This is a genomic window from Varibaculum cambriense, from assembly GCF_032557235.1.
GTDB lineage: Bacteria > Actinomycetota > Actinomycetes > Actinomycetales > Actinomycetaceae > Varibaculum > Varibaculum cambriense_C.
Genome location: NZ_JAWGMB010000007.1, coordinates 1 through 57,671 on the forward strand (window position 1 = coordinate 1; position 57,671 = coordinate 57,671).

General features: G+C 54.0%; 39 protein-coding genes and 4 tRNA genes (1 of these 43 running past the window's edge). 25 read left to right on the forward strand and 18 right to left on the reverse strand.

The window, feature by feature from the left end:
* Nucleotides 1–359: 359 nt before the first annotated feature.
* Nucleotides 360–3,908, reverse strand: coding sequence for a DNA polymerase III subunit alpha (dnaE, locus tag E6072_RS06370; RefSeq protein ID WP_316694536.1), 3,549 nt, complete (start codon nucleotides 3,906–3,908; stop codon nucleotides 360–362).
* A gap of 125 nt (nucleotides 3,909–4,033) precedes the next feature.
* Here dnaE and E6072_RS06375 point away from each other — a divergent pair.
* Both E6072_RS06375 and E6072_RS06380 read left to right on the forward strand, forming a co-directional pair.
* A tRNA-Lys gene (locus tag E6072_RS06375) sits at nucleotides 4,034–4,107 on the forward strand.
* A gap of 24 nt (nucleotides 4,108–4,131) precedes the next feature.
* Nucleotides 4,132–4,208, forward strand: a tRNA-Lys gene (locus tag E6072_RS06380).
* Here E6072_RS06380 and E6072_RS06385 read toward each other — a convergent pair.
* The 6 genes from E6072_RS06385 to E6072_RS06410 form a co-directional block, all read right to left on the reverse strand.
* Entirely contained in the window at nucleotides 4,209–4,685 is a 477-nt protein-coding gene (locus tag E6072_RS06385; protein WP_316694537.1) for a peroxiredoxin, read from the reverse strand.
* Between the two features lie 103 nt (nucleotides 4,686–4,788).
* Nucleotides 4,789–4,873: transfer RNA gene (locus E6072_RS06390), tRNA-Leu, on the reverse strand.
* 53 nt (nucleotides 4,874–4,926) lie between these two features.
* Complete coding sequence (gene mnmA, locus E6072_RS06395; RefSeq protein ID WP_316694539.1) at nucleotides 4,927–6,033, reverse strand: tRNA 2-thiouridine(34) synthase MnmA; 1,107 nt, start codon at nucleotides 6,031–6,033, stop codon at nucleotides 4,927–4,929.
* Nucleotides 6,034–7,281, reverse strand: a complete 1,248-nt coding sequence (locus E6072_RS06400; RefSeq protein ID WP_316694540.1) for an aminotransferase class V-fold PLP-dependent enzyme — start codon at nucleotides 7,279–7,281, stop codon at nucleotides 6,034–6,036.
* A complete protein-coding gene (locus E6072_RS06405; RefSeq protein ID WP_316694541.1) occupies nucleotides 7,281–8,264 on the reverse strand; it encodes an electron transfer flavoprotein subunit alpha/FixB family protein in 984 nt (327 codons plus the stop codon). Before E6072_RS06405 ends, E6072_RS06400 begins: the two co-directional genes overlap by 1 nt.
* Nucleotides 8,265–8,273: 9 nt before the next feature.
* Nucleotides 8,274–9,062 carry an electron transfer flavoprotein subunit beta/FixA family protein gene (locus E6072_RS06410; protein ID WP_316694542.1) on the reverse strand — a complete coding sequence of 263 codons (789 nt, stop codon included), beginning with the start codon at nucleotides 9,060–9,062 and terminating at the stop codon, nucleotides 8,274–8,276.
* Between the two features lie 141 nt (nucleotides 9,063–9,203).
* On the opposite strand from E6072_RS06410, the gene glgX reads away from it, so the two are divergent.
* The 10 genes from glgX (at nucleotide 9,204) to E6072_RS06460 (ending at nucleotide 26,509) form a co-directional block, all read left to right on the forward strand.
* Nucleotides 9,204–11,453, forward strand: coding sequence for a glycogen debranching protein GlgX (gene glgX / locus E6072_RS06415; protein ID WP_316694543.1), 2,250 nt, complete (start codon nucleotides 9,204–9,206; stop codon nucleotides 11,451–11,453).
* A 233-nt stretch (nucleotides 11,454–11,686) separates the two neighbouring features.
* Complete coding sequence (locus tag E6072_RS06420; protein ID WP_122820204.1) at nucleotides 11,687–11,935, forward strand: ribbon-helix-helix protein, CopG family; 249 nt, start codon at nucleotides 11,687–11,689, stop codon at nucleotides 11,933–11,935.
* The gene (locus E6072_RS06425) at nucleotides 11,919–12,182 is read left to right on the forward strand and encodes a type II toxin-antitoxin system RelE/ParE family toxin (protein ID WP_316694545.1); all 264 of its coding nucleotides are present in this window, start codon (nucleotides 11,919–11,921) and stop codon (nucleotides 12,180–12,182) included. The genes E6072_RS06420 and E6072_RS06425 overlap by 17 nt, the downstream gene beginning before the upstream one ends.
* A 127-nt stretch (nucleotides 12,183–12,309) precedes the next feature.
* Nucleotides 12,310–13,473, forward strand: coding sequence for a restriction endonuclease subunit S (locus tag E6072_RS06430; RefSeq protein WP_316694547.1), 1,164 nt, complete (start codon nucleotides 12,310–12,312; stop codon nucleotides 13,471–13,473).
* A gap of 310 nt (nucleotides 13,474–13,783) precedes the next feature.
* Nucleotides 13,784–14,887, forward strand: a complete 1,104-nt coding sequence (gene trpS / locus E6072_RS06435) for a tryptophan--tRNA ligase (protein WP_316694549.1) — start codon at nucleotides 13,784–13,786, stop codon at nucleotides 14,885–14,887.
* Between the two features lie 4 nt (nucleotides 14,888–14,891).
* The gene (locus tag E6072_RS06440; RefSeq protein ID WP_316694551.1) at nucleotides 14,892–15,557 is read left to right on the forward strand and encodes an ElyC/SanA/YdcF family protein; all 666 of its coding nucleotides are present in this window, start codon (nucleotides 14,892–14,894) and stop codon (nucleotides 15,555–15,557) included.
* A gap of 128 nt (nucleotides 15,558–15,685) precedes the next feature.
* Nucleotides 15,686–17,983: an alpha-1,4-glucan--maltose-1-phosphate maltosyltransferase gene (locus E6072_RS06445; RefSeq protein ID WP_316694552.1), complete on the forward strand. Its 2,298-nt coding sequence runs from the start codon at nucleotides 15,686–15,688 to the stop codon at nucleotides 17,981–17,983.
* Between the two features lie 26 nt (nucleotides 17,984–18,009).
* On the forward strand, nucleotides 18,010–19,917 hold the full coding sequence (treS, locus tag E6072_RS06450; RefSeq protein ID WP_316694554.1) for a maltose alpha-D-glucosyltransferase: 1,908 nt from the start codon (nucleotides 18,010–18,012) through the stop codon (nucleotides 19,915–19,917).
* Nucleotides 19,907–21,241: a phosphotransferase gene (locus tag E6072_RS06455; RefSeq protein WP_316694556.1), complete on the forward strand. Its 1,335-nt coding sequence runs from the start codon at nucleotides 19,907–19,909 to the stop codon at nucleotides 21,239–21,241. The genes treS and E6072_RS06455 overlap by 11 nt, the downstream gene beginning before the upstream one ends.
* Before the next feature lie 117 nt (nucleotides 21,242–21,358).
* Nucleotides 21,359–26,509 (forward strand): SpaA isopeptide-forming pilin-related protein, encoded by a 5,151-nt coding sequence (locus tag E6072_RS06460; RefSeq protein WP_316694558.1) that lies wholly within the window; start codon nucleotides 21,359–21,361, stop codon nucleotides 26,507–26,509.
* Here the strand turns inward: E6072_RS06460 and E6072_RS06465 are convergent.
* Nucleotides 26,506–28,002, reverse strand: coding sequence for a PucR family transcriptional regulator (locus tag E6072_RS06465; RefSeq protein WP_316694559.1), 1,497 nt, complete (start codon nucleotides 28,000–28,002; stop codon nucleotides 26,506–26,508). The two genes, E6072_RS06460 and E6072_RS06465, sit on opposite strands and share 4 nt — an antisense overlap.
* A gap of 216 nt (nucleotides 28,003–28,218) precedes the next feature.
* Here E6072_RS06465 and E6072_RS06470 point away from each other — a divergent pair, with 216 nt between their 5' ends.
* From E6072_RS06470 to glgB, 3 genes are all read left to right on the forward strand, one after another.
* Nucleotides 28,219–29,475 carry a Glu/Leu/Phe/Val dehydrogenase gene (locus E6072_RS06470; protein WP_316694560.1) on the forward strand — a complete coding sequence of 419 codons (1,257 nt, stop codon included), beginning with the start codon at nucleotides 28,219–28,221 and terminating at the stop codon, nucleotides 29,473–29,475.
* Between the two features lie 167 nt (nucleotides 29,476–29,642).
* A complete protein-coding gene (locus E6072_RS06475) occupies nucleotides 29,643–31,112 on the forward strand; it encodes an NAD-dependent succinate-semialdehyde dehydrogenase (protein WP_316694562.1) in 1,470 nt (489 codons plus the stop codon).
* Nucleotides 31,113–31,623: 511 nt separating this feature from the next.
* Nucleotides 31,624–33,807 carry a 1,4-alpha-glucan branching protein GlgB gene (gene glgB, locus E6072_RS06480; RefSeq protein WP_316694564.1) on the forward strand — a complete coding sequence of 728 codons (2,184 nt, stop codon included), beginning with the start codon at nucleotides 31,624–31,626 and terminating at the stop codon, nucleotides 33,805–33,807.
* Nucleotides 33,808–33,973: 166 nt separating this feature from the next.
* Here the strand turns inward: glgB and E6072_RS06485 are convergent, their stop codons facing one another.
* Nucleotides 33,974–35,239: an Nramp family divalent metal transporter gene (locus E6072_RS06485; protein ID WP_316694565.1), complete on the reverse strand. Its 1,266-nt coding sequence runs from the start codon at nucleotides 35,237–35,239 to the stop codon at nucleotides 33,974–33,976.
* Between the two features lie 178 nt (nucleotides 35,240–35,417).
* Nucleotides 35,418–35,903: a Cys-tRNA(Pro) deacylase gene (gene ybaK / locus E6072_RS06490; protein ID WP_316694567.1), complete on the reverse strand. Its 486-nt coding sequence runs from the start codon at nucleotides 35,901–35,903 to the stop codon at nucleotides 35,418–35,420.
* A gap of 219 nt (nucleotides 35,904–36,122) precedes the next feature.
* Here ybaK and E6072_RS06495 point away from each other — a divergent pair, with 219 nt between their 5' ends.
* From E6072_RS06495 to E6072_RS06505, 3 genes are read left to right on the forward strand one after another with little or no spacing between them, the layout of a single operon-like run.
* Entirely contained in the window at nucleotides 36,123–37,061 is a 939-nt protein-coding gene (locus E6072_RS06495; protein WP_316694568.1) for an ABC transporter ATP-binding protein, read from the forward strand.
* Between the two features lie 2 nt (nucleotides 37,062–37,063).
* Complete coding sequence (locus E6072_RS06500; RefSeq protein ID WP_316694569.1) at nucleotides 37,064–38,323, forward strand: ABC transporter permease; 1,260 nt, start codon at nucleotides 37,064–37,066, stop codon at nucleotides 38,321–38,323.
* Nucleotides 38,310–39,458, forward strand: a complete 1,149-nt coding sequence (locus tag E6072_RS06505; protein WP_316694570.1) for an ABC transporter permease — start codon at nucleotides 38,310–38,312, stop codon at nucleotides 39,456–39,458. The genes E6072_RS06500 and E6072_RS06505 overlap by 14 nt, the downstream gene beginning before the upstream one ends.
* 229 nt (nucleotides 39,459–39,687) lie before the next feature.
* On the opposite strand, the gene E6072_RS06510 is transcribed toward E6072_RS06505, so the two are convergent.
* Nucleotides 39,688–40,302 (reverse strand): cadmium resistance transporter, encoded by a 615-nt coding sequence (locus E6072_RS06510; RefSeq protein ID WP_316694572.1) that lies wholly within the window; start codon nucleotides 40,300–40,302, stop codon nucleotides 39,688–39,690.
* A gap of 87 nt (nucleotides 40,303–40,389) precedes the next feature.
* Here E6072_RS06510 and E6072_RS06515 point away from each other — a divergent pair, with 87 nt between their 5' ends.
* Together E6072_RS06515 and E6072_RS06520 are read left to right on the forward strand one after the other, a co-directional pair.
* Nucleotides 40,390–40,659 carry an ACT domain-containing protein gene (locus E6072_RS06515; protein ID WP_316087548.1) on the forward strand — a complete coding sequence of 90 codons (270 nt, stop codon included), beginning with the start codon at nucleotides 40,390–40,392 and terminating at the stop codon, nucleotides 40,657–40,659.
* A gap of 49 nt (nucleotides 40,660–40,708) precedes the next feature.
* Entirely contained in the window at nucleotides 40,709–42,073 is a 1,365-nt protein-coding gene (locus E6072_RS06520) for a PFL family protein (RefSeq protein WP_316694575.1), read from the forward strand.
* Between the two features lie 157 nt (nucleotides 42,074–42,230).
* Here E6072_RS06520 and E6072_RS06525 read toward each other — a convergent pair whose 3' ends face one another.
* A complete protein-coding gene (locus E6072_RS06525) occupies nucleotides 42,231–43,586 on the reverse strand; it encodes a cellulose-binding protein (protein WP_316694681.1) in 1,356 nt (451 codons plus the stop codon).
* A gap of 266 nt (nucleotides 43,587–43,852) precedes the next feature.
* Between E6072_RS06525 and E6072_RS06530 the strand changes: the two genes are divergently transcribed.
* The 4 genes from E6072_RS06530 (at nucleotide 43,853) to galK (ending at nucleotide 48,825) form a co-directional block, all read left to right on the forward strand.
* Entirely contained in the window at nucleotides 43,853–45,502 is a 1,650-nt protein-coding gene (locus E6072_RS06530; protein WP_316694577.1) for a hypothetical protein, read from the forward strand.
* Complete coding sequence (locus tag E6072_RS06535; protein ID WP_316694578.1) at nucleotides 45,502–46,509, forward strand: hypothetical protein; 1,008 nt, start codon at nucleotides 45,502–45,504, stop codon at nucleotides 46,507–46,509. Before E6072_RS06530 ends, E6072_RS06535 begins: the two co-directional genes overlap by 1 nt.
* Nucleotides 46,510–46,521: 12 nt before the next feature.
* Nucleotides 46,522–47,448 (forward strand): tetratricopeptide repeat protein, encoded by a 927-nt coding sequence (locus E6072_RS06540; protein WP_316694580.1) that lies wholly within the window; start codon nucleotides 46,522–46,524, stop codon nucleotides 47,446–47,448.
* A gap of 75 nt (nucleotides 47,449–47,523) precedes the next feature.
* Nucleotides 47,524–48,825, forward strand: coding sequence for a galactokinase (gene galK, locus E6072_RS06545; RefSeq protein WP_316694581.1), 1,302 nt, complete (start codon nucleotides 47,524–47,526; stop codon nucleotides 48,823–48,825).
* 60 nt (nucleotides 48,826–48,885) lie between these two features.
* Here the strand turns inward: galK and E6072_RS06550 are convergent, their stop codons facing one another.
* From E6072_RS06550 to serS, 5 genes are all read right to left on the reverse strand, one after another.
* A complete protein-coding gene (locus E6072_RS06550) occupies nucleotides 48,886–51,945 on the reverse strand; it encodes a glycoside hydrolase family 2 TIM barrel-domain containing protein (protein ID WP_316694583.1) in 3,060 nt (1,019 codons plus the stop codon).
* A 205-nt stretch (nucleotides 51,946–52,150) separates the two neighbouring features.
* A tRNA-Ser gene (locus tag E6072_RS06555) sits at nucleotides 52,151–52,237 on the reverse strand.
* Between the two features lie 56 nt (nucleotides 52,238–52,293).
* Nucleotides 52,294–53,619: an AGE family epimerase/isomerase gene (locus tag E6072_RS06560; RefSeq protein ID WP_316694585.1), complete on the reverse strand. Its 1,326-nt coding sequence runs from the start codon at nucleotides 53,617–53,619 to the stop codon at nucleotides 52,294–52,296.
* Nucleotides 53,620–53,665: 46 nt separating this feature from the next.
* Complete coding sequence (locus tag E6072_RS06565; protein ID WP_316694587.1) at nucleotides 53,666–54,526, reverse strand: hypothetical protein; 861 nt, start codon at nucleotides 54,524–54,526, stop codon at nucleotides 53,666–53,668.
* Between the two features lie 82 nt (nucleotides 54,527–54,608).
* Nucleotides 54,609–55,892, reverse strand: coding sequence for a serine--tRNA ligase (gene serS / locus E6072_RS06570; RefSeq protein ID WP_316694589.1), 1,284 nt, complete (start codon nucleotides 55,890–55,892; stop codon nucleotides 54,609–54,611).
* A gap of 160 nt (nucleotides 55,893–56,052) precedes the next feature.
* Between serS and E6072_RS06575 the strand changes: the two genes are divergently transcribed.
* Entirely contained in the window at nucleotides 56,053–57,138 is a 1,086-nt protein-coding gene (locus E6072_RS06575) for a diacylglycerol kinase family protein (protein ID WP_316694590.1), read from the forward strand.
* Nucleotides 57,139–57,183: 45 nt separating this feature from the next.
* Here E6072_RS06575 and pheA read toward each other — a convergent pair whose 3' ends face one another.
* On the reverse strand, nucleotides 57,184–57,671 hold the 3' portion of the coding sequence (gene pheA / locus E6072_RS06580) for a prephenate dehydratase (RefSeq protein ID WP_316694591.1). It continues 445 nt past the right edge of the window; only the last 488 of its 933 coding nucleotides appear in the window; its start codon lies beyond the right edge, outside the window — the gene reads right to left on this strand; its stop codon occupies nucleotides 57,184–57,186.

The following is a 57,671-nucleotide window of genomic DNA, read 5'->3' on the forward strand; positions in this document are numbered from 1 at the left end:
AGTTTTTCCTCCTGCCCAAAAATTTGGAAAACGTGGCGGCGTTTTCCAAATTTTGCGCCCACCTAGCCTGCTCGGATAAAACTTCTCCCCCACGCAAGGAGTACAGCTGGTGCGGGATTCCCGCAAGGCACGTACTGAGCGTGCAGGGGCGGAAGCGAGGAAAACCCAGGCTCCGCGCGGGAACCGTAGGAAAAACTTCTCCCCCGCACACAAGGGTCGAGCCGTAAAAGATGCGAGAGGGGGCTTGAGTCGAGCGAAGCGAGAATCACCGGGGTCCCCCGAGCGCTTTTACGGCCCGACCCGTACGGTGGGATAGCGCTGGCGTCACACGGAACGGCTTGCCCGGTGGTGTAAGGAAGTTATTTGCGCTTTTCTAGGCAGTGCAGGCCGAGTAGGGTTTTTAGCTGCCCTGCCAAACCGGATCCGCGATTCACCCGCAAATCATCACCCAGCTGCACGATGGTTATACCCTTGGGACCCCGCAGATGCATCCGAACTTCACTTTGTCCCGGACTAGAACCCAGGATGTCTCGCAATTGCTCCGCTACCTCCTCGGTAAGGCGATTGGCGGCGATATAGATATTTAATGGACCGTTGGAGACTTGGCTAATATCGGGCAGCGTCATTTCTTGCGCATAGAGGGAAGCTTCTTCGTCACGAATCCGCACCCGCCCGCGTACACTCACGATTTCATCCGTCACCAAATCTTGAGAGTACTTCTGGTAGGTTTGCGGGAAAAAGAGCACATCGGTGGAACCAGAAATATCTTCGATAGTGGCGATCGCCCACAGGTTCCCGTCTCGCTTAGTGGTTTTACTTTGCACCGCAGTGATCAGGCCACATATTTGAATCTGTTGGCCATCCCGTACCCCATCTTCGGTAGAAAGATCTACGATTTCAGTGTCGCTATTGTGGGCAAGGATGGTCTCCATCCCCTGTAGGGGATGGTCAGAAACATAAAGCCCCAACATGTCGCGTTCAAATTTTAGTTTTTGTTGTTTATCCCATTCGGGAAGATCGGGGATTTGCACGGTGAAAGTTACTCCTTCATCGGCATCCATCATCCCGAAGAGGTCTTCTTGCCCCATAGCGGCGTTTCGTTTCACGTCGATTACGGAGTCTACGGCCTCGATATGGATGGCTTCGAGGGGGCGGCGAGCGTGCCCTAAGGAATCGAAAGCTCCGGCTTTAATCAAGGATTCGACTACCCGCTTGTTGCATACCTCGATGGGTACTTTGTCCAGGAAGTCATGGAAGGAAGTGTAGTCGCCTTTTTCTTTACGGGTTTTGACGATTTCAGCTACCACGTTTATTCCGACGTTGCGCACCGCCGATAGGCCGAAACGGATAGACTCGCCAACCGCAGTGAAATCTGAGGCGGAGGCATTCACGTCCGGCGGAAGTACCGCAATATTCATGCGGCGACATTCCCGCAGGTACAGGGCTAGTTTATCTTTATTATCTTTGGTGGAGGTCAGCAGTGCCGCCATATATTCGGTGGGATAGTTGGCTTTTAGATACGCCGTCCAATAGGAAACTAACCCGTAGGCTGCAGAGTGCGATTTATTGAACGCATAGGAGGAGAATGGCACCAGGATTTCCCATAGTTTACTGACCGCGTCCTCGGGGTATCCGCGTTCGATCATTCCATCATGGAAACGCGAATACTGTTTATCCATCTCCTTTTTCTTTTTCTTACCCATGGCGCGGCGCAAAATATCTGCTTGCCCCAGGGAATAGCCGGCAACCTTTTGGGCGATTGCCATTACCTGTTCCTGGTAGACGATCAGGCCGTAGGTTTCGTCCAAAATATCGGCGAGAGCCTCGGAGAGGGCGGGATGAATAGGCTCGATTTCTTGGCGCCCATTTTTTCGCAAAGCATAGTTGGTGTGGGAGTTTGCCCCCATAGGGCCAGGCCGATAGAGGGCGCCGACCGCGGAAATATCGGAGAACTCGGTGGGTTTCATCAGCCGCATCAGCGACCGCATCCCCGCAGAATCCAGCTGGAATACCCCCAGGGTTTCTGCCCGGGAAAGCAGCTCATAAGTGGGGCGGTTATCCAGGGGTACTTGCTCTAAATCTAGAGGTTCTTTCCCGTTGGCCACGATATTGTCGAGGGCGTCCGAGATGACGGTCAGGTTACGCAGCCCCAGGAAGTCCATTTTCAACAGTCCCAGGGTTTCGCAGGTGGGATAGTCGAATTGGGTGATGATTGCCCCGTCCGCCAGGCGTTTCATCATCGGCACGATATCGGTTAAATCATGACTGGACATGATCACCGCGCAGGCATGCACTCCCCATTGGCGGGTGATGCCCTCTAGGCCTTGCGCCATTTTGATAACTGGTTTTACTTCGCCTGCGTTATCGGAAACATATTGGCGAAATTCGCTGGCTTCCCCGTAGCGGGGATGCTTTTCATCGTAGATTCCCGAGAGCGGGATATCTTTACCCATAATCGCGGGGGGCATTTTCTTGGTGAGCTGGTCACCTAGCGCATAGGGTTTATCCATGATCCGGCAGGAGTCTTTTAAGGCCTGTTTGGCTTTGATTTTGCCGTAGGTGACTACCTGTGCGACCCGGTCTTTCCCGTATTTTTCGGTCACGTAATCGATGACTTCTCCGCGCCGGCGCTCATCGAAGTCTACGTCGATATCGGGCATGGACACCCGCTCGGGGTTGAGGAAACGTTCGAACATTAACCCGTGTTCGAGGGGGTCGAGTTCGGTTATCCCCATCGCGTAGGCCACGATGGATCCGGCTCCCGATCCGCGGCCTGGCCCTACCCGGATTCCTTGCGCTTTCGCCCAGTTAATATAGTCGGCTACTACCAGGAAATATCCAGGGAATCCCATCTGGGTGATGATTCCGCATTCGTAGTCAGCTTGTTTTTGGGATTTTTCGGGTATGCCTTGCGGGTAACGTCGGTGCAGCCCGCGTTGGACTTCTTTTACGAACCAGCTGGTGGTGTCCTCTCCGGCCGGTACTTCGAACTGGGGCATATAGTCGGCGCCCTCGGCGGTGGTTTTGAAATGTACTTCGCACATTTCTGCGATTTTCAGGGTGTTATCGCAGGCTTCAGGGAATTCGGAGAAGAGCTCCCGCATTTGCTCTGCCGTTTTCAGGTAATATCCGGATCCTTCGAATCGGAAACGGTCAGCATCATTTAGACGCGAACCCGAGTTAATACACAGCAGAGCATCTTGGGTGGGTTGGTCGCTTTCGAGGACGTAGTGGGAGTCGTTGGTTGCTACCAGGGGGGCATCGATAACTTTTGCCAGTTTAAGTAGCTCGCTGCGCACCCGCCGTTCGATTCGCAGTCCATGATCCATCAGTTCGATAAAGAAGTTTCCTTTACCGAAAATGTCTTGTAGTTCCCCAGCGGCTTTTTTGGCTTCTTCCCATTGCCCTAGGCGCAGCCGGGTTTGGATTTCTCCCGAGGGGCATCCGCTAGTGCCAATCAGTCCGGTGGAATACCGTTCCAGCAGGTCTCGGTCGGCACGCGGCCATTTTTGCATCTGTCCATCGATGGAGGCGAGCGAGCCTAGACGAAACAGGTTGTGCATCCCCTCGGTAGTGCGCGAAAGTAGCGTCATATGGGTGTAGGCGCCGCGTGCCGATACGTCATCTGCCCGCTGGCTTTCTTCTCCCCAACGCTGCCGGGTCTGATCAAAGCGGGAGGTACCGGGGGTTATATAGGCTTCGAGGCCAACTATAGGTTTAATGCCAGCGTCGGTGGCGGCTTTATAAAACTCGTATGCACCGAACAGGTATCCGTGATCGGTAATAGCTACGGCTGGTTGGCCGATTTCTACCGCCCGCTCCACTAGTTTTCCGATCCGGGCGGCACCATCCAACATGGAATAGTCAGTGTGAACATGAAGATGAACAAAATCATTCGCTGGCGCCATGTCCCCCAGTTTAGCTTGGCACCAACTTTGTTTCTTCCACGTGTGAAACTGCTCCCAATGCCGGTATTGGTTTCGCGAGGACGCACCTGGCGGGTTAGAGTTTATTCGTTGCGTTTAGCAGCGATGCGCCACTAGCTCAACTGGCTAGAGCATCTGACTCTTAATCAGAGGGTTCGGGGTTCGAGTCCCCGGTGGCGTACGAAAGTCGTTTTGACTTTTACCTGCGCCACTAGCTCAACTGGCTAGAGCATCTGACTCTTAATCAGAGGGTTCGGGGTTCGAGTCCCCGGTGGCGTACCACTAATCGATTCCCAGTTCTTTGCGCAATCGCGCCACATGCCCTTTGGCGCGTACCCGATATTTCGCTAACACCACTTTTCCGTCTTTGCCTACTACTACGGTGGTGCGGATTACTCCTTTTACCAGGCGACCGTAGGAGTTCTTTTCCCCGTAGGCACCCCAGGCGCTCATTACTTCCCGTTCTGGATCAGAGGCTAAGGGAAAGTTTAGTTCTTGCTTGTCGCGAAACTTTTCTAGGGCCGGCATTTTATCGGGGCTGATTCCTACCACTGCGTATCCAGCTGACTTTAGCGAGTTCAAAGAGTCGCGGAAATCGCAGGCTTCAGTGGTGCATCCCGGGGTGGAAGCCTTGGGATAGAAATAAATAACTGCCCCTTTTTCGGATTCTTCCAAGAGTCCTTGCAAACTGACTTCCGAGCCTTGATCAGTGGGCAAGGTGAAATCTGGAGCCTTTTGACCTGCGGTTAACTCTGACATGGACACTCCCTCTTAAATAGTTAAACGTAGAGATACTAACGCCGAAGCGCAGTATTATTTTTAACTCTACCATTTTATTTAAGCTGGTCAGAGCTGCTATAGCTGGTACGCGAGGCGGGACTTGAACCCGCACGTCGTAAGACACTAGAACCTAAATCTAGCGCGTCTACCAATTCCGCCACTCGCGCTGGCTTGAATATATTAACCTAAGGAGCACCGCGCTTTCCAGTCCCAGAATTGGCTACTGCCCGTTTTCCTGCCGAAACGCCTCTTCGATAGTTGCCTCACAGATTACGCGATCCCCGGCATAGACCACTAGGGATTGCCCGGAGGCGACCGCGCGGGTGGGGTTTAGCAGCTGTGCCCGCAAGGTGCCGTCTGCCTCTAGGTACACTTTCGCCGCTACTTCGCTACCGTGGGCGCGATACTGCAAAGTTACTTCTGCCTGCCCGGATAGTGCCGGATCATCTGGCTCGGTCAGTAACACCGCATCGGTGGCGGTGATTGCATCTACGCTCAGTAGTTCACTGGCGCCAACTACTACCGTATTGGTTTTCATATCGGTACCGAGGACGTAGCGGGGACGACCGTCGGCAGCCGGCCGACCTAGGTTTAGTCCTTTGCGTTGCCCGATAGTGTATTGATAGGCGCCCGAGTGGGTTCCCACCTCCTTACCCTCTGTGTCCACGATTTTTCCGGCTTTACTGCCCAGGTGGGAACGTAAAAATCCGCGAGTGTCCCCATCAGCGATAAAACAAATATCGTAGGAATCTGGTTTGGCCGACATAGGCAGGCCGCGCTGCTCGGCTTCTGCGCGCACCTGGCTTTTCGATTCATACTCCCCTAGCGGGAATATCACTTTCTCGAGAGCTTCCCGCCCCATTACCGCTAATACGTAGGATTGGTCTTTTTCGAAACATTTGGCGCGGTGTAGTTCTACTCCAGTGGGTTCGTTCAACACGCGCGCGTAATGCCCGGTACAGACGGCATCGAATCCCAGGGCATCGGCGCGGGTAGCGAGTTCCCTAAATTTTACGAATTCATTGCAGCGTACACAGGGGTTGGGGGTGCGTCCTCGGCGGTATTCATTTAGGAAATCTTCTACTACGGTTTCCTCAAAGGTTTCCGCCATATCCCACACGTAAAACGGTATCCCCAGCATAGAGGCAGCCAGGCGGGCATCGGAGGCGTCTTCTACCGTGCAGCATCCGCGCGAGCCGCAACGGTTTTGGGTTTGGTTAGCGCTTAGCGCCATATGTACGGCGGTAACGTCGTGTCCGGCCTCGACTGCAAGGGCGGCGGCGACCGCGGAATCTACTCCACCAGAAAGCGCTGCTAATACTTTCATTTATTTCCTCTCCCGCTCTGCTAGTTTCCGGGAGGCACTTAAGGCTTGCGGTAGTGCCTGCAATAACCGATCTACGTCATGTTCCCGGGTGGACCAGCCGAAGGATATCCGTAAAGATCCGAGGGCGTCCTTTTCGCTGTAGCCTTGCGCTAATAGCACCGGGGAGGGGCGGGCTACCCCGGTGTGGCAAGCTGACCCGGCAGAAGCACAGATTCCCGCCTGATCCAGGGCAAATAGCAGCCCTTCTGCCTCCGCACCTTGCAGCATAAACTGGACAATGCCGGGTACTGCCGGGGCGTCGCTAGCTAGTTTTACTCCCGGTATTGCTAGCGCTCCTTGCAGTAGTTTTTCTCGTAACTGCTGGTGGCGCCGGGTAGTTTCTGCTAGTTCTTGCTGGGCAGCTTCGATAGCGACCGCTGCCCCTGCAGCGGCGATCACATCTTGAGTACCAGCTCTGAGCGCCCGCTCTTGGCCACCTCCCAGCCGGTCACTAGCAATGTTTACTTCCCGGCGCGCCAACAATACCCCCAGTGCTGCCGGGCCGCCCACTTTGTGACAGGCGAGAGAAAGGGCATCTACGGGCGATTTAGCAAAGTTTATTTCTTGGCGCCCGGCGGCGGCTATCGCGTCAGTGTGGATAGCAAACCGGCTAGCCTGTCCGCTCCCGGCATTTTTCTTAGACGCCGAACTATCTCCTTGCTGCGCCCGCGTATCTGCTGCTGCTTTTTCGCGCAGCAAGTGGCACAGCTGGGAAACTGGCTGCACCACCCCGTTCTCGTTGCACACGCTCATCACAGACACCGCTGCTATTTGAGTGGTATCCAGGGCGGATACGGCTTCTAGATCGACTACCCCGCCGCCATCTACCGGCAGCACTTGCACCTGGAAGCCGGCGCCTTGTAAGTCGCGAGCATTAAGCCCAACCGCATCATGCTCTACCTGGCTGATTACCACTTGGCTGCGGCGGGGATCTTGGCGGCACGCTGACCTAGCCAGGCCGCGCAAGGCAAGAGCACAAGAATCTGTGCCACCCCCGGTGAAAATAACTTCTGCCGGTTCGGCTCCCAACGCCCTCGCTACCTGGGCACGCGCAGTTTCTAATAGCGCGGCCGCTTTACGTCCAGCCGCATGTGCAGAAGACGGGTTAGCGCCGATCCCGGAAAGCGTCGCCGCTGCCTCATTCATAGCCGCTAACGCTTCGGGGTGCAGCGGCTCGGAGGCCGCGTTATCGAGGTAGGTTAGCTGCACTATGCGTCCAGCGGTTTGATTCTAGAGAGGGCATCCGGGACTACGGTGAATAGGTCTCCAACTACCCCAAAGTCTGCCATTTCAAAGATCCGCGCCTCCGGATCATCACAGATGGCCACGATTTTCTTGGCACCGCGAATCCCGCACACATGGTGGTGGTCCCCGGAAATGCCCATCCCGATATAAAGGTTGGGGGCAATGCTTATCCCGGATTGTCCGATTTGAGCGGCACGGTCAATCCAGCCTTGCTCGCAGGCCACGCGAGTGGCACCGACGGAGCCTCCGAGTACCTCGGCTAGCTGTTCGGCCGGCTCAAAATCGCCATTAACGCCGCGTCCGGCACATACCACTACTGGCGCTTCGGTCAGTCCCGCGTGTGAAGATCCGGTATCTTCCCTAGAGACTACTTGGATCCGTTTAGTGGAGTCGCGTAGCTGAACCGGCAGATTCTCGGTCTCTACTTCGCCGGCTTCGGCTGCCGGTACCGCAGAAAGGGCAGTAGTGCGCATGGCGACAATCGGGATACCCCGGCGAATGTAATAGCTGGTTTCCCAGGTGCCATCGAGTACCGATTTACCGGCAACCAATTTCCCGTCAGCCACTTTCAGACTGGTGACGTCCACGCTGGCTCCGGAACCTAAAACGATGGCGCTCTGGGCAGCTCCGTCACGCCCCCAGGAGGTGGAAGGCAGCAGCACCGCCCCAAAATCTCCGGTACGAACCGCGGAAACCACCAGGTCGGCCAGGATTGCCCCGACTTGCCAGGTTCCGGTTTCTTCCGGATCAAAATAGCGCACTGCCGCTACCCCGACCTGGGAAAAATGGTGGGGAGAAATAGAGGAGGGCGCGAGCGCGACTACCTTGCCACTGGTGATTTCGCGCGCCAAAGTAATCAGGCGCGCGGCCGCTACCGATAGATGTTGTGGCCGAGCCGCATCCGGGTGGGCAAAAACCAGGACGTCTTTTGCTATTTTTTCGCTCACGATTTCCTCCTACTTCTTCTGCGCAAATCCGGATTCGACCAGGTATTCGGCTAGTGCTTCGCCAGCGTTCGCCGAGTCGGTAACAATCGTTCCCTGGTTCTTTTCTTGGCTATAAAGCTGGGCATCCAATACTTCTGTGCCAGAATCAGCTGCCCCTACTTCTTTAGGGCTAAGCTCTAGCTGCGCCAAGTCCCATTGCTCTACCGGTTTCTTCTTCGCCGCCAACATTTCTTTAAACCCGGGATAGTGTGGCCGGTTAGCTTCGTCATTTACCGAAAGCACCAGGGGATATTCTGCCCGTAAAGTCAGAGCCGTACTTACCTGATAACTGGTGGCTTCCACGCTGTCGGCGCTGAAATCCACCTGGGAGGCATCGGTGATCACCGGTAACTGCAGGGTAGCTGCCAAAGCTCCCGGTAGCATCGAGGTCATCCCATCGAGGGAGGAGGTTCCGCAAATCACCAAATCTACGTCCTCGATTTTTTGGATTGCCCGCGCTAACACCCGGGCGGTCACGGTTACATCCGAACCCGCTAAAGCCGGATCGCACAGGTGATATGCCCGGTCTGCCCCCATTTGGAGGGCACGCAGCAGGGCTTTCTTTGCCCCTTCCGGCCCCATAGTTAGGGCAATCATTTCGGCTTCCGGTACTGCCGCTTTCGCGCTGAGCGCCGCCTCGATGGCGTTTTCGTCCAGGTCGTTCAGAGTATCTTCTTCTCCGCGCACTACGTGACCGTTTTCGATTCGCCGCTCCGATTGCGGGTTGGGTACATGTTTTACAGTTACGACAATCCTCATACTTCTACCTTGCCACAAGCTTTCCCAGTGAAAAAGTGAGAAGCCCTACCCCTTAGCTAAGGGAGGAAAATAACCATCTCCCTATAACCCAGCCAACTAGCGGAATAGCTCTATCGAACCCCAGCCGATAGGATTGGCTACGTGTCAAGACGAGTAATAGACGACTTTTTTAGGCCGTCCAGCCCCTATGTGCATGACGGTGCCGCTGATCCGACCCGCCTGGGGGTACACCTAGAAGGCAACGGGGTGGATATCGCGGTGGTAGCCCCGAATGCCTCGGCAGTGGAAATCTGTTTTTTTACTTCCGCGGAACCAACCGCTCCCGAAACTCGTTATCGCCTCTTAGGCCCGGTGGATGGTATCTGGCACGGCCATGTTTCCGGGGTATTGGCCGGCACCTACTATGGTCTACGCACCTGGGGGGCTTGGAATCCGGAACGCGGGCATGTATTTAATCCCTATAAACTCGCCCTCGACCCCTATGCTCGCGCTATCAGTGGAAACGTACAGCTTTGCAGTCAAACGTACGCCCACAAAACCGATGATCAGCTCTATCCGTTACATCCTTTCGAGCTAGACCCCACCAACTCGGCTCCCTATACCGTGCGCGGAGTGGTCACCGGTAAAGAGTTTGACGTAGCGCCCGGCCCGGCCACTCCTTGGGAGAGTACCGTTATTTACGAGGCACATGTCAAAGGGCTTACCAAGCAACTGCCCGGAGTGCCCGAAGAGCTCCGTGGAACCTATGCGGGACTGGCACACCCGGCTACTATCGCCTACTTAAAAGATTTAGGGATCACTGCAGTCGAACTATTGCCGGTACACGCGAAACTTTCGGAAGCGTTCCTAAACGAGCGAGGTTTAAGTAACTATTGGGGGTACTCTACCCTGTCCTATTTCGCTCCCGAGCCCTCCTATGCCACTAAGAATGCCCGTATGCTCGGGCCAATGGCAGTATTGGATGAGTTCCGCGGCATGGTTTCGATCCTGCACCAAAACGGCATCGAACTGCTGCTAGACGTAGTTTATAACCATACTTGCGAGGGCGGAGGCGACGGTCAGGCACTTTCTTGGCGCGCCCTCGATAACGCTATGTATTATCGTCTGGATTCCCAAGGTGGCAATATCGATTATTCCGGTTGCGGCAATACTTTAGATACTGCCCATCCGCGAGTAATCCAAATGATCATGGATTCTTTACGGTATTGGGCAGGCGATGTAGGAGTCGACGGCTTCCGTTTTGACCTCGGCGTTACCTGCGGGAGAGGCAAGGAACATTTCACTCGTTTCCATCCTTTCTTCCAGGCCTGCCTAGATGATCCGGTTTTGCGGAATAAGAAAATGATCGCCGAGCCTTGGGATGTCGGGCCTGACGGTTGGCGTACCAGTGATTTTCCGTTGCCGTTCTCTACTTGGAATGATCGCTATCGCGACACTGTCCGCGGCTTTTGGATTGCCGATGGGCGCGCCCAGTCGCGGGGAGAATCTCGAGGTGCTCCCCCCTTTGAACTGGCTTCCCGGCTTTCTGGTTCCCAAGACATGTATGGGGTTGGGGATGTCCCGGCCGTGCGCCCTCCCCGCTGTTCGATTAACTTCGTAACCGCTCACGACGGCTTCACCCTGGGGGATTTGGTTAGCTTCGACCATAAACATAACGAGGAGAACCTGGAAAATAACCGGGACGGATCCCCCAATAACCTGTCTTGGAATCACGGCAGTGAAGGGCGCGCATTCCAACTCGGTATTGAAAAGGAACTGGCTTTAGATGGCGACTCTCCACTGGCAGAACTGCTAAATGCCCGGGTGCGGTCCGCGCTTAACCTGTTTACCACCATATTTATTTCTGCGGGTAGCCCGATGATTTTGGCTGGTGACGAGTTTGCCCGTACCCAAGGCGGAAACAATAACGCCTATTGCCAAGACAATGAAACTACCTGGCTGAACTGGGAACTGGTGGATTGGCAAAAAGACTTTTATGTGGCAGTGCGAAAGCTGATTGCTTTGCGGCGCGAACACCCGGTTTTCCGGCCTAAAAACTACTTGAGCGGCCAGCGTCATCCGGGAGATAGCATCCCGGATCTTTCCTGGTATAACCAGGTGGGGCTGCTGATGGGCGATCGAGCCTGGCATGATCCGGCCAGCCGAGTCTTCCAGATGCTCCGTTCGGGACGCCCCTACGGGGATCAGGATTTGCTGGCGGTTTTCAATGGGACGCTCGATCCTAAGCATGTGCGCTTAGCTCCGGGACGAGGAACCGCCTATCAAGAAATTTGGGATTCTGCGGTTTGCGAACCAGAAGCGGAAGCTCCCCCGTTCAACCTCGCCGGTGACGATGTGTTCCTGGAGCCGCTATCAATCAAACTTTTCCTAGCCGACTCCAGCGGGGATTAGCCAATCCCGTTCCTGGTAGAAAAACCTTTATCTGGACATACAAAACGCGAGGAAATAGCGTCCGTATGCGCGGAGAAAAGTTTTTCCTCCTGCCCAAAATCTAAAAAGACTGCGTCTTTTTAGATTTACGCCCACCTAGCCTACTCGGATAAAACTTTTCCCCGCGCTACTAAATGTATATCTGTAGTACAATGTATACAAAGTTTACAAATATCTAGTCAGAAAGAGTGTCCATGGGTAAAACAGCTACTACTGCGCCGACAGCGGTCAGACTGCCGGTGGATTTAGTAGAACGTTATGACAATCTGGCTAAAGCTACCGGACGTAGCCGAACCTATTACGTCACGGAGGCACTCGAAGAATCAATCGCGCAGCTCGAATACCAGTACGGGCTCCTTAAAAAGGTTGAGGATTACCGCGCAGGCAGGTTAGAAACGGTATCGATTGACCAGTTAGAAGACCACCTTGGCTTGGGAGATTAAGTTCGATAAGGGTGTCGAACGCACCCTGGGCAAAATAGATAAACCCACCGCAAAAAGAATTGTCCGTAAACTCCGGCAAATTGCGGAGCTAGATAATCCACGACAGCTGGGAAAGCCACTAACCGGTAACTTATCTGGTCTGTGGCGATATCGTGTGGGTGACTGGCGGATTATCTGCTACTTGGAAGACGCCGAGCTAGTCGTCCTAGTAATCGGTGTAGATCACCGGCGCCAGGTCTATCGTTAGATGGTTAGTAACTTTGTACGATAGAGGGCGAGGCCGCGATTATCGGGAGGTTCATCTTGCAAGCTGCAACAGCGCAAACACTAATCCCCAAAAGCGTCAGCAGCACCCCAAACACCGAGGTACCCGCATGAGCCACATAGCAGACCTAATTTCCCACCACTGCCCCGATGGTGTTGAGTACCACGAAGTTTCAAATGTGCTCGAGAAGGTTCGTAGTAAGGGAAAGTTACCCAGGTCTAAATATGAAGAATCTGGACTAATAGAAGTTATTGATCAAGGACAAGAACTAATTGCTGCTTACAGTTCTGATTTGTCAATAGCAAATCCTCCAGCAAAGTGGATTTTATTTGGCGACCATACTAGAACCGTAAAATGGTGGGAGGGTTCATTTGTACAGGGCGCAGACGGTTTGGTTCCTCTGCAAGTAAAGATACCCGGCAATCCTAAATACTATTACTACGCCATGAAGAACCTAGATATTACAAATAGGGGCTATAACCGGCATTGGAGCGTAGTGAAAGATATGAAACTCCCAGTGCCACCGCTGGAAGTACAAGATGAAATCGTACGGATTCTAGATTCTTATACTCAGCTAGAAACAGACCTTGAATCCGAATTAGAGGCGGAGCTAGAAGCTCGTCGCAAGCAGTACGAGTACTACCGCGACTCGCTTCTCAACTTGAAGAACCTCACCAATCGTCTAGGAAGCGCAGTTCGATTTGTATCCCTGAAAGATATAGCAAGTTATTCATCGGAAAAGATTCCATCCTCTTTAACTAATAAGAGTTCGTATGTTGGTGTTGATAATTTGATAGCCAATAAACGGGGCAAAAAATTGTCAGACTACGCACCAAACACCGCAAAATTGTCTAGATTTCAACCTGGTGACGTTCTTATAGGTAATATTCGGCCGTATTTACGAAAAATTTGGCACAGCGATTTAACTGGGGGCGCCAGTGGCGATGTTTTAGTAATTACAATTAAAGGTGAAAAGCAAAAAGAGATAATTTCAAAATTTCTGTACCATGTTCTAGCTTCCGAGAATTTTTTTGAATATGACAGTCGGTTTGCCAAAGGGGCGAAAATGCCGCGTGGGAACAAGAAAGCAATCATGGATTATAAATTTCCGCTACCCCCTCTCTCAGAGCAGGAACGGATTGTTGCAGTTTTGGACAAGTTTGATGCTTTGGTAAATGATCTTTCTTCTGGTTTACCGGCAGAAATCGAAGCTCGGCGTAAACAGTACGAGTATTACCGCGACCAACTCCTAACCTTTACCCCCGCAAAGTAACTGCGCAAAAGTACAGCAGGGAACTACCACCCCGAATTCAAGGCAACAGAAAATCAACTGCACGCACAACTAACAGCCGACACACTCTGTTATTAAACTTCATTCCCGAAAACCCGGGCGCAACCAGAGCTAACAGCTTCTATGTATTGGGTAAGCGCGGGGAAAAGTTTTATCCGAGTAAACCCGGGGGAGAGATTTTATCCGAGCAGGAGGAAAAACTTTTACCCTGCGCACAACTAACAACAAGAAAGAGACTTATCAGTTGCACCCGGTTTTCCGGGAATATCCTTGGCACCGTAGACTGGGAACCATGAGCGATAGCGGCGAGAAACTAGAAAATTCCACTGATGCGGCTTCTTTGAAGCGGGCAGAGCTGAAATCTCAAGAGATTGAGGCAGCGATCGATAAGGATCCTTCCAAGTTCCGGGTACTCACTGGGGATCGCCCGACTGGCGCCCTGCATTTGGGGCATTATTTCGGGACGATTAAGAACCGGGTTACGATCCAGCGGCGCGGGGTGGAAACCTGGATTTTGATCGCTGACTATCAGGTGATTACGGATCGGGAGGGTACTGGTCCGATTCGCGAGCGCGTCCTCAATATGCTGGCTGATTATCTTGCTTGCGGACTGGATCCGGAAAAGACCACGATTTTCACCCATTCGTCGGTGCCGGCAGCTAACCAGTTAATGTTGCCTTTCCTCTCGCTAGTTACGGAGGCGGAGTTGCACCGCAACCCCACAGTGAAGGCAGAGTTGGAGGCTTCGGAGAGGCCTATGTCGGGATTGTTGCTGACTTACCCGGTGCATCAGGCGGCCGATATTTTGTTCTGTAAAGCTAACCTGGTGCCGGTGGGTAAAGATCAGCTTCCTCACTTGGAGCAGGCGCGGGTGATTTCGGATCGTTTCGAGCGGGTTTTCCGCCGTAAGTCTTCTTTGGAGCATCGGGTGTTCCCCCGTCCGGAGGGACTACTTTCTGGTGATGGCGCCCTGATTTTGGGGTTGGATGGCGAAAAAATGTCGAAGTCGCGGGGTAACACGGTCGAGCTGGGCATGACCAGTGATGAGACTGCGAAGCTGATTAAACGCGCGAAGACGGATGCGGAGCGCCAGATTACTTATGATCCGGAGAATCGCCCTGAGGTTTCTAACCTGTTACGGCTGGCCGGCCTAGCTAGCGGGCAGGATCCGCGGGCGCTGGCCGAAGAGATCGGAGATCAGGGTGCGGGCAAACTAAAACAGGTGCTCACGGAGGCTTTAGATGGCGCTCTGTCCCCGATTAGGGCGCGGCGCGCTGAACTATTGGCTGACCCTGGCTATCTGTGGCAGGTGCTAGAGCGCGGAAATCAATGCGCCAATGAGGTAGCTGACCAGACCTTGGCGGAGGTTCGCCAGGCAATGAACATGGTTTACTAGCCTTATGCGTGCTTTGCGGGGACTGATCCGGCTAGTGGTTACCCTGGTGGTGATTGCCGCTATTGTCGTGGCGGGAACTAACATTTATGTTTGGCAGAAAACCAAAGACCAGATAGTTTCGTTATCTGACGCGAAAAACCAGGACGCCCAGGTGATCCTGGTTTTGGGAGCGGGGGTAAACCCGAACGGCTCGCCCTCGCCGATGCTTACCCACCGTCTGCAAACCGCTTTGAATCTGTATCAGGCGGGAGCGGCTAAGAAGATCTTGATTAGCGGTGACCACGGGCAGGTTCACTATGACGAGATCAAGGCGATGCGGCAGTGGTTGATTAAGCATGGGGTTAGCGATCAGGTGATTTATGCTGATCATGCCGGTTTTTCTACCTATGAGTCGGCTTATCGTGCGGAAGCAATTTTTTCGGTGCAACGCGCGATCGTAGTGACCCAGCCCTACCATTTGCCCCGCGCCCTCTACGATTGTCAAAGTCGCGGTATCGAGGTTTGGGGAGTAGGTGCGGCCGGTAATGCGTATCGGGGGCAAGTAGAACGTAACCTTCGCGAATATTTGGCGCGCACCAAGGACGTTGCTTGGGTGCTTACTGGGCAAAAACCGACTTATCTCGGTCCTAAGATTTCTTTAGACGGCCCGGCCTCGGCTACCGACGGTTAAAACTGTTTTTGTCCAAAGTATCTGCACTTTACGCTCGCTTTTATTGCTTGCTGACAGCGGAAAGGACGCGAGGAGCACTGCCTCTTGTTAGGCTGGAGGGGAAGCAGTCCGTCTAATAAGGAGACACTATGGCCGGCGATACGCCTCGTTCCCGCAAAACTCGCTCAACTACTAGTTCAGCTGGTCAGAGGGCTAAATCTTCCAAGGTGAGCGCCACCAGTTCCCGTAAAACCGCGGTTCACGCCAAGGCCGCTGCCACTACTCCCCCGGCGGACGGTACCACGAAAGCCAAGACGGCCTCCGCCAGTAAAACTAAAACTGCTACCAGCATTCCTCGCCGGCGCGCCAGCCGGGCGAAAACAGCCGCCCCCAAAGCGGCTGCCGCAAAGCCTTTAAACCTTATTTCTCCCGAGGCTCGGCTGGCACGGATCCCGGTCACCGAAGTAGAACCGGTTTTCGAGGACGGCCTCTGGCCAGCCAAAGCAGTCGAGAATGAATCCTTCCCGGTGCGCGCCACCGTGTTCCGGGAAGGCCACGATGCTTTAGGGGCAGAAGTGGTATTGGTCGATCCGCAGGGCAAAGAAACCATGCGGGCGCGGATGTACGATGTCGCGCCCGGTTTGGATCGCCTGGAAGCCTGGATTAAACCCACCGGAGTCGGGGACTGGAGTTTTAGGGTCGATACTTTCTGTGACCCCTATCAGACCTGGGCAAAGGAAGCCTCCATTAAGGTGCAGGCAGATCAAGATGTAGAGATGGAGTTCGAGTTAGGCGCCCGACTTTTTGAACGTGCCGCTAACGGGGAAGCCATAAATAATCCTGCCCAGCAGGCGCCGGATGCCAAGAGCGCCACTCGCCTCTTGGATGCAGCCAAAGCTATGCGGGATCAGTCGCGTCCACCGCAAGAGCGTCTGTCGGTGGGGCTTCATTCTTCGATTCGGGGAATCTTCCGGGCTCATCCCCTCCGGGATCTGCTCGAGTCTTCCCGCACCTATCCTTTGCGGGTTGACCGCGAACGCGCCCTTTACGGTTCCTGGTACGAGATCTTCCCCCGCTCTATCGGTGCCTATAAAGATCAGGAAGGGCATTGGCATTCGGGAACCTTGCGCACTGCCGCCGCTGATTTGCCGCGCATTGCCGCTATGGGGTTCGACGTCGCCTATTTAACTCCGGTTCACCCCATCGGAACTACTTTCCGAAAAGGGCGCAATAATTCTTTGGAGGCTACCCCGGACGATCCCGGCTCGCCCTACGGCATTGGCAGCGCCCAGGGTGGCCATGACGCTATTCACCCTGATCTGGGCGATTTTGACGATTTTGATTACTTCGTTAAAAAGGCGAAGGGTCTAGGTCTCGAGGTAGCGCTGGATTTGGCGCTGCAATGCTCCCCGGATCACCCCTGGGTTAAGGATCATCCGCAGTGGTTTAAGCACCGCCCGGACGGGACGATTGCCTATGCGGAGAATCCTCCCAAGAAATATCAAGATATTTATCCCCTGGTTTTCGATAAGGACTATCGCGGCTTATATAACGCGGTACGGGACGTGATTCAAAAGTGGATTGATCATGGAGTAACGATTTTCCGGGTGGATAATCCCCACACTAAGCCGGTACAGTTCTGGCAAGAAATTTTGGCGGAGTTCCACCACAAACATCCCGACGTGTTATTCCTGGCGGAGGCGTTTACCCGCCCCGCGATGATGCGCACTTTGGCGCAGGTAGGTTTCCATCAGTCCTATACCTATTTCACTTGGCGGAACACCCGTAAAGAGATCGAAGAATACTTCGACGAGGTGGCTTGGGAATCGAGTCCCTATATGCGGCCTTCTTTCTGGCCAACCACCCACGATATTTTGACCCAGGTCATGGTTGATGGCGGGATTCAGGCCTTCAAAATGCGGGCAGTTTTGGCCGCTACTGGCTCCCCTAACTGGGGTATTTATAGCGGTTATGAACTGATTGAAAATGTGCAGCGTCCCGGCTTTGAGGAGCAAATCGATAACGAAAAATACGAGTACAGGCCGCGTGATTATTCCGGGGAAACCGCGCAAGAAATGATGGGTTTGCTCACTACTTTGAATGGGATTCGCCGCCGCCACCCGGCTTTGCAGCGCCTGCGGAATTTGAAGGTTCATGAAACTACCCATCCGGGAGTAGTCTGTTTCTCCCGGCACCTGGATGCTTGGGAATCTCCGACTGGGATGGCTGACACTGTGATTGTGGTAGTGAATCTGGATCCTCACGATACCGCGATTGGTGCTATCCACCTGGATCTGTCGGCGCTGAAGATCAGTGGCTCGTCCTCGTCCTGCTTTAAAGTACGCGACGAGCTAGATGGGAAAGTCTACGATTGGGGGTCGGCTAACTATTTCGAGCTCAACCCCTATGATCGCCCTGCCCATATCATGTCCGTGGAAGCTTCTTAAACTAGCGCATTTAAGAGGAGTATTTGTTGAGCGAAGCCATATCTGAGGAATACGACAACCTGGGCAAACTATTACTGCCGCGCCGGGATTGCCAGGCGGTTCCCTCCCCTGCGGAAACCCCGAACTGGTATCGCAGCGCCGTTTTCTACGAGGTGCTGATCCAGGCGTTTTCGGATTCAAATGGGGACGGCGTTGGAGATTTCCAGGGGCTGATTTCCCGTCTGGATTACCTGGCCTGGCTGGGAGTGGATTGCCTGTGGCTACCTCCCTTTTATCCTTCGCCGATGCACGATGGCGGCTATGATATTAGCGCTTACACCGATGTGAACCCGGCTTTTGGTTCCATGGAAGATTTCACCGCTTTAGTGGAGGCCGCTCACGAACGTGGCATCCGCATCTTGGTAGATATCGTAGTCAACCACACCTCTGACCAGCACCCTTGGTTCGAGGCTTCCCGCAAAGATCCGGAGGGCGAATACGGGGATTTTTACGTTTGGCGCGATAGCGACCAGGAATACCAGGATGCCCGGATTATTTTTATCGACACCGAAACCTCAAACTGGACCTATGACGAGGTACGCGGGCAGTACTATTGGCACCGTTTCTTTTCTCACCAACCGGATTTGAACTTTGAGAATCCGGCGGTGCAAGCGGCCGTAATGAACGTGGTGCGTTATTGGTGTCGCACCGGGGTGGACGGTTTCCGTCTAGACGCGATCCCCTACCTATTTGAAGAAAACGGAACCAACTGCGAAAACCTCCCGAAAACTCACTGGTTTGTGAGCGAACTTCGAAAAATGGTGGATGCGGAGTTCCCGGGAACTTTAATGGTGGCGGAAGCCAATCAGCCTCCCCTAGATGTGATTGACTATTTCGGCACGGAAACCGAACCTGAATGCCATATTTGTTTCCACTTCCCCTTAATGCCTCGGCTGTTTGCGGCGCTGCGCACCGGCTCTTCGAAGGGGCTGCGGCAAATCCTCGCGGAGCTACCGGAACTGCCTGCGGGTGCGCAATGGGGAACTTTCTTACGTAACCACGATGAACTCACCCTGGAAATGGTGACTGACCAGGAACGTGAAAACATGTATTCCTGGTATGCGCCAGAATCGCGGATGCGGGCAAATGTGGGGATTCGCCGCCGCCTCGCGCCACTTTTAGGGGGTTCTCGTCGCAAAGTGGAACTTGCCCACGCCCTCTTGCTTTCTATGCCTGGCTCTCCCTTCCTCTACTACGGAGACGAAATCGGCATGGGAGACAATATTTGGCTCCCTGACCGTTTCGGGGTACGCACCCCGATGCAATGGGATACTTCGGCGACCGCCGGTTTTTCTGCCGCCGACCCCGAGTCTTTCCTGGTTCCTTTGATTGACTCTCCCGGTTGGGATAACCGCACCATCAATGTGCAAGAATCTCTGGGGCGTCCCACATCTTTGCTGCACTGGTTGCGCGACGCCATCCATTTACGCCGCCGCCTGACCTGCTTCGGGCAAGGCTCATTGTCACAGGTAGGCTCGGATCAAGACTCGGTATTGGCCTTTATTCGCCGTGACCAAAACTCCACTGTGCTTTGTGTCTACAATCTGGGCGAAGGCGCGGTAGCGGCGCGACTAAGCTTACCCGGGATGGCCACTTGGTGTCTGCGGGAAGCTTTCGATGGCGGCTGGTTCCCGGCAGTGGGCGCGGATGAAACCGTCACCGTAACCATGAATCGCCACGGTTTTTATTGGCTAGAGCTTTTTGCTCCTGACCAGGCACAAGAGCTGCAAGATACAGAAAATGAGCCCCAGGCCACTACTACCTCTGTTCCGGTGATCGCCCATAGCGCCACCCCACCTGCTGCCCCCCAACCCGACACAGATGCCGAAACTACTGCCTATCCTTACCCGGCGCTAGATTTCTCGGTGTTAAAGGAGAATGAAGATGACCGCTGAGTCCCCTAATAGCCAGCTTAAATGGCCTAGCAGAGACGCTATTATCGACACTATCTGGGACTATCTGATCCAGCGGCGTTGGTTTCCCTCCCACCTGGAACGCTCCCAGGTGCGAGTTTTGGATTACCGCGAACTTGAGGATCCTGGGTTTCGACTCTTGATTTTGGAAGCGCAGGGCATCTGGTATCACCTGCCCTTGGCATTGGTGGCAGATTGGAACGGAGACGGGGTAGCGGGACGTACCCCCTGCTCGCAAAATCCCGGATACCTAGTCGACGGCCCCTACTGCCCGGCCTACGTGCAGCATTGGATCCGCTCTACCCATCAAGCTGGTACTTTACCGCTGTTACCAGAAGCGGATGATCTGCTATCTAACCTGATGGATGCCGCTTTGGAAAGCAAAGTTTTATCCGGGGAACAATCCAATACTTCGGTGCTGTTGGGCGGAAAATATCCGACGATCATTAAGTTTTTCCGGGTGCTAGTAACCGGGTCGAACCCGGAAGTGACCGTACCCTTAGAGCTGGCGCGTACCGGTTGGCAAGGGGTGCCGCAGCCCCGCGGCTACTCGCAGCTTAGTCTTTGGGATCAAGACGGTCAGCCGCAAGAGGTCACTACCGCTTGTGCGGCGATCCGCCTAGATGCAGCTCAAGATGGTTTCCGGCTGATTTGTTCCCTCGCCGCTAGCGGCGAAGACCCCACGAAGCTAGCTCGCCAGTTAGGAGCGTTTACCGCCGATATGCACCGCCACCTTTTGGAGGCTTTTGGACAGGGCGAGGATCCGGCCTCGGGAACTATGCTCGCTACCCGTTTGCGCAACCAGTATCAGCAGGCCGAGACGGCTTATCCGCAACTGCGAGACCATCCGCAAATCGGAGAGGAAGTCGCTCGCCTCGCCCAGGCACTTACTGGATTGGGGGGATTACCGCCTACGCAACGAGTCCACGGAGACTATCACTTAGGGCAGTGCCTGTATAGCTCGAAGAGTTGGTATGCTATCGATTTCGAGGGTGAGCCTTTACGCCCCTTAGAAGAACGTACCGCTCCTGACCAGGTAGAACGTGATATTGCGGGGATGCTGCGCTCATTTGACTACGCCCGCGTAGAGGGTGGTGCGGATGGAGAATGGCTTAACCGTGCCCGCCTCGCGTTCCTGGCCGGATACTTTGGAGAAGAGCAACTTCCTGGCCCCGCTCTGGTGGTTTTGAGAGCCTTTGAAGTGGAAAAAGCTCTCTATGAAGTGCGCTACGAAGCCGCGCAGCGTCCCGACTGGGTAACCATCCCCTTAGAAGCGTTAATGCTACTTTTACCACAATCGGTTTAACCAGCATAAACAACAAGTTTTTAAGGGCGAACACACTAGCGGATCAACCTCAAATTCTGGTAGACTTGTTACAGAATTGTAATCTTTGTAACTTTGAGGCAATCAGCAGGAGTCCTGATGCGCAATCCCTTAGCTAAACGCCCTACGGCGCTAGTCCTCACCCTCTCCCTAATCGGATACATGATTGCCCTGATCGGTCCGGCGTTAACGCTAGGTGTAGCTAACGCCGCCAACGGCAAGGTCATAAAGTCCTGGAATCAGTTAGGTACCGTTCTCACCGAGGACATCGACCTTAGCGATTCCACTTTGCCGGCCGACGCCCCAAAGCGCACCATCACTGTTGGTGGCAACGTGACCGTGACCGGCGCGACTAATAAGACTTTTAAGGGGCTGTCTTTCCTGGTCAACGCAGGTCATACTCTGACGCTAAACAACCTCAACATCGATAACTCCTCCCACCCAGACTTGGCGATGGTTACCGCTGGGGACAACAACGCCAATAACCGCCTGGCTTTTAGCGGGACAAACACTTTCACCCGCCAGGGCGCCTCCTCGGAAAATGCCACCAAGGAATACCCGGTTCCGCTCCCCTTGGTGCAGGTAAAAGCCGGTACTACCCTGAATGTCGGCCAGGCAGGATCTGGGGTCTTGAACCTGAACAATCCCGACTCTCCCCGGTCTCAAGCTGCCCTGATTGGCACCCAACACTTTTCAACTTTCGGCACCATTAACCTTACTGGCGGCACCTTAAACCTCAAGGGATCTTCCGAAAGTGCTGCCCTGATTGGTTCCGGTGGCGCTTATTACGAGGTAAACCCGAACACTAATCCCAGCTGGCTGAACAACTATGATCAAACTCCTTGGAGCGCTGGAGGCACTATCAATGTCAAAGGCGGGAGCGTCAACCTCGCAAAAGTAGGCAACGGCGCTTACGGTGGAGCCTTTATCGGTACTGGTCGCGGCGCAGTTCAGCTTCCGGCAGACGCAGAATCCGATTGGGCACAGAAAAACGCGACGGTAACTATCAACGTTAGCGGCGGACAGATTAACGCTACCGGGAACCACACCGCCCTGGGAGCAGGCAGTTTCACTACCCCCATGCAGGATTCTGAGGGACACGTAAAGAATGCTTTTACCCAGCCGTACCCACGGGTAAATATTTCTGGCGGCCTCGTCCAGGTCAGCCCGGCTACTGCTGACACCGGCAATAGCGCGATGAATATTGGTTGCCGGGGGGTGGGCAACTGGAACGAGAACTTCGCTAATCTCGGCTGGCCAAAGGCTCCCGGCTGTGAAGTAGCTATTAGCGGCGGCAAAGTCACCGTGGGTACCGCTGACTCCCACCTTGATCCCGCCGGGGATATCGCCGCTATCGGGTCTGGCCCTGACAGCGCCAACCTAGACGTACGTATCTCTGGTAATGCCCAGGTAACCGCTTATTCCAATGGTCGCGGCGCCGCCATCGGTGGGGGTTATGCCTCTGGAGCTTCTAAGGTCACCATTTCCGATAGTGCCCAGGTTGATGCCCTGGGGGTAGTAAGCGAATCTCCCGCTATCGGGGCGGGCGGTCTCCCCTCAGACGAGCTGTTTACCGGAAACTCCCGTTTGAACGAAGATACGATTCGCGCTGCCCAGCAAAACCAGGTGGTTATTTCGGGAAATGCGCGAATCAATGCCGAGACCGCCGGGGATTCCGCCGAAAAGTACACCGCAGTTAATGGAGCTATTGGCGCAGCAGCTAACCGTTCCGGGCGGGCAAGCCTCACTGACCAGGCGAATGTGACTGCGAAAGTCTTTGGACGCCGGGATGGGGCAGTAATCGGTAGTGCCGGGTTTATCGATACCTACGTATCCGATCCTTTCCAGGTCAGCATTTCTGGCTCTCCCACCGTGCAAGCCGCCGTGCAGCCAGTATCGCAGCAAACTCAAAAGTTAGGTTACGGCTTCGGAGCCGCAATTGGCTCCGGGTATAGGAGTAAAGTTCCCGCTAGAATCACTCTTTCGGGCAGCCCCAATCTGGATTTGATTGGTGGACAGGCCAGCTCTGGGGTGGGTCTAGGTTTCCAAAGTTCCGGTGGGGGCAGTTCGGTAACCGCAAACTTGGACGCCGGCGCTAAGCTCCAGGTCACCTCGCCAGAGGGTTCTCCCCGCACTGATGGCAGCACGCAACGTACCTACCCCCTTGCTGACAGGGAAAATATGCCGCTAGACACCAGCTCCGGCAAGGGACAGGTACTAAACTTGCGTTTTGCTGATGGCAAAGCGGACGGAGCCGGCAATCCGCAAACTTTGGGCCTGAGTACTGCGGTAGCTAAACTCACCCAGAATAAACAGTCAGTGCCTTTCTCTCTGGTTACCCCCGAGGGCGAAATCGTGCTTTCTTCTGCCCTAACCAGTACTCTTTACAACAACTTGGCACTTTCTGTTCCCCAGACCGGCAACTATTACCTGCAATCGCGGGTGACCCCCAGCCTGTTCGCCTATCACGGCGATAAGAACGCGACAGATGCTTTTGTCTTCGCGGTTAACGGACAGATTTACACCCAAGACGGATTGCTTTGGGCGCAGGGGTACTCGTTGGAGTACCAGGTAGCTGGCGAGGGCGGAAGCCTTCCGCCGGCCTACACCACTGCGCGCTACCTGCCGCCGAATACTGTTATCGGATCGCTACCTGCAGTAACTTTACCCTCAGTTTCGGGTAAGACCTGCGCGCTGGATCATTGGGAACTCAACGGCACCGCGACCGGTGAGGTCGAGATCGCTCAGACGAAGCTGAGCGCCGATACCGTGGTGAAAGCGGTAACTAAGTGTGAGGATCAGGTTACTCCCCCGGATCCGCAGCCCGAAAAAGCGGCTTTCTCCTGGCAGCTGCAAGATGCTAAAGGCCAAGCGTTAAGTGGCGGACAGTTTACTTTGACTGAAAAAGACGGCGCGGCAGTTAACGTCCCGGATTCTGCTTCGGGTACTTTCACCGCCAGTGACTTGGATCCGGCCAAGAGCTATGTGCTCACCCAAACCGCTGCTCCTAAAGGCTACGAATTGCCGCAGCAAACCAGCCATACCGTTACTTTTGAAAAGACCTCCCAGGGCTACCAGGCAAAGGTCGACGGTAAGGCAGTAAGTGGTGAAGCGTTTGTGATTACTAACGCCAAGACTCCGCTGCCTCCTCAGCCAGTTGCTTTCAACTGGAAACTACAAGATACCGACCATAACCTGCTACCCGGCGGCAGCTTCAAACTGGTTTGTGGCTCCCAAGAAGTGCAGATTCCGACTTCCGGTACCGCCTCGGGCAGTTACAGCGTTAACTTAGATCCCACTAAGAAATCATGCACCCTCACCCAGTCCGCAGCCCCCGAAGGCTACCAGCTCGGTGAAGTTACCTCTTATGAAATAACTTTCGTAGAGAAAGATAACACCAACGGAATTTGGGCCGCGAAGGTTGCCGGTAAGGAAACCAGTGAGGTTACCTTCACTAACGCGGCGCTACCGAAGCCTCCGGCCACTACCTCTTTTGCTTGGAAACTGACTGGCAGTGACGGTAAAAACCTTAATGGGGCTACTTTTACTCTCAAAGGTGGGGATACTCCCCTGACCGTCATCTCCCAGGACGCGGCGGATCCTGGGATGTATAGCGCTTCGAATCTGGATCCCACCAAGACCTACACTTTGACGCAAAGCGCCGCTCCCAACGGCTATGAGGCCGATAAGGCCAACTATCAGCTCACTTTCGTTGCCAAGGGTGACACCTACCAGCCGCAGATAAACGGTAAGCCTTTAGCGGATGAGGGTCTGGTCATTAAGAACGTTAAACTGCCTACTAAGGCAGAGATTCGTTGGGAAGTAGTTTCTAGCGCGGATGCTTCGCAGTATGTGCCGGGCACTTCCTTTAAGGTGACTGCCCTTAAAGCTGATGGCAAGACCTTAGATAGCGCGACGTCGTTCACTGTCTCGGATGCCACCGCTATCGCCGGGGATCGGGATCTGAATCCGAAGCTGGGGCAATACCGGGTAGAAGTCCCAGATGGTTCCTTGAAGTATCAAGTGGAACAAATACGCTTCGGCGCTGATTTTGCTCCCCTGACCGGCGCTCAAGTCGTAACTTTCAAGCAGCTAACTGACGGACGCTACAGCCAGATCGTGGTAGGCAGCGGCCTCAAGTTTGAAAACACCCCAGTGATTAAGACCGCGCAGTTCACTTGGAAACTGGTAGACAAGGATTCTAAGCCCCTAGCAGGCGGCAGCTTCTCCCTGAAAGATGGCAGCGAAACCGTTCCGGTCACGGAGAATAAGGCGGACGCCTCTTTCCAGGCCACTTTGAATCAGGCTAAGACCTATAAGTTGCAGCAGACCGCAGCACCGGAAGGCTACGACAAGGATGCCAAGACCTACACCATCAGTTTTGAGAATGGGAAAGCCCAGGTTTCAGTAGATGACACCGGGGTTGACCTGGCTGATGGGGCTCTGGTGATTAGCAATAGCAAGCAGGATACCGATCCCACCCCTGATCCCACGGAGGAACCGACAACGGATCCCACGGACGAGCCGACCCCGGATCCCAAACCGGTCAGCGGGTTACTTACCTGGAAGGTGGTTGATTCTAAGGGTCAGGCAGTAGCCGGGACTTCTTTCCAGGTCACTCCCCTGGGCAAAGATGGTAAACCCGTCGCGGCTGCCTTTGAAGTCACGGATTTTGTCAGTGGCCCCACCACCTTCACGGTTCCCAAAGACCAAAATGCGGCTACCGGCGCCTATAAAGTGCAGGTTGACGACGTAACCTTGCAATACCAGCTAAAGCAGCTAACTACCGCCAAAGGTCTGCAGGTGGCCGCCCCGCAAACGCTTTCCTTCAGTAAGGGAACGGATGGTAAATGGTCACAAAACGCGGCGAAACCGTTCGTTAACCTGGCGGAACCGGAAGATAAACCGACTACCGATCCGACTGCTGATCCGACTACGGAGCCTAGCGACGAGCCTACATCCAAGCCGACCGCGCCCAGTACTGACCCCACTTCTAAGCCCCAACCGGGTGGCAAGGGTGGAGCAAGCACTACGTCGCCGTCAGCTGGCCAAAGCGGCGGAGCTACCGAAGCACCTGCCGGTGCTTATATGACCGGTGGTTCAAACTCCGCTAACGCTAGCGCAGGGCCGGCGCCCTCGTCACTGAGCATTACCGGTGCGAACGGAGCCACTCTGGCTTTGATCTCCGCGATCCTGGCACTGGCCGGTGCCGGGGTGCTCGCGGCTCGCCAGCTACGCCAAGCCCGCTAGGAATTGCGTCCTTGTAGCGCTACCCAGGCGGAGGCTTGCGCACCGGCTTCTGCCAGGTTAATGCCCAGTTTGCTTTGCAGTTTTTCTAGCCGCTTCGCCACGGTGTTGCGGTGCAGACCCAAGGTCTTTGCCATCTGCTGCCGGTTCCCCTTAGTGACTACATACTGTTCCAACAGTGCCAGCAGGTCCGCCTCTCCCCGCAGAGGTCGCAGGAATTGCTGAGAGAACGCCGCTACCGTTTCCCTCCCCATTACCTGCAATAGCCCGGAACGGGAAATCTCCTCCCACCGGGCTACCTGCTGGGTATTTCCGGTGTGCCGTAAAGCTTGCCGCGCCCCGGATAGCCCGGCACTAAACCGCGAGATCGGGTAATCCTGCCCCACTCCTGCTCGCAAAGCCGAAAACTCTTTCCGGGAAAAGTTGGACAAAGTGAGCGGCAACGCCGTTACCGGAATCGCCATTTCCAGATTTTCGGCGTGAAAACGCCACAGCGGCGAAGGCATAGTTTTTGTCACTGCCCGCTCCACTCTGGTAGCCAAAGCCCGCAGGTCGCCCTCCTCCCCCGCCACTACCAACGGAACATAGCGCCCACTAAGCGCGCGAGCGTGAGGAAACGCCATCTCGGTTAGAATCTGCGCCGCCCCCAGCTCCCCAGAAAGCAACAGGGTAAAAGCACGCTGCAATAAGCGCCCATGATAGGAGGACACAAAGCGGGAATTAGCTAGCGCCGAGGCGATTAACAGCCCCGCCTGCGACAGCGCCTGCTGCTGCCACGGCTGAGGGAATACGCTCCAACAGACCTGCAGCCAAGCGGTTTCCTGCCCGAGAGCGTTAATAGCAGAAAAAAGACAATAGCCTTCCTCGGCTTCAAAGGAAAGCTGGGAGGTTTTTGCCGAAAACCTCTCCCAAGACTGTTCTGCAAAATTCCCTAAGTCGGCACTTAACGTAGGTGCGGACGCTTGGGCTATTATCCTGCCCGCCTTATCTCTGATGATTACCTCCGCGCCGATCCCTCGCGCCAACTCCCCGGTAATCATCTCTACACTGCGCGGCTGTGCAGATGCTTGGATCAGGCGCTGTTGCAAAGCCGCCAGTTTATATTTCCCGGAGGTGGCTTCGACCTCGATCATCCGCGCAACTTCTTGGGAAAGCGCCACAAAAGATTGATCGGCAGCTACCTCAATTAAATTAAGACCAGTTTTCCGAGCTGCCTGTACCAGTAGCGGAGGAACAGTATCGTGGCTAAGCCCCAACCCGAACCCCAGGGTAGTAATACCCCCCGCCACCAGGCGATGAGCATATTCGAGCCAACCAGCTTCTCCCTCCGGATTCCCCGCGGAAGTGGTGAGCAGCAGCTCGTTTCCCTCTAAGAAAGTAGCAGGATTTATCTGCTCCGAGGTCGCCACCCAGCGCAGCTTCGCCAAAGGATTAGGACACCACAGGGATTGAATATGTAAATGCGGTCGCCCCAGGAGAGCCTGCACAGTAATCATATATACATTATGCACATTCTAGTTCCAGATTTTATGCATATTGCATATTTACCCCTGACTTACGTCCTAGATAAACTGCAGTTACCGCCGCTCAAAACGGAGGTAGATGGGGCGCTGACCGCCTTAGTAAGGACGACGATCGTCGTAAATGATTCCTGTTAGTCAGGATAACTAAGGTCAGACCCCAATCGAAAACCTTAAAGGAGATCAGAATATATGTCCGAGGATTACAAACCGAATCCCTATGAGGACGCGAAGAATCAGCTACGGGAAGCCCAGAAAATCTTGGGATTTTCCGAGGGCGACTACGAGATGCTCGCTTCGCCGCGCCGCGAAATGAGCGTTTCTATTCCGATTCGTCGCGACGACGGCACCCATGAAGTGTTGCACGGCTACCGGGTACAACACAACTTGACGCGTGGACCCGCCAAAGGCGGCATCCGTTACAACGAAAACGTCGATATTGACGAAGTTCGCGCTCTATCCATGTGGATGACCTGGAAATGCGCCCTAGTGAATCTACCCTATGGCGGAGCAAAAGGCGGGGTAACTATTGACCCCAGCAAGTATTCCCAAGCCGAACTAGAGCGGGTAACTCGCCGCTACATTTCCGAGATTCTGCCGATCATCGGCCCGGAAAAAGACGTTCCCGCCCCCGACGTGGGAACTAACGAACAGACCATGGCCTGGATTATGGACACCTATTCCCAGTTCCAAGGCTATACCGTCCCCGGCATTTGTACTGGTAAACCCGTTTCTCTCGGCGGATCACTCGGACGCGCAGAAGCAACCTCCCTGGGCGTAGTAATCATGGTAGAAGCCGCCCTGAAGAAACAAGGCATTAAATTCGAGGACGCCTCCCTGGCCATCCAAGGCTTCGGTAAAGTAGGGCGCGGAGCTGCTGAAATCGCGCAGCGTCGCGGCGGCAAAGTAGTCGCCATCTCCGATATTTTTGGCGCCATCTACAACGCCGATGGTATCGACACCAAAGCTCTCGGCGAATACGTTGACGAAAAAGGCAAAGTCGTAGGCTTCCCCGGTGCAGAACCCATGGACGCCTCTCAGCTGCTACTTCTGGAGGTAGACGTAGTGGTACCGGCCGCCATTGAAGGCGTGCTCACCAAGGAAAATGCTCCCGATGTGAAAGCCAAGATTATTGTCGAGGGCGCCAACGGCCCCACTGATTCTGCCGCCGACAAGATTCTGAATGAAAAGGGAGTAATGGTGGTTCCCGACATTCTGGCAAACTCCGGTGGCGTGATCGTGTCCTACTACGAATGGGTACAAGGACGCGACAACTTCTTCTGGCCACTAGAGCGAGTACAACAGGAAGAGGAACAGCGGATTACCGCCGCCTGGAAAGATGTAGAGGCTTACGCCGAAGAAAAGGGCGTGACCTTGCGGGTGGCAGCTACCGTATTGGCGGTGGAACGCGTCTTGCAGGCTCACAAACGGCGCGGTCTTTACCCGTGATCGACGCCTAGGCAGAGAATCTGCCCGTTGAGGTGAAACCATATCTCCCCCGAGCGGACCAGCTGCTCGGGGGAGATACTTTTCTACCACCCCTGATGGTAACGCTATAAACTGAACGCAAAGACGCAGAAAAAGCGGTATTTAAGACGAAAAGAGATTAAGAGGTTATGGATAGCGCAGAACTAACGCAGTATGTTGCAGAACTGGAACCGACAAAAGCCGTTTGGATTAACAACTCTCCCAGACCAGCATCTAGCGGGGAAACATTCCCGGTAATAGACCCCGCCACCACTCACGCGATTACCGAAGTAAGCTCGGGCTCCACCGCCGATGCCAGCGCTGCTCTCGAGGCGGCAGCCAGCGCTCAACCCGGGTGGGCTGCCCGCTCTCCCCGCGAACGCGGCGAAATCCTGCGCCGCGCCTGGGAATTGATGACGGCTTCCGCTAAGGAACTCGCTAGCCTAATGAGCTGGGAAAACGGTAAATCCTATACTGATTCTCTGGGCGAAGCCTCCTACGCCGCCGAATTCTTCCGCTGGTTCTCCGAAGAGGCAGTCCGCTCTGACGGCGGTTATGCGATTCCGCCGGCCGGCGGCTCGCGTACCCTGGTCACCGCCCGCCCGGTCGGGGTATGTGCGCTGATTACTCCCTGGAATTTCCCTGCCGCCATGGCAACCCGGAAAATCGCTCCCGCCCTCGCCGCCGGCAACGCCGTAGTGCTAAAACCAGCCTCCGAAACCCCCTTAACCGCCCTCGCCATTATGCGCATCCTAAAAGAGGCGGGCGTACCAGACGGGGTAGTAAACCTGGTACCTTCACACCACTCTGCAGAAATTTCCAATACCTGGCTAGCCGATCCCCGCGTACGCCTAGTGTCCTTCACCGGCTCCACCCCGGTGGGACGCACCCTGCTGGGGCTCGCCGCTCCCCGGGTAGTGAACACCGCTATGGAACTTGGAGGAAACGCCGCCTTCGTAGTGGGAGCAACCGCCGATGTGGATGCCGCTGTCGAGGGGCTAATGGTTGCCAAGTTCCGCAACGGCGGTCAAGCCTGCACCGCCGCTAACCGCATCTACCTGCACAAAGACATTAAAGAAGAATTTACGCAAAAACTTTGCCAACGAGTAACAGCTTTGAAAGTGGGCGCGGGACTAGATCCAGAAACCGAAATCGGCCCGGTAGTTAACGAAAAAGCAAAGCGAGGAATGAAAGAACTACTTACATCCGCTCTAGACCAAGGAGCAAAAGTCCTGGCTCAAGCACCCCTACCCAAGGATTTAGCCGGATACTTCGTGGCACCCACAGTTATCGAGGTGCCCCGCGCCGACTCCCCCCTACTACAAAACGAAATCTTCGGCCCGCTTGCCCCCATTAAGGAATACTCTGACGAGGACGAACTTCTTAAGATGGTAAACGGCACCGAAATGGGACTGGCCTCCTACGTTTACGGCGACCTGAACTGGGCGCTACATCTAGCAGAAAAGATCGAGGCCGGCATGATTGGGGTAAACCGCGGCCTGGTATCCGATCCCGCCGCCCCCTTTGGTGGGGTCAAACAATCCGGGATTGGTCGTGAGGGCGCCCGCGAAGGGATAAGAGAGTTCCAAGAGGTGCAATACTTCAGCCTCGACTGGTAATCTTTTTCACCTGCATAATCACTAGACTCCGCCACCAGAGGCGGATTTCCCCTCGCATGCGGAAAATCGGTTTTATCTGATTCCCCATTCCGGGGCTGGCTCGGTAAAAGCACTCCGGGGACCCGGTGAGCCTCGCAGAGGCTCGGCTCAAGCCCCTCTCGTATCTTTTACCGGCCGCGCCCCTAGTCGGGTGACGCCTTATCCGAGCGCGGGGGATTAGTTTTATCCGAGTAGGCTAGGTGGGCGCAAAATTTGGAAAACGTCGCTACGTTTTCCAAATTTTTGGGCAGGAGGAAAAACTAATTCCCCGCGCGCAGCTTTAGATCGCGCACGTTCTCGGAACTTGGGGATCGGAAAATTTCCGGATTTCGGGGCGCGAGGCAAAATCCGCCCCTGTACGCGTAGCTGTCCCACAAGCTAAGCACGCTTTTGGAACTCGGGGTAGAAAAAAAATTGGAAATCGGGGCGTTATTCCAAAGAATTATTGGGCGATTCGTGACACGCTAGAGGCATGAACGCAAAACCTGTAGCTGTAGATCCAGACGTCCTTGCTAACGTTGCCCATGGGCGGTATTTTGACCCGCATTCAGTGCTCGGCACCCATGTGGGGGAAGATTCCGTAACTATCCGCACCGTTGCCCACCTGGCAGATGCGGTAGAGATCATCACCCCCAAAGGCACTTTCCCGGCAATCCATGAGCAAGATGGCATTTGGGTGGCAGTCCTTGAGGGCACCGAAATCCCTGATTACCGGGTGCGCACCACCTATGGGGAAGAAACCACAGAGCTAGATGACGGTTACCGGTACCTGCCCACCGTTGGCGAATTTGACCTTTATCTGATTTCTGAGGGGCGTCACGAGCGACTTTGGGAAGTATTGGGAGCTCACCTGCGCACCTATGAAACCGAAATGGGGCAAACCAAGGGTGCCTCCTTCGCAGTCTGGGCACCGAACGCCCAAGCGGTGCGGGTAGTGGGCGACTTTAACTATTGGGATGGGGAGACCTCCTCGATGCGTTCCCTCGGTTCCTCGGGGATCTGGGAATTGTTTATCCCGGACGTCGAAATTGGGGCTCGCTACAAGTTCGAGATTTTAAGACCAGACGGCACCTGGCAACAAAAAGCCGACCCGATGGCTCGCGCCTGCGAGATTCCTCCCTTGACGGCCTCGGTAGTAACCGATAAACACCACCAGTGGGAAGACCAAGAGTGGATGGACAAGCGGGCAAAAACCGATCCCCATAACTCCCCTATGTCGGTCTATGAGATGCATATCGGGTCCTGGTCTTATGACACCCACTATCGGGATTTGGCTGACGATCTGGTTACCTATGTCAAAGATATGGGCTTTACCCACGTAGAGATGATGCCGGTTTCTGAGCATCCCTTCTATGGTTCCTGGGGTTACCAACAGAGCGGCTACTACGCGCCCTCTTCCCGCTATGGCACTCCCGACGATTTCCGCTACCTGGTAGATAAACTACACCAGGCGGGAATCGGGGTCATCCTGGACTGGGTTCCCGGCCACTTCCCCAAAGACCAGTTTGCGCTCGCCGACTTTGATGGCACCAAACTCTATGAGCATCCGGATCCCACCCGCGGCGAACAGCCCGATTGGGGAACCTTGATTTTCAACTTTGGTCGCAACGAGGTGCGGAACTTCCTGGTGGCCAATGCCCTGTACTGGTTGGATGAGTTCCATATTGATGGTTTGCGGGTCGATGCGGTGGCTTCCATGCTTTACCTGGATTATTCCCGTGAAGAAGGCCAGTGGCATCCCAACCAATATGGCGGACGTGAAAATCTGGAAGCGATTTCTTTCCTACAGGAAGCCAACGCCACCTGCTACCGCCTGTATCCGGGCATCTGCATGATTGCAGAAGAGTCTACAGCCTGGCCAGGGGTAACTGCTCCTACTGATGCCGGCGGCTTGGGCTTTGGTTTGAAGTGGAATATGGGTTGGATGAACGATACTTTGCGTTACCTGCGTGAAGACCCAGTCAATCGCTCTTGGCACCACGGCGAACTTACGTTCTCCCTGGTGTATGCATTCTCGGAGCACTATATTTTGCCGCTCTCCCACGATGAAGTTGTCTACGGCAAAGGTTCAATTCTGGCCAAGCAGCCAGGTGACTACTGGCGGCAACTAGCGGGAGTGCGCTCCCTCTACGCCTATCAATGGTCACACCCGGGTAAGCAATTGCTGTTCATGGGGGGCGAGTTCGCGCAAGGCGCCGAGTGGGATGCCAACCGCTCCCTGGATTGGTTCCTGTTAGATGACGACCGCAACCAGGGAGTACGGGCACTAGTGCGGGACTTGAACCAGATCTACACTAGCGAACCGGCATTGTGGGATGACGAACACACCGGGTTTGAATGGATTGAATCCAACGATTCGGATCATAACGTGATCTCTTATGTGCGCAAGTCCCGTGATGATCGGGGACGCGAACACAAGATGGTGTGCATCTGTAATTTTGCGGGTAATCCCCATGAAGGCTACCGGGTAGGACTACCCGACGGCGGGGAGTGGGAAGAAATTATTAATACCGATGACGCCAAGTATGGCGGCTCGGGGGTAACTAACTTAGGCCAGGTAACTGCCGAAGATATGGAGTGGAATGGCCGCCCCTATTCGGTAGAGCTCAGGGTTCCGCCCTTGGGTTGCCTCTGGTTACGTCCTAAAGAAGACTAATACTCTCGCTCAGCCGTTTTAGCGGTTTTAATGGGGGTGTCCTCGAGAATGATTTATTCTCGAGGACACCCCTTTTTCCTTTGGATAATCTTTCTCCCGCATATAAACCCTTCATGTGGACGCCGCGAGCTTTACAGGTTCGCCCCGGCTTATTGCGGGCACCAGTTTAAACGGCTATCCCCATGAAAGTAAGCACCACTAGCAGCAGGTTCAAGGCAATAATCAAAAGCGAAATCGCCCCCATGATCCAACACATCACGGTATTATCCTGGTACTTGCCCATTAGTTCGCGCCGCCGCGTATAGACTGCCAACGGGATTACTGCCAGGGGAATTCCGAAAGACAATGCCACCTGGGAAACAACTAACGCCCAAGTGGGGTTGGGGTAGAGCCAAAGAATCAGCAAAGCTGGAAGCAAAGTAACCAGGCGCCGCGCAAATAGTGGCACCCGGACATGCAGCAGCCCGCCCATAATTTCGGAACCCGCATAGGCTCCTACCGAAGTGGAAGCTAAACCGGAAGCTAACAGCCCAATAGCGAAAATGACCCCAATGGTCGTCCCTAATGCGGATTCGATAGCGTGATGCGCACCCTCGATACTGTCTGTCCCGCTTTGGCCAGCTAGCGCCGAGGCAGCCAGCAATAGCAGCGCAATATTGACAGCTCCCGCAACTAATAGCGCATAGGCTACATCATGTTTGGAGGCACGTAACAGGTGCGGAATATCGCGGGAACCTAGATCCGGGAAACGATGATTCACCAGCGAAGAATGTAAATAAATCGCGTGAGGCATCACGGTTGCCCCCAACATAGAGGCCGCGATGAGCACCGTATCGGTACCTGCAAAGCGCGGCAGCAGCCCCTTAAACGCTGCTGCGGGATCAGGCGGACTGATCACCAGTCCCGACAAGAAGCCTACGGTGATAATCACTAGCAGTCCGATCACTATTGTTTCGAACTGTTTTTGCCGGCGTTCATTCTGGAAGATTAGCAGTGCCAACGACACACACCCGACGATAAAGCCCCCCGCCAATAGCGGTAGCCCGAAGAGTAGCTGCAAGGCGATTGCGCCCCCCACGATCTCCGCCAGGTCGGTAGCGGCCGCGATAATCTCCGCTTGTATCCAATACGCAATCCGTTTGCCCCGGTGAAGCCGCTCCCCCAAGATTTCTGGTAAAGATTTCCCGGTAACTAACCCCAGTTTGGCGCTTTGATATTGAATGATCACTGCCATCAGGTTGGCCAGCACTAATACCCACACCAGCAGATATCCATAGCGGGCACCAGCCGTGATATTGGCAGCGACGTTTCCCGGATCAACATAGGCGACTGCCGCTATGAATGCCGGCCCCAGGAGCGGGAGCAAACCTTTTTTGGCGGCAGCCTGGGCGTTAGGAGCAGGCTGAGAATCAGGCTTTAATTCCTTTTTCATCTGCGCAGATTCACCTTTCTAACTCGCGAAAACTGCCTCATCTATGCAGCCCCTCACTTTCCTTTAACCAGTTTTCGGGCGTCCCTTATAAAAGTTTCGTATACCCGAAACTTTACTCCGTTTTTTGAGGAAGATAAAAACCAATCAAACATATCTCTGCTTGTAGGGCTTACGCGCTTTAGGGTCGGGAAATATCTCCCTGCCGCGCCGATATCAACCTTTGCAGATCTACAGCCGCAACTAGAATCTGGTAACCGCGTTTACCTGCAGATACGTAAATCTTTTCTTGTTCAAAAGCGGATTGATCGATCACCGTGGGCAAATCTTTCTTCATTCCCAAGGGCGAACACGCTCCTTTTATATAACCGGTGAGCGGGGTTAACTTTTTCAAAGGCAACATTGCCAGGTGTTTTACGCCAAAACACTTGGCTGCAGCTTTCAAATCTAACTCGTGAGTAGCGGGCACTACCGCTACGAAATGTTCCCCAGGCTCGCCCTCGAGAACTAGAGTTTTGAATACTAGCTGCGGATCTACCCCCAGCTCTTGTGCAATCGTGAGGGCATCTAAAAACTCCCCTTTGGAAGAAACCTGCGTCATTTGCGCAGCAATTCCCGCATTTTCGAGGATGCGCAGGGCGTTAGTTTTCACGTGCTTCTTGGCCATCACTACACCGGCTTTCGCTATGTCTTTTATCAGCCAGTTTAGCTGCCTCGAATACTTATTGAACGGTAATAACTTCCTATCCTCAGCCGCGTCAGGGTTCAAAATCTGCAATAACTTTCGGTTAATTCTCGATTAACGGCGCCACAGTTGGGGGTTAGCTCTGATTAGCTTTGTTAGAATTGCTTTAACAGCAACCACCCCAAGAACGCGAGAACCGTCGTGACCAGCATCATTGAAGTAGAGGGTCTAACCAAAGAGTACCAGCAATTACGTGCCCTCAATAAGCTGACTTTGCAAGTTCGTCAGGGCGAAATCTTGGGGCTTCTAGGGCCGAACGGATCCGGAAAATCAACTGCTATCAACTGCATCCTATCGTTACTGCGCTTTAGCAGCGGGAGCGTGAAAGTCTTCGGGAAAGAAATGCGTCCCGATGCCTTCGATATAAAACGGCGACTAGGGGTGGTATTCCAAGACGTTGCCGTCTTTGATGAGCTGACCGTGGCGCAAAACCTGGAGTACTTTTGTGGCCTCTATGTGTCAGATAGGCGCGAACGCGCTCAGATGATTGATGCGGCGGTCAAGCTGGTGGGACTACAAGATTACCTGAAGTTTCGCCCTAAGCAGCTCTCCGGAGGCCTGTTGCGCCGCTTGAACCTGGCGTGCGGTATCGCCCATAAGCCGGAGCTGATTTTCCTGGATGAGCCGACCGTGGCGGTAGATCCCCAAAGTCGCAATAACATTCTTGACGGTATCGTTACCCTGCGAGACCAGGGCGCGACCGTGGTTTATACCACTCACTATATGGAAGAAGTCGAACAGATTTGCGACCGCATCATTATCCTCGACAAGGGGGAAATCATTGCGCAAGGCACCATTGACGAGCTGAAACAACTTTCCGATATCGAAGAAAAAGTTACTTTGCAAGGGGTAGAGCTGTCCCCAGAACTCAAGGAGAAACTGGAATCTGATCCCCAAATTGAGTCAGTTACCAGCAGAAATCGCACAGTTCAGCTGGTATATCGGCACGGACAAAACCATGTGTCTGCCCTCATCGACCAATTACGCCAGGCCGGGGTATCGTATGAGTCCATTTACTCCGAGCGCCCCACCCTAAACGACGTTTTCCTGCAGCTCACCGGCAAGGAACTGCGAGACTAATTATGGGACACCTGATCGGCTACAACCTAAAGCTACTGCTATCCAACCGAGCATTGGTGTTTTGGACGCTCGCCTTTCCTATCCTGCTGGGACTGCTGTTCAAAGGAGCGCTGGGAGACATTGTTAATAAAGGAGCTTTCGACACCGTGCCGGTAGCGGTAGTAAACTCCCAGGCCTATCAAGACAGCATCTTCAGAATCGCATTCGATGATTTAAGTAAGGAAGATTCCTCCCCCGTCAGCTCGGAAAACCAGCCCATTTTAAAACTACGACTAGTCAAGACCCTAGAGGAAGGAAAAAGGCTTTTAGCGGACGAGAAAGTTTCCGGAGTAGTCGAGATTACCGGAACTGCAACTGCCGGCATGACTAAAGATGCCAAAGCACATTTGACACTCGCCTCTAACGGGATGGAGCAAACCATCTTGAAAGCGATTCTTGACGAGATCACCCAACGCACCGATATGATCAGCCAACTGACGCAGCGAGAGATTACTGCCAAAGTTCGCGCTCACTCTCCGCCTGACTTTCAAAATATTCAGCCCGGACAGCCTCCTGCCATTGATCCCATCCAAGTAGCGGCCTCGGTTCAAGACAGACTCGCTAACAGCGGATTTACCTTACGTGACCGCAGCCCCAAATCTATGGACACGCTAATGGCAGAATTCTTCTCGCTACTAGCCATGGCTGCCCTGTATGGGGGCATGTTCTCCATGACGGTAATGAATAATGCCCAGCCGCCCTTGGGGGTAATCGGCAGACGGGTAGCAGTGGCACCGACCAGTAAAGCTAAACTGATAATTTCCGGGATTATCTCCAGTTACCTACTGCAATTGGTGGGGCTAATTCTGCTGGTAGCAGTCTGTTACTTCCTATTCGATATCGATTTTGGCCCCAATTGGGCATTAACTATCCTGCTGACTTCCCTTGGAGCCCTGGTCGGACTGTCCTTTGGGGTAGCGATTTCCGCGCTCGTACCCGGCGGAGAGAATATGAAAGTTGGGGTCTTAATTTCGGTCACCATGTTGGGGGCAGTACTCGCAGGGATGATGGGGCCAACCATGCGCTACGTAGTAGACCAAAAAATACCCCTAGTGAATAAACTAAATCCCACTGCCCTGATCACCGACGGTTTCTATAACCTCTACTATCACCCCGGGTTCGAGGGGTTTTGGCAAGACGTCACCTTACTGCTGATTATTTCGGCAGTGCTCCTGGGCGCCTCCCTGCTCGTACTAAGGAAGCAGCGCTATGACAGTCTTTAAAGGTTTCCTGCAGGTACTGCTCCGCAATATTGCTTTTGTTATTTTGTTTACCAGCATCCTGATGGTCATGGGACTTACCGTTTTCCAGACGAATCCCAGTTCCTCCGGCGATTTTACCGCATCCAAACCTACAGTTTTAGTTATCAACCGTGGCAACGAAACTGCTCTCACCAAGTCTTTTAACTCTTACTTGGCCGAGCAAACCAAGAAAGCAGACATCGGCAGCAGTGAACGAGAAATTGATGACGCTCTCTATTACGAAACTTTATCCTACGTCGTTTACCTACCCAGCGACTTTACGGAAACCATCCTCCGAGGCGAAAAACCCGTCGTCGATATCAAAACCCGCGCCAGCTCGGAAAGTGCCTCTGCCGAGGTACTAGTAAGCCGTTTCCTGCGGCTGGCTACCGGCTACGGACAGTATTTAACGAACGAGGACGAGCTGGTTACAGCGGTAAACTCTAGCCTGAAACTCGATAGCCAAGCCACTCTTACCTCGCATTTAGATCAAAAAACTCTACACAACGTGACCGCCCTGTATAACTTTGGGAGCTATACCCTATTGGCCGGCGGCTCCTATGTAATCACCATGATCCTGGCGGCTTTTTCGGTAGTTAACATCCGCAAACGTACCCTGGTCTCCCCCGCCCGTCCCATCAGAATTGACCTAAGCCTAATAGCAGGATGTGCCCTCATTGTTGCCTTCCTAGTGGCTCTCAACGTGCTCTTAGTGCGACTGCTGCTGCCTGGCATTGCTGATACCGGACGACAAGGACTCTATGCGCTTAACATTGCGGCATTTGGGCTGCCAGTCTTGGCAATAGGGTTTTTCATCGCAAAAATTACTAATAACAAGGAAGCTCTCAGCGCCATCGTAAACGTGGTGGCGTTAGCCAGTGCTTTCCTGTGTGGAGCGTTTATTCCCCGGAATCTAATGCCCGATGCAGTAGCAGCCATCGGGAGGGCGCTACCCAGCTTTTACTACATCGACAACAACAATGCGTTAGCGGAAATGGCCAGCTTTAGCGGCGCCGCCGCCTCGCAGTTCTGGGTAAACATCGGGGTGCAGGTGGGCTACGCCCTGGCGCTATGGCTTGCTGCGATGGTAATAACTCGTCTGCGTAGACGTGCTTAAAGCCAATCAGCGAGGATAATAGCCACTACCCTGGTTCGGAAAAAGCAACTGTGTGAGCGTGGGAGTAGATTTTTCCTCCTGCCCAAGAATTTGGAAAACGTCGCTACGTTTTCCAAATTCTTATGCCCACCGCGCCCGCTCGGATAAAATCTACTCCCGCGCTATTGGCAATCGCTTCTTTTCCTGACGGCGGCTCGTGATCGCTATCTCCCACAGCTAGTCAACCAACCTAGAGCAAATCGGCGAGGATTAGCACTCCTAGCAGGATAAGTACGCTGGGGAAAATAATCGCTTCAAAACGTTCCAAGACCTCTGCCAGCCCCATACGTCCAGTGATGAAACGGGCAAGAGCTAGCAGCACCCCAGCAAGCACTAAGAACACTGCGCAAAACAGGGCGATTTGCCACCAGGTGGAGAGGGCAAAAACTGGTAGATAGGCGGCTAGTTCATCGCCCCCATTAGCCATAGTCACCAGGGCAACTGCGCCTACGCTGACCTTTTTTCCCTTTAGTTGTGCCTCGTCCTCGTCCTCGAAGTCCTTAGACCCAACCCGCTCCCGGATTTCGCCGATTGCCGCTTTCACCCCCAGTGCCAGGGGTATCAGCCCCAGAAACCGCAGGTACTCCTGCGGGATTACCAAACCAGAAATTGCGCTTAAGACTATGGTGACTGCCAGGATTACCCCGAAACCTACATATTGACCGGCGCATATACGCGCAGTGGTTCCAGGGCGATTCTGGCCGTGCACAAACCACAAGGCCAGTAACGCCAAGTGGTCAATATTGGTGGCTACAAATAGCACTAGCGCTTGCACGAGGGTCGAAATAATCAAACTAGAAGTCACTCCGCCATTATTACCAAAGAGTTCAGAAATGAAGAAACCGGGACGAGGAATCGCAAAAAAGCCGTAGAAGAACGTAAGCTGAAGCACGTGAAAGCAATTATGACGGTTACCGGTATCGACCATACCGGGATTATCGCAGCGGTGTCCCAAGCGCTCGCCCAAAATCAGGTGAATATCACCAATGTGTCCCAGACGCTGATGGATGAATATTTCACGATGATTATGCAACTGGAATTCGATGAAGAGCAGATCGGGTTAGCGCAGGTGCAGGCAGCTATGGCACCAGTAGAGGAAGCCGAAGGGCTGGTTATTAAAGTTCAGGCGGAAGACCTCTTCAACGCCATGCATAAACTCTAAGCTGCTTACCACCTAGCTGCGCAAATCACCATAATCATAGAGGAGAATCATGGGCGTGGATACCACCGGGGAAATCCTGGAAACCATACAGATGATTGCCGAGGACAACCTGGACGTACGCACCGTCACTTTGGGGCTGTCCCTGCTGGATTGTGCCGACGCCGATATCGAGCGAGCCTGCGCGCGCATAGAAGAGCGGTTTTTAAGCTCTGCCTCCCACCTGGTTTCGACTGTCGAGGAGGTCGCGGGCGAGTTCGGGGTGCCGATTATCAATAAGCGGCTTTCGGTAACCCCAATTTCCCTGATAGCAGCGGCATGCCGTACCGATGATCCCCTGCCCTTTGCCCAGGTGCTTGATCGCGCCGGTAAAGCTGTAGGAGTAGATTTCGTAGGCGGCTACTCCGCGTTGGTGCAAGCTGGAGCAACCCGCAGTGATTTAGCGTTGATAGAGTCCATACCCGAGGCCTTAGCTACTACCGATATCGTATGTTCCTCGGTGAATATCGGTTCTACTCGCAGCGGAATCAATATGAGTGCGACCGCAAAAATGGGTGAGCAAGTTCTCGCCGCCGCCCATAAAACTGCCGATAAAGACGGAATCGGAGCCGCAAAACTGGTGGTGTTTGCCAATGCGGTAGAAGATAACCCCTTTATGGCGGGTGCTTTCCATGGCGTGAGCCAACCCGATGCGGTGGTATCGGTAGGGATTTCGGGCCCAGGAGTAATCGAGAGGGCGCTCGCGGGAGTACGCGGGCGTCCTTTTGAAGAATGCGCGGAGGCAATTAAAAAATCAGCTTTCAAGATTACTCGCATGGGGCAGCTGGTGGGGCAAACCGTAGCGAAGCGTCTGGGCGTCAGTTTCGGAATCGTGGATTTATCGCTCGCCCCTACCCCGGCAGTAGGAGATTCGGTGGCTGCGATTTTAGAAGAGCTGGGCGTAGAAGCGGTCGGAGCGCCCGGCACTACTGCGGCTTTGGCTTTGCTCAACGATGCGGTTAAAAAGGGCGGCCTGATGGCGTGTTCACTGGTAGGGGGACTTTCCGGCTCCTTCATTCCGGTCTCCGAGGACGCGAATATGATTCAGGCAGTCCAGCGCGGTTCTTTGAGTCTGGCAAAACTAGAAGCCATGACCGCTATCTGTTCAGTAGGTCTGGATATGATCGCGATTCCCGGTGATACCCCCGCTGCTACTATTACCGGTTTGATTGCTGATGAGGCCGCGATCGGGGTTGCCAACGGGAAAACCACCGCGGTGCGAGTGATTCCAGTACCGGGTAAAGGGGTAGGCGACCAAGCGAATTTCGGAGGCCTACTGGGCTGGGCACCAATTATGGAAGTAACCTCGCTGTCTTCAGAAAGATTTGCGGCTCGCGGCGGACGTATCCCCGCCCCCGTACATTCCTTCAAGAACTAACGCCGACAACCCGCTTATACAGCTGCTGCGCCCCAGAGTACTTTCCGCCGCCAGAGTGGGCAGACAATTGCCTGAGAGCAACCGCCAAAAAAAACTTGGGGCGCGTCTTTGGTATTCCAAAGACGCGCCCCAAGTTAGTTAAACGAGTTTATTGAGCCTATTGTTCCTCGCTGGTGAACAGATCGGTAGCCGCCGATTCTTCATCAGGAGTGGCCGGAGATACTGGCGGTTCCACCGGAGCCGGCTGTTCGCCCTCGGCTTCCTCAGGTGCCTGAGCTAGCACTGCCGGCAGCTGCTGCATGGGGGTCAGCCCCTCGAGACCAGTAGCGGTCTCAGAGCCAAGCAAGCCCCGCATTTCTTCGAGGTAAGCGGCGATGGATTCGCGTTGACGCTCCAAGCGCTCCACCGTGCGTTGCGCGGCGGCCCGCTCTGCCTGAGCTTCGATCCGGGCAGCTTCACGCACCTGCTCGGCTTCGCCCTCGGCAGCCGCAATGGTGGCTTCTGCCGCGCGGCGTGCATCTTCCTGGCGGCGACGAACTACTGCGTCAGTGTCAGTTAGCAGACGCTCTGCCCGCTGCAAGGTTTCGCCCAAATGCTTCTCTGCATCAGCAACCTGAGCTTTAGCAGCGGCCACCATCGCGGAGGTTTCGGAACGAGACTGTTCATGAGCCTGAGCATCAGCCTCGCGAGCGGCGGCACGAGCGGCCGCGATTTCCGTTTCGGCTTCTTGGCGCATCTGCTGGATCTCGGCACGAATGCTATCCGCGCTTTCCCGCGCCTCTTTCAAAATGCTTTCGGATTGACTGCGAGCATCTGCCAAAGTCTTTTCTGCCTGTTCTTTGGCTTCTTCCCGAGTCTTAGTGGCTTCGGTCAAAGAGGACTCGCGCAGTGCCTGTGCCTCTGCGGTGGCGTCATTGCGGAGCTGGGAAGCTTCTTGCTCAGCTTTAACCCGCATTTCCACGTAGTCTTTTTCGGCCTGAGCGCGCTGCAATTCGGTTTCCCGATCAACAGTTGCTTTCAAATCAGAAACCTGGGTGTTGGTCTCTGCCCGCAGCGAGGAGGCTTCCCGCTCTGCCGCGGCAACCAGTTCATCCGCCCGATGCTGGGCATTAGTCAGCACTGTCTCCGATTCAGTGGCCGCGGTGGTGGTACGTTCTTCAGCCTCGCGCCGCGCCTCTGAAATCAGGGAAGCAGCTTCCGCCTCTGCCCGCTCTGACATATCCTGAGCGTTCTTGCGGGTCTTTTCCATCAGCTGCTCGGCCTCTGCATTGGCCTTATTAATGACCGCGGTAGATTGTTCTTCCGCGCTGCGCAGGAGCTGTTCTATCCGCGCGCCGATCCCCGTGTAAGAACTACGATCAGAAGAACGCAGCTGCTTTTGTGCTTCTGCGAGTTGTTCCCCTAAATCCACATTGCGCTGGTCTACCGTGTCCAGCTTCTGCTGTAACTCGGTAATCTGGTTATTCAAAGTTTGAATCTGCAAATCGACCTGAACACGATCATAACCGCGCATTACGATCGGGAAATCAGTTTGTTCTTCCACCTGGTCCTCCCTGAAGATGAGCCGCTGAGATTAGGCATTACTCGGAACATTTTATTCCATTACTTGAGGAGTGCGAAACCCCGTATCATTGCCTAGTCTTTCACTTATTTATGCCTGAAACCAAACGTTACGGTAAAATTGACCCTAGTCACACCCCTAACCGGGTACAAGCATCACCGCAGTAAAGCAAGTAAAGTGTAGTTATAGTTGTCCGGCTACGACTTGAGGGGAAACTGGTGAACATTTTCTTACGTAGATATTGGCTTCCACTGCTTTTAGTAATAGTGGGGGCTCTGGTTGCGCTAGGCGGAGTAGCAAGCGCGACCATTTGGAAGCCAACTCCGCAGGTTTCGGCATCTTTGCCTACTAATAATCAAAAACAAACTCTGGCGATTACCCGACCGGGAATGTTTGAACTTTATGACTCCCCCACCAAAATTACCGTCGCCGGGCAGGGAAAAGTAGCCTTAGCGATCGGACGGTCTGCCGATGTGACTGCTTGGGCAGCTGACCAAAACTACGTGGAAGTTACCGGACAAAAAGATGACACCACCCTACTGACCGAACCGCATCAGGGGAAAGCGGATCCGCGCCAACCCGGAGAAGCTGCCGGAAAGGATATGTGGGTCGAATATAAAGAGGTAGATACCGGACAGATTAGCCAAACCTGGGATCGTTCCGAGGGCGCATGGTCTCTGATTGCTTGGTCAGAGGAAGGAAATGTACAGCTGACTTTACAGTGGACACAGCCAGTTTCTACCCCTTGGTTCTGGCCGCTGCTGATCGCGGGGCTGCTATTGATGTTAATCGGCGCAGTCGTTGCTGTGGTAATCAATCGGTTGGCCAAAGCAGCTGCTAAAGAAGAAGCAGAAATACGTAAGCGCCGTGAACAGCGCGCCCAGGAAGCCGCGGCTCAAGGAGAGCAAACCGTGCAGATACCTGCACTCAATGCGGTTACTAAACCGCCCTCGCGTTCTGAATTACGCAAAGCCCGCGAACGCGGGGAGGCAACCATCGAAGTGGAAGGGGTAAAGTTCCCCACCGGATTGGTGCCGGTAATCCGCACTGATGCCGACGGACAAGCGATCAATCCCGAAGCCGCGGATTCGCTGACCCCAGAAGTTCCAGCTACTGAGGAAGTTTCAGCTCCCACGATGCCGGCGGCAGAGCTGTCGTTACCCGCGCAAAGCCCTCAGCCGCCGGCGTATTCTCCGCTCCCTGAGGTTGCAGCGGAGGCTTCATTTAACCCCGCCGCCTCACTACAACCGGCACAGTCCTACCAGCCGCAAGCCTCCTACAACCCAGCTGCCTCACTACAACCTGAGGATTCTTACCGGCCAGCGGATTCGTATCAGCCGCAGGCTTCCTATAACCCAGCCGCCTCACTACAACCTGAGGATTCTTACCGGCCGCAGGCCTCTTACAGCCCGGCTGTTTCACCGCAGCCGGCACAGTCATACCAGCCAGAAGCTTCCTACAATCCAGCGGATTCGTATCAGCCGCAGGCCTCCTACAACCCCGCGGACTCTTATCAACCACAGGTCTCCTACAACCCAGCCGCCTCACCACAGCCGGCAGACTCCTACCAGCCGCAAGCCTCCTACAATCCAGCGGACTCTTATCAACCACAGGCCTCCTACAACCCAGCCGCCTCACTACAACCGGAGGACTCTTACCGGCCAACGGACTCGTATCAGCCGCAAGCCTCCTACAACCCCGCGGACTCTTATCAACCTCCCGCAGCGCAAGCGGAGGTAGCTCCTGAGCGCGCCGAAGAATGGTTCGAGGACGATGACTTCGACCTGGACGGACTGGGAGATGGTCCTGATATGGCAGATTTCGAAGGTGAATCTACCTTTGACCAGAGTCAAGGAGGTAGCAACTGATGAGAAAAATGCGAGTATTATTGTCCGTTACCGCAGCTAGCTGCCTGGCAATAACCAGCCTGGCAGGATGCACTAGTGCCGCTGAGCGCAAAGAGGTACCAAGTTCTGCTCCCACCGAGACTTATCCAGCTTTGCGAGTCGAACAGGTAGACCCCATCCTTAAGGCAGTTAACTCCGCTTTAGCAGCCGGAGATTCCAAATTTGATGCCGGAGCACTAAAACCCAGAGTGGCCGGTCCCGCACTGGCCATGCGCACCGCGCAATACCAGATGCATCAAAAGAACAACCAAGTGGTTCCCACTGCGCTGCCTGCGTCCTCGGAAATCACTACCGTAACCTCTGGAAACAAGTGGCCACGCGCTTTGCTTAACGTGACGGGGGCAGATAGCAATGGTGCAAAATATGTGGAAATAATCCGTCAAAACCAGGCAACCAGCCCCTATCAACTATGGCAGTGGATGCAGCTACTGCCCAAGGCGTCCTTGCCAGAAACTGACGTGGTAGCAAGGGGATCACAAACTTTAGATCTTGCTAGCGCTGCCAACCTGATGTTTTCTCCGGAAGTAGCGGTCAATACTTGGGCGCAGACTGTCTTCGACGCTAAAGCAAAAAATGCTGACAAAGTGTTCGTGGATCCCCTCATGGAGGGCAAACGCGCAGAATTGAAGGCACTTACCGAGGGAGTAGGCAATGCCGGTAAGGTAGCATCCACCGTAACTCCTACTGATTTTAAAAATAACACTCTGGCGATTAATCTGCCCGCGAAAAATGGGGCACTGGTGGCGACCACCTACACTCAAGAAGTTAAGCTGACGGACGTAGCTAAAGATAAACCGATCACCCTCAGCGGTGATGTGGTTAATCTGCTAGACAACGGCAAGGTCACCAAGCAAGCTTCCTGGAGCCGAGTTATCTGCGTACTGTTGCAGATACCACCCAAGGGCACCAAAGATGGCAAGGTGCGGGTAATCGCGGCTTCTGAAGTGTTAACGGCGGCCGCAAAGTAAGGATGGTTTCGATTGGCACAAACACATGGAGCAGTAGATTTATCCCAATTTGCTGCTAAAACTGCAACGGCTTCTCAACCAGGATTGGCGGATAATCCTACCGTAAGCGAAGCTCCAGCTAATGCCGGGAGTAGGCGAAATCAAAATGGCGGTGCCGTGGTTACAGGTCCTTTTATTCGCGACGCTAGCGATGACACTTTTGAGGAAGTCGCTGAAACCTCGCTTAAAGTGCCGGTAATCATTGACTTGTGGGCTCCCTGGTGCGGACCTTGCAAACAACTCGGCCCGATTCTAGAGGAACTGGCGCGCGAATATCAGGGACGATTCCAATTGGTGAAAATCAATGTGGATGATTCCCCGCAGTTAGCGCAGGCATTCCAGGCACAATCCATCCCCATGGTAGTGGCGCTGATCGGGGGCAGACCCGCACCTCTTTTCCAAGGGGCGCAGCCCAAAGCCCAGATCAAACCGCTTATCGATCAAGTCTTACAGATCGCTGGACAGACAGGACTGACCGGCGTCATGGCCGGAGAAGCTGACTCGGGTCAGGAAGATCCGCGAAGCGAAGAAGAAAAAGCGGTGGAAGCTTTGGTCGAAGCAGGCGAATATGCAGAGGCTATGACGCAGGCACAAAAGCTACTGCGAAACCGCCCCGAAGAATCCTCCCGCTATCAGGCACTGGTGGATAAAGTATCTATTGCTCAGCGTTTGCAGACTGAAGAAGGCCAAGACGATTCCGATCCCCTGGTTTTGGCGGATCGTTTTTTCCAAGCCGGCAATGAACCGCAAGCTTTCGATCTAGTTTTATCCCTTATTGCAAAGTCTGCTGACGAGGAGCGTGACGAGTATCGGCAACGCCTGCTGGAACTATTCCGCCTGTCTCGCAACCCCGAGGCAGTAAAATTGGCGCGCCAACGTCTGTCTCGGCTGCTATTTTAGAAACCCTGCCTGCGGGAGTTATCTGCAAGGTAGACTGGTTGACGCCAGACCAAATAGAAAGGTTCTAACGCACCCATGAAACCAGATTTTATCCCCGCGTATGATCCGCAAGAGGGCGCGCGCAGAGCTAGAGAGCTTTTCGAGGAAACCTTTGCAGCGACACCGATAGGGGTCTGGCGGGCTCCTGGTCGAGTCAATGTAATCGGGGAACACACCGATTACAATGGTGGGAAGGCATTGCCTCTCGCCCTCCCCCACGCTATCTATGTGGCGCTGCGAGTACGTGAGGATGATCAACTAAAAATTGTTTCTGAAGACTTCCCACAGCTAAGCGTTCACAGCCTTTTAGAGTTAGCAAAAAACTATCCCGCTAGCGGCCCCGGTGCTTTTGTTGGAGGCGTTATCTTGGGGTTGAAACGGGTACTTGAAGATAACGGTCATCCAGAAAAAGCGCGAGAACTAGCGCAGAAAGTGCCGGGACTAGAAGTAGCGATAGCTTCCAGTGTTCCCTTAAGCGCCGGCCTGTCTTCTTCCGCCGCTTTAGAATGTGCGATCGCGGTGGGTATTGATGATCTGGCTTCCCTGGGGTTGGCAGGCAGCTTTGAGGGAAGAAAACTGCTGGTAGAGGCAGGAAAGTTAGCTGAGAACCGCTATGTGGGGGCTCCTACCGGAGGTTTAGATCAATCTGCATCGATGCTTTGTGAAAAAGATCGAGTCTTGGAACTGGATTGTGCTACTTGGCAAACCCGTGCCCATCCTTTTGATCTGCCAGCTTTGGGACTATCCTTACTGGTGATTGATACCTGCACTTCCCATGATCTCGCTGATGGGCAGTACGGGGCACGCCGAGCTGCCTGTGAAGATGCGGCGCAGATTTTAGGGGTGAAAGAACTTGGTGAGCTGGTACCGAAAGATATTCCGCCCTCCGATAATCTGACTGACTTAGAAGCTGCAGACTATCCTCCCTCTTGGGTGCAATCGCAGTTGGATAAATTAGATGACCCGGAGCAGGTTTCGCGAGTGCGACACGTACTTACCGAGATCGCACGCTGCCAGCGGCTATGTGAGCTTTTAGAGGCAGGCGCGGATCTAGATCAATGGCGAAAGCTGCTAGACGCCTCCCACGAGTCCTTGCGGCGCGACTATGAAGTTACCTGCAAAGAACTAGATGTTGCGGTGGAGGCAGCCCGGAAGGCCGGCGCCTATGGAGCCAGGATGACAGGAGGAGGCTTCGGAGGCTGCGCTATTGCCCTGGTTCGCAGCGACCAGCTTGAGGCAACTGCCGGTGCCGTACTAGACGCTTTCGCCAAGGCTGGTTTTAACCAACCCCGCTTCCTAAGCGCCTTGCCCTCCGCCGCAGCCGACAGAGTCGATTAGGGCGACAGTCTGATAGCGTTTTGGATATTTCGTTTCCGCTAGGTCTTTCTTCTCCTTTGATTAGTTGGAGAAACGGATAGTGAAAGAGAACGTGGTGGTCTCGAAATCAACCCGATATTTTTCCTGCAGTTTCGGTCCGCAGCTTTGCGAACCGATCCCCGCCATCAGGTGATCCAGGCACAAGATGGTGCTATCAGCTTCCGTTAACTGATAGTCATGAGGCTTAGCTGTAAGCTCCTCTTGACTGTAATAACTGGCGTTAAAGGAAAATACTTCCTCGCTGGCAACCTCGATCTTCAGGTCTTTTCCGGCAAGGCACAGATAGTCGCAATCTGAGCGAGATCCGTTTTCTTGCGGACGTAAATAATTTTGGAACAAATATCCCGCCGAAGATTCAAAATATCCATGCCAACTAGAACGACGCTTGTCGACGTAGTTTTCATGCGGACCCAGCCCTGCCCAAGTGGCTTGCTGTAGGGATTTATCTAGGAAGAAGCGCAGACCCAAGCGAGGCAGTTCTGGGAATTGGGTATCCCGGCACACCTTCGCGTTTACCTGCAAAACTCCGTCTGGCCTGATAATCCACTCGATATCGGCCTTCAGTAGTGGCTGCAAGGTTTTTGCCACCAGTGCCACTTTGGCGCTGACCACCGTACCCCGAGCCTCGCTATCAGCGCGAACCTCATAAGCGTGCGGGTAGGCGCGGTCATAGCGCGCCCGCCCCCAGAGGGGACGAATATACATATCGTTATCGGTGGGAGCCCGCCAAATATTTAATTCAGTCGGCTGCTTTAATAGTTCTTTTCCGCCTAGCTCAATCCCAGTCAGCATCCCGGTATGACGCGAGAAGCGGTAAGTGTAATCCTCACTAACAACGCATATTTCTAGGGGATCTTCCGTTATGTTAGCTGTGCCGTCTCCCTCGACATCCGTTTTTAATAGCTCCAGGGCGCGAGGAGTGTGCGGGCTGGAATTCTTGAGGGCGAACTCGTCAAACCCTAATAAATGTCCAGCTTCCAGGAACGCCATGGGGCGGGTCAGATAGGTTTCTACCCGCAGGTAGCAGCGTCCTTCCACAGGCACTTCTAACCGCAAGGGAATCTCAACCGTTTCATGAGCGGGCAAATTGGGTACTTCCAAAGTGCCGCTTTCTTCCTGCCCGTCTACCACTTTTACCCAGCGTAAGGAGGTAAAATCGGCGGCGTTCAGATGGTCGGCGGTATTAGTAACCAGCAGTTTTCCGCCTTCTTGATCATATTGGCAACGCAAAGGGCGATAGACATTCTTGGCTTCTAGCAGACCGATATGAGGTAGGCGCTCTGGGGATACCAACCCGTCTACACAGAAGTTTCCATCATGAGGATCTTCGCCGCTATCGCCACCATAAAGCAGATGCCCCTCGCTGTCTCGAACTGCATGGTCGCACCATTCCCAAATAAATCCGCCACACATGCGGGCATCGGAGCGCACTTTGTCCCAGAACTCTTCTAAGTCTCCCGGACCGTTGCCCATAGCGTGGCAGTATTCAACTAGAAGGAAGGGTTTATCGCCCAGTTTTTCTAGGTAATCGTCAATATCAGACAGTGGTGGGTACATCCGTGAATACAGGTCGATATTTTGGTAGTCATATTTGCGGTCAGCAGATCGATAGAACGCGCTTTCGTATTGAGTTACCCGGCTAGGATCGAATTGTTTTACCCAAGCCAAGCATTTTTCGAATGTAGCGCCATAAGCGCATTCGTTACCTGCTGACCAGGAAAATACACTGGGACGATTCTTTTCCGAATGGACGCACAGCTGCATCCGATCCATCGTGGCCTCTATCCACTCGGGATTATTGGCAATCGTATGGTTCCAATGCTCCACAATATTTTCTTCGGATTCATCCTTTAGTAGGCGGTTCCGGGTGCCGTGGCTTTCGTTATCGGCCTCGCTCATCACATAAAATCCCGCCTGATCACACAGGTGATAGAACTGGGGACAGTTGGGATAGTGGGCAGTACGTACCGCGTTGATATTGTGGCGCCGCATCATCTGCAAATCCCGCTTAATATGCTCGATAGAAACTACCGGGCCGGAATCGGGGTCGCTGTCGTGGCGATTTACCCCTTTGATTTTGATGGGGCTGCCGTTAAACTTTAAGACCGCGTCCTCGATAGTAACTTCCCGCACCCCCACTTTTTCGGTAATCACTTCGTTCTCGCTGGTCATTACCAGGTCGTATAGATAGGGTTCGCCCGGGTGCCACAGCCGGGGATTCTTGATAGTAAAGCGGGCGCAGTGGGTATAGATACCCTGCGGATCCGTAAAGGGCTCGAGGGCGCAGCGGGCAATCTCTCCTTCAGCGCCACTTAGAGTGGCGGTAATATCCAGCGCCTCTCCACTAAAGTTGGCACGCAGGGTTACTTCTGCCTGATTATCCTGCAAATCGGTAGTAACAAAATAATCATTTAGATGCGAGAGCGGCCGTTTCAACAGGTAAACGTCACGAATAATCCCGGAAGTGCGGAACTTGTCTTGGTCTTCCAGGTAGGAGCCATCAGACCATTTGAAAACCAGCACTGCCAGAGTGTTTTCTCCCTCGTTTAGATGCGCGGTGATATCAAAAGCGGATTGCGCGTGCGTCACCTGGGAATAACCGACATATTTACCGTTCACCCACAGGTAGAAGCAGGAATCTACTCCTTCAAAAATCAAGGTGGCACCCGGAGCATCCGGGTCTTGTTCATAGTTAAAGGTGTGGCGATAGGCTCCGGCGGGATTGCTATGGGGAACATGCGGCGGGTCGAAGGGGAAGGGATAGTTGATATTAGTGTATTGATGCTGGTCATAGCCGTGATGCTGCCAGGATCCGGGAACGGGAATCCTAGCTGGGAGGGATGCGGCGGCGGGTTGGAAAAAGTCGGCTGGCACCACCTCTAGATTTGGGTAATATCCAAAGTCCCAGTCACCATTCATGAGCTGGAAACGATCAGAGTCTTCCCGCTCTAAGTTGAAGTTTCGTCCCCGGTTTTCTTCTTGGGCGGCTTGCTGCGGCGAGAGCGGTATATAGTAGGCCCGCGCCGGGAGGGTATTTTCATGTAAGACCTGCAGGTTTTGATGGTGAATTTCCAGTTGCATCTGCTTCTCCTATGAATGGGATTTTTATTGTTTGTACCCGACACCCGCTTTGGTGTTATCGGGTTACTCACGCAAGAAATCCGACGTACCGGGCAGGCACATACCTCCAACGGGTTTTTTGAGCGAGCTCGCCAATACTGCTCTACCCCCAGCGTAAGAAAACTGGGAATATTTGTTATTAAAATCGCAGGTAAACAACATTTAGCGGAGAGTAAGGGATTCGAACCCTTGATACCCTTGCGGGTATAACGGTTTTCAAGACCGTCTCCTTCGGCCACTCGGACAACTCTCCTGGCCTACGCTAAAGCGTAAGGACAAGCCCCATGTTACAGTTGCTAACCGCCAGAGCTAAAATCCGCCAAATCTTTTCTTGCGCTCAGGCTCGTCAGGCAGTGGTTTATCCAGCAACCCCTGCGCCAGAGCCATCGCGAATGCAGGAGACAAAGGCAGACGTGGCAACAGCACCGCCTGCACTGCATGGTAAACACTGTCCCGCAGTTTTTGATTCTCTAAATCCAGAGGCTGATTTTCACAGGAAAGCCGATGTACGATTCTTCCGCCCCGCACCAGAAAATGCTCATAGGCAAAATCAAGCCAGGAACGATAGCAATGCTCATAATGGTCTACAACTTCTGCGGAGGCACCTTCTTGTTGGGCTGCCCGCAACAGCGTTACTGCCGCACCGATTGCCTCAAATTGCACCCAGGCCTGGCGATCACGAATTATCAGTTTGCCTTCCCAATCCACGGTGAAGGCAAACCCGGGAGCCCCATCACGCCTCCAGGCATCTTCGCGAGCCCGCTCAAATATTTCGGTTGCAGTTTCACTCAGCCAGTCAGGTACTTCTTTCTTGGTATTTTTCAACATGGCTCGCGCCTCTATCATTAGACGCGAGAACATGAAGGAGTGACCAACATCAGAACCGTACGCACGGTGGGTTTCCTGCGGATTATCTCGGTTATACCCCAGTAGCGGCTGCCATTGACTGTCATAATGCTCCGGGATTCGCCAATCATATTCACGTGATACCCGGGCCACCCGCTCCAGAATTCGTATCGCCCGCTCCGTCCATTTACTGTCATTAGTAACCTGGGCTACCAGCATATATGCCTCTACCATATGCATATTAGAGTTCAGACCCCGGTAATCTTCGCAGACAGAATAGTCACGATTGAAGCTTTCGCACACCATCCCCGCTTCCTGATCCCACCAGTGCAGATCGTTATCGCGAATAGCTTCTTGCATCAATTCATGGGCACCGATGCGATCAGCTGCAGTTGCTGAGGCCGCCCCCAACAGTAAAAATGCGTGGGAGTAGGAACGTTTGTCGTCACGTCCTTTATAAGGGATCGCCTTTCCGTCCTGGTCAAGTTGGTGCTCAATGGCATCGAACCATCCGCCATTATCGGGGTCACGGAAATACTGGTTGAGGCAACGAATCCCGTGCTCTACCAGGCGGCGACATCCGGGCACCCCCAATAACACCCCAAGAGAAAACACATGCACCATGCGGGAGGTCAGATACAACTGAATCGGCTGCTCTAGGTCAACTACGCCGTTTCGATCTAGGCAGGCAAACCCCGTTTTGACCTCTGATTTACGCCCATAGTCCAGCAAATCCTGCAAACATGCAGACAGCCAACGATTATGTTCGATTGAGTCGAACCAAAACATTGTTCAGCTCCTTTGTTGATTCGTTCTTTGGGGACAAGTAAAAAGCCTAGACAAATTTCATCTGGTGAGGCAGGGGGGTAACCGCGTCAGTTAGAGCGGGCACCGCCACATAATCCACTCCAGAATCGCCATAGGCACCGGCGTCTTCCAGGTCTAGATCCCCTCTGACTTCCAGCAGGGTTCCCGGATTAATCGTCTGGCGGTGATCAGCTGCCATTGCTGCCTGTTCAGGGGTGAATCCTTGCAAAGCTACCAGGTCAACCCGCATTTTTAACAAAGGATCTAAGTCTTGCAGGCGATCTATTTCTACCTCGATCGGTTTACCCTTGGCCGCCGTACGTACGTGGTTGATCACGTCTCCCAGGCCGGTTCCCAATTTCAGATGTTGCGCCGTCACCCGCGGGAAAGAACCGACCCCCAGGCGCGAAGTCATCCCGTCCCCGACTCTAACCGCATATTTTTCAAGTTCGCCTAAGCCAGGAGTAACCGAGAGAGTATCCCTGACTACCAGTTTCGTCTGCGAAAGTGTCTGTGCCCACTGCGCGGTCCTGCTTGCAATCCCCGACAGATGTGATAAGAACCAGAGGCAAAGATCCCTGGCCTCCAAAAGGCCGCGAGTATTACCGCTCAGTTCCAAAACCGGAGTTCCCGCAGTTACCGCCGTGCCATCCGCGACTCGCAAGTGTAGTTCATATTCCCCGAGCACTTGCGTTAGTACTTCGCGAGCAACGGGGATCCCGCAAATCCGGCCATCCTGGAGGGCGATAAATTGCACGCGGGCACGGTCATTGTCTGGAACTACCGCGGCAGTAGCAATATCTTCTCCATAGCTTCGGCAGCTCTCGAGGGCACGCTCAACTACTTGAGGCACATAATCTCCCTGAGGATACTGCAGGTAATCAGCCATCGAATCTCTCCGTCCTTTAAATAACTATCTCGGGATGCGCGAGGGCGCCCTCGCTTAATCCTTTCACGCTTTGCGCTCAGATTTAGGCGTTCGGAACTGGCTCCAGGATTTCTTTTCCACCCAGGTAGGGACGCAGCGCCTGCGGAACATATACGGAGCCATCGGCTTGCTGATGGTTTTCCAGGATAGCTACCAGCCAACGAGTACAGGCTAAGGTACCGTTCAAAGTCGCTACCGGCTGAGTTTTTCCGTTCTCGTCCCGGTAGCGAATCCCCAGGCGGCGCGCCTGATAGGTAGTGCAATTGGAAGTGGAGGTTAGCTCTAGGTAGCGTTCTTGGCTGGGCAGCCAGGCTTCACAGTCGAACTTGCGGGCTGCTGAAGTTCCCAAGTCCCCAGCGGCGGTATCGATTACCCGATATGGCAGTTCAACCTTTTGCAACATTTCCTCTTCCAAGGCCAATAGACGCTGGTGTTCTGCTTCTGATATTTCTGGACGACAGTAAGAAAACATTTCTACCTTGTTGAACTGGTGTACCCGAATAATTCCGCGCACATCTTTTCCATGCGACCCGGACTCCCTCCGGTAACAGGCTGACCAGCCGGAATAACGTAGAGGCTCTTCCCCAAGTTCCAGGATTTCCCCGCCATGGTAACCACCGAGGGCGACCTCGGAGGTACCTACCAGGTAGAGGTCATCGGCGGGTAGATAGTAGATTTCTTCGGAATGCTCGGTTAAGAAACCGGTTCCCCGCATCGTATCGGGAGTGACTAAGGTGGGAGTGGTCATGGGGATAAATCCATGCTGCTCTGCCAAGTCCCAGGCGCAGGTAAGCAGCGCCAGTTCCAGGCGAGCCCCGATGCCTCGTAGATAGTAGAAACGGGAGCCAGATACTTTAGCGCCCCGCTTAACGTCGATTGCCTGCAGCATCTCCCCGATTTCCAGGTGATCGCGGACTTTAATACCTTCGGCAGCAAAATCACGGATCTTAGACCCGCGATGGGCAAGAACTACATAATCATCCTCGCCGCCCGAGGGGATCCCGGGAATGATGATATTGGGCAGTGCCGCCAGGAGATCCTGTGCTTTAGCGGAAGCTGCTCCCGCCTCGGCCTCGGATTCTTTAACTTTTGCTGCCAGCTCTTTAGCCTTGGCAAGTACTTGCTGCCGCTCGCTAGGGTCAGCTCGCCCAATACTCTTAGACAGCGCTTTTTGCTCCGCGCGCATCGCTTCAAAATCTTGCTGTTTTTTGAGTCGGAGCCCATCTGCGGCCAGTACTTCATCGATCCGCGCGGGATCATCCCCGCGGGCGATTAGGGAATCTTTTGCTGGCTGCGGATCCTCACGCAACTGTCGAATATCAATCATGGGTTTATCATATCCTCACCGGGCATCGCTTCTCATCTTGTCTTTCGATCGAGTAAGTGGCGGCGGAATGCCTGGCAGGATTGGTCAGTTGAGCCCCGCCAATCCTTAGCTGACTTCCCCGTTACTCTAAGATCACTGCAAATGTTCTAAACTAGCGGCTATGACCACTGTGCTCTGGATTCTGGTAATCGCGGCGCTGGCTTTAGGAATTATTGCTTTGTCCTCGGCGATTAGTGCCCGCCGGATTGCCACCCGGGCAATGAAACTTGCGATTAAACAAGGATTTTCTGCGCCTACCACTACCTGCAGCAATGAGTCTTCAAAACGGGTGGTGGTCATTTATAACCCAATGAAGATTACGGATCTTAAAGAGTTCCGCCACGTCGTTACCCAGCGCGCCCAGGCCACCGGTTACGAGGAACCGTTGTTTTTGGAAACCGACCAGGATTCTTTGGGGGCTAACCAAGCTAAAGAAGCGATCCGGCAAGAAGCCGGGCTGGTTATTTCCGCCGGTGGGGATGGCACTTTACGGATTATCGCAGCTACCCTGGCCGAAAGCCGGATTCCGCTCGGGATTTTGCCGTTAGGAACGGGGAATCTTTTAGCCCGCAACCTCAATATTCCAATTGATTCTTTACCCCGCGCCTGTGAAATTGCGTTTACCGGTAAAAACACTGGGGTTGACTTGGGGATTTTGAAAACTGAAACCGGAGCGGAGTTTCCGTTTCTGGTCATGGCGGGGATCGGCTATGACGCAGAGGTTATGAACCGAGTCTCTAACAAACTCAAAGAGTCGATCGGCTGGGGTGCCTATGTCGTTTCCGGGATCGCCGCTTCAAATAAACCCCCGATCACTATGGATGTTACTTTTGGAGGCCAATCGCACTCGCGTACTCGTAAAGTCAATACCCTACTGTTTGCTTCTTGCGGGGAGCTAGTTGGTGGAATTCCCCTCTTGCCGGAGGCTAACCCACATGATGGCTGGTTAGAGATACTAATGCTGAGTGTCCGCGGCGGATTAATTGGCTTTTTAGAGGTAATCAGCGGAGTATTTCGCGATACCTTGGGGGTTAAGAAACTCACGGCCGGATTGGTTTCAAAAACCGATGTGATCCGCACTCGGACGGCCAGCGCCAAGGTGCACGGGGAGCCGCGGATGATTCAAGTCGATGGCGATACGGTGGGTAGCTACCGGGAGATTTCTGCATCTTTAGATCGGGGAGCGGTAGTGGTACGCATCCCCTAGGAAACTCCTAGCGGTCTGCATAGCTCATAATCGCGAACTCGTGACCTACTTTTGTAAAATCGAATCCACCCAACCCCGGGCACGCTGAAAATCACGGTCTCCCGTGCGGGGAGCATGATCATTTCGCACCTGGTCAGCGCGCGCATAGGAACCTAAGAACCGTAAGTCTTCACTGATCCGGTACAGCCCACGCAGCGCAGATTGCACTCGCTCTTCCCTAACGTGTCCATCCAGATCAATACTGAACACATATCGTCCCGGATGCCCAGCTAGAGGACGTGACTCGATACGACTCAAGTTGATTCCCCGCGCCGAAAACTGTTGCAGCATTTCTAGCAGCGCCCCCGAACGGTAGTCATTAGGTAAACGTACTTGAATAGTGCTTTTATCAGCTCCGCAGGGCTGAGGTACGTGACCGGGATTTGCCACTTCCACGAAACGGGTAACTGCTCCGGGATTATCGGCCACGTCCTCGTAAAGAGGCGTAAGCCCATAGGTCGTTACTGCTGCCCCCGAGGCTAGCACCGCTTGGA

Coding starts and splice junctions, on each gene's coding strand:
- E6072_RS06485 (WP_316694565.1), bottom strand. CDS start 35,239: ATGAAAAAGGAATTAAAGCCTGATTCTCAGCCTGCTCCTAACGCCCAG.
- ybaK (WP_316694567.1), bottom strand. CDS start 35,903: ATGGCCAAGAAGCACGTGAAAACTAACGCCCTGCGCATCCTCGAAAAT.
- dnaE (WP_316694536.1), bottom strand. CDS start 3,908: ATGGCGCCAGCGAATGATTTTGTTCATCTTCATGTTCACACTGACTAT.
- E6072_RS06535 (WP_316694578.1), top strand. CDS start 45,502: ATGAGAAAAATGCGAGTATTATTGTCCGTTACCGCAGCTAGCTGCCTG.
- E6072_RS06420 (WP_122820204.1), top strand. CDS start 11,687: ATGGGTAAAACAGCTACTACTGCGCCGACAGCGGTCAGACTGCCGGTG.
- E6072_RS06565 (WP_316694587.1), bottom strand. CDS start 54,526: ATGGCTGATTACCTGCAGTATCCTCAGGGAGATTATGTGCCTCAAGTA.
- E6072_RS06560 (WP_316694585.1), bottom strand. CDS start 53,619: ATGTTTTGGTTCGACTCAATCGAACATAATCGTTGGCTGTCTGCATGT.
- E6072_RS06410 (WP_316694542.1), bottom strand. CDS start 9,062: ATGAGGATTGTCGTAACTGTAAAACATGTACCCAACCCGCAATCGGAG.
- trpS (WP_316694549.1), top strand. CDS start 13,784: ATGAGCGATAGCGGCGAGAAACTAGAAAATTCCACTGATGCGGCTTCT.
- galK (WP_316694581.1), top strand. CDS start 47,524: ATGAAACCAGATTTTATCCCCGCGTATGATCCGCAAGAGGGCGCGCGC.
- E6072_RS06500 (WP_316694569.1), top strand. CDS start 37,064: ATGGGACACCTGATCGGCTACAACCTAAAGCTACTGCTATCCAACCGA.
- E6072_RS06575 (WP_316694590.1), top strand. CDS start 56,053: ATGACCACTGTGCTCTGGATTCTGGTAATCGCGGCGCTGGCTTTAGGA.
- E6072_RS06525 (WP_316694681.1), bottom strand. CDS start 43,586: ATGCGCGGTTATGATCGTGTTCAGGTCGATTTGCAGATTCAAACTTTG.
- E6072_RS06520 (WP_316694575.1), top strand. CDS start 40,709: ATGGGCGTGGATACCACCGGGGAAATCCTGGAAACCATACAGATGATT.
- E6072_RS06430 (WP_316694547.1), top strand. CDS start 12,310: ATGAGCCACATAGCAGACCTAATTTCCCACCACTGCCCCGATGGTGTT.
- E6072_RS06550 (WP_316694583.1), bottom strand. CDS start 51,945: ATGCAACTGGAAATTCACCATCAAAACCTGCAGGTCTTACATGAAAAT.
- glgB (WP_316694564.1), top strand. CDS start 31,624: ATGAACGCAAAACCTGTAGCTGTAGATCCAGACGTCCTTGCTAACGTT.
- E6072_RS06470 (WP_316694560.1), top strand. CDS start 28,219: ATGTCCGAGGATTACAAACCGAATCCCTATGAGGACGCGAAGAATCAG.
- E6072_RS06385 (WP_316694537.1), bottom strand. CDS start 4,685: ATGTCAGAGTTAACCGCAGGTCAAAAGGCTCCAGATTTCACCTTGCCC.
- E6072_RS06465 (WP_316694559.1), bottom strand. CDS start 28,002: ATGATTACTGTGCAGGCTCTCCTGGGGCGACCGCATTTACATATTCAA.
- serS (WP_316694589.1), bottom strand. CDS start 55,892: ATGATTGATATTCGACAGTTGCGTGAGGATCCGCAGCCAGCAAAAGAT.
- mnmA (WP_316694539.1), bottom strand. CDS start 6,033: ATGAAAGTATTAGCAGCGCTTTCTGGTGGAGTAGATTCCGCGGTCGCC.
- E6072_RS06505 (WP_316694570.1), top strand. CDS start 38,310: ATGACAGTCTTTAAAGGTTTCCTGCAGGTACTGCTCCGCAATATTGCT.
- E6072_RS06475 (WP_316694562.1), top strand. CDS start 29,643: ATGGATAGCGCAGAACTAACGCAGTATGTTGCAGAACTGGAACCGACA.
- E6072_RS06440 (WP_316694551.1), top strand. CDS start 14,892: ATGCGTGCTTTGCGGGGACTGATCCGGCTAGTGGTTACCCTGGTGGTG.
- E6072_RS06460 (WP_316694558.1), top strand. CDS start 21,359: ATGCGCAATCCCTTAGCTAAACGCCCTACGGCGCTAGTCCTCACCCTC.
- E6072_RS06445 (WP_316694552.1), top strand. CDS start 15,686: ATGGCCGGCGATACGCCTCGTTCCCGCAAAACTCGCTCAACTACTAGT.
- E6072_RS06455 (WP_316694556.1), top strand. CDS start 19,907: ATGACCGCTGAGTCCCCTAATAGCCAGCTTAAATGGCCTAGCAGAGAC.